52 protein-coding genes, 4 tRNA genes and 1 rRNA gene (1 of these 57 running past the window's edge) are annotated in these 55,693 nt (G+C 40.2%); 12 read left to right on the top strand and 45 right to left on the bottom strand.

From position 1 onward, the window contains the following. A protein-coding gene (locus ACE198_RS03135; RefSeq protein ID WP_375374689.1) for an MBL fold metallo-hydrolase crosses the window boundary here: on the top strand, window positions 1-315 show its 3' end. It extends 441 nt beyond the left edge of the window; the window shows 315 of its 756 coding nt (coding positions 442-756); its start codon lies beyond the left edge, outside the window; its stop codon occupies window positions 313-315. Window positions 316-1,076: 761 nt separating this feature from the next. Here the strand turns inward: ACE198_RS03135 and ACE198_RS03140 are convergent. From ACE198_RS03140 to ACE198_RS03175, 8 genes are all read right to left on the bottom strand, one after another. Beyond that, complete coding sequence (locus ACE198_RS03140) at window positions 1,077-1,730, bottom strand: GntR family transcriptional regulator (protein ID WP_375374690.1); 654 nt, start codon at window positions 1,728-1,730, stop codon at window positions 1,077-1,079. A gap of 207 nt (window positions 1,731-1,937) precedes the next feature. Continuing rightward, window positions 1,938-3,029, bottom strand: a complete 1,092-nt coding sequence (locus tag ACE198_RS03145) for a tartrate dehydrogenase (protein ID WP_375374691.1) — start codon at window positions 3,027-3,029, stop codon at window positions 1,938-1,940. Between the two features lie 75 nt (window positions 3,030-3,104). Beyond that, window positions 3,105-3,860, bottom strand: coding sequence for a maleate cis-trans isomerase family protein (locus ACE198_RS03150; protein WP_098576958.1), 756 nt, complete (start codon window positions 3,858-3,860; stop codon window positions 3,105-3,107). Between the two features lie 39 nt (window positions 3,861-3,899). Continuing rightward, entirely contained in the window at window positions 3,900-4,787 is an 888-nt protein-coding gene (locus tag ACE198_RS03155) for a hydroxymethylglutaryl-CoA lyase (protein WP_375374692.1), read from the bottom strand. 27 nt (window positions 4,788-4,814) lie between these two features. Next, window positions 4,815-5,312 (bottom strand): LeuD/DmdB family oxidoreductase small subunit, encoded by a 498-nt coding sequence (locus ACE198_RS03160; RefSeq protein WP_375374693.1) that lies wholly within the window; start codon window positions 5,310-5,312, stop codon window positions 4,815-4,817. Next, window positions 5,313-6,587, bottom strand: coding sequence for a 3-isopropylmalate dehydratase large subunit (locus ACE198_RS03165; protein WP_098576967.1), 1,275 nt, complete (start codon window positions 6,585-6,587; stop codon window positions 5,313-5,315). Window positions 6,588-6,605: 18 nt separating this feature from the next. Next, on the bottom strand, window positions 6,606-7,805 hold the full coding sequence (locus ACE198_RS03170; protein ID WP_483870205.1) for a CaiB/BaiF CoA transferase family protein: 1,200 nt from the start codon (window positions 7,803-7,805) through the stop codon (window positions 6,606-6,608). Window positions 7,806-8,064: 259 nt separating this feature from the next. After that, the gene (locus ACE198_RS03175; RefSeq protein WP_098576972.1) at window positions 8,065-9,378 is read right to left on the bottom strand and encodes an MFS transporter; all 1,314 of its coding nucleotides are present in this window, start codon (window positions 9,376-9,378) and stop codon (window positions 8,065-8,067) included. A gap of 618 nt (window positions 9,379-9,996) precedes the next feature. On the opposite strand from ACE198_RS03175, the gene ACE198_RS03180 reads away from it, so the two are divergent. Beyond that, window positions 9,997-10,224, top strand: a complete 228-nt coding sequence (locus ACE198_RS03180; protein ID WP_375374695.1) for a hypothetical protein — start codon at window positions 9,997-9,999, stop codon at window positions 10,222-10,224. Window positions 10,225-10,354: 130 nt separating this feature from the next. On the opposite strand, the gene rlmH is transcribed toward ACE198_RS03180, so the two are convergent. The 14 genes from rlmH to ACE198_RS03250 form a co-directional block, all read right to left on the bottom strand. Continuing rightward, window positions 10,355-10,834, bottom strand: coding sequence for a 23S rRNA (pseudouridine(1915)-N(3))-methyltransferase RlmH (gene rlmH / locus ACE198_RS03185; protein WP_144552028.1), 480 nt, complete (start codon window positions 10,832-10,834; stop codon window positions 10,355-10,357). A gap of 100 nt (window positions 10,835-10,934) precedes the next feature. Continuing rightward, window positions 10,935-11,099, bottom strand: a complete 165-nt coding sequence (locus tag ACE198_RS03190) for a CxxH/CxxC protein (protein ID WP_373561756.1) — start codon at window positions 11,097-11,099, stop codon at window positions 10,935-10,937. A 145-nt stretch (window positions 11,100-11,244) separates the two neighbouring features. After that, on the bottom strand, window positions 11,245-12,492 hold the full coding sequence (locus ACE198_RS03195) for a S1C family serine protease (protein ID WP_375374696.1): 1,248 nt from the start codon (window positions 12,490-12,492) through the stop codon (window positions 11,245-11,247). A gap of 265 nt (window positions 12,493-12,757) precedes the next feature. Then, window positions 12,758-13,552 (bottom strand): MBL fold metallo-hydrolase, encoded by a 795-nt coding sequence (locus ACE198_RS03200; protein WP_026568079.1) that lies wholly within the window; start codon window positions 13,550-13,552, stop codon window positions 12,758-12,760. 6 nt (window positions 13,553-13,558) lie between these two features. After that, complete coding sequence (locus ACE198_RS03205) at window positions 13,559-14,359, bottom strand: two-component system regulatory protein YycI (protein ID WP_098576984.1); 801 nt, start codon at window positions 14,357-14,359, stop codon at window positions 13,559-13,561. Further along, window positions 14,346-15,668, bottom strand: a complete 1,323-nt coding sequence (locus tag ACE198_RS03210; RefSeq protein WP_375374697.1) for a YycH family regulatory protein — start codon at window positions 15,666-15,668, stop codon at window positions 14,346-14,348. The genes ACE198_RS03205 and ACE198_RS03210 overlap by 14 nt, the downstream gene beginning before the upstream one ends. Further along, window positions 15,665-17,491: a cell wall metabolism sensor histidine kinase WalK gene (walK, locus tag ACE198_RS03215; protein WP_375374698.1), complete on the bottom strand. Its 1,827-nt coding sequence runs from the start codon at window positions 17,489-17,491 to the stop codon at window positions 15,665-15,667. The genes ACE198_RS03210 and walK overlap by 4 nt, the downstream gene beginning before the upstream one ends. A gap of 5 nt (window positions 17,492-17,496) precedes the next feature. Next, complete coding sequence (gene yycF, locus ACE198_RS03220) at window positions 17,497-18,207, bottom strand: response regulator YycF (protein WP_375374699.1); 711 nt, start codon at window positions 18,205-18,207, stop codon at window positions 17,497-17,499. Window positions 18,208-18,566: 359 nt separating this feature from the next. Next, on the bottom strand, window positions 18,567-19,985 hold the full coding sequence (locus ACE198_RS03225) for a peptidoglycan DD-metalloendopeptidase family protein (protein WP_375374700.1): 1,419 nt from the start codon (window positions 19,983-19,985) through the stop codon (window positions 18,567-18,569). A gap of 244 nt (window positions 19,986-20,229) precedes the next feature. After that, a tRNA-Phe gene (locus ACE198_RS03230) sits at window positions 20,230-20,302 on the bottom strand. Between the two features lie 7 nt (window positions 20,303-20,309). Next, a tRNA-Asp gene (locus tag ACE198_RS03235) sits at window positions 20,310-20,386 on the bottom strand. A gap of 65 nt (window positions 20,387-20,451) precedes the next feature. Beyond that, window positions 20,452-20,523 (bottom strand) — tRNA-Glu (locus tag ACE198_RS03240). A 36-nt stretch (window positions 20,524-20,559) separates the two neighbouring features. Further along, window positions 20,560-20,635 (bottom strand) — tRNA-Lys (locus ACE198_RS03245). Between the two features lie 266 nt (window positions 20,636-20,901). Further along, a complete protein-coding gene (locus ACE198_RS03250; RefSeq protein WP_098577078.1) occupies window positions 20,902-22,194 on the bottom strand; it encodes an adenylosuccinate synthase in 1,293 nt (430 codons plus the stop codon). Window positions 22,195-22,406: 212 nt separating this feature from the next. On the opposite strand from ACE198_RS03250, the gene ACE198_RS03255 reads away from it, so the two are divergent. Further along, window positions 22,407-22,862, top strand: a complete 456-nt coding sequence (locus tag ACE198_RS03255) for a nuclease-related domain-containing protein (RefSeq protein WP_375374701.1) — start codon at window positions 22,407-22,409, stop codon at window positions 22,860-22,862. 646 nt (window positions 22,863-23,508) lie between these two features. Here the strand turns inward: ACE198_RS03255 and dnaB are convergent. The 12 genes from dnaB to ACE198_RS03315 form a co-directional block, all read right to left on the bottom strand. Further along, window positions 23,509-24,864 carry a replicative DNA helicase gene (gene dnaB / locus ACE198_RS03260; protein WP_098577072.1) on the bottom strand — a complete coding sequence of 452 codons (1,356 nt, stop codon included), beginning with the start codon at window positions 24,862-24,864 and terminating at the stop codon, window positions 23,509-23,511. A gap of 162 nt (window positions 24,865-25,026) precedes the next feature. Beyond that, window positions 25,027-25,476, bottom strand: coding sequence for a 50S ribosomal protein L9 (rplI, locus tag ACE198_RS03265; protein WP_098577069.1), 450 nt, complete (start codon window positions 25,474-25,476; stop codon window positions 25,027-25,029). Then, window positions 25,473-27,446 carry a DHH family phosphoesterase gene (locus ACE198_RS03270; protein ID WP_098577067.1) on the bottom strand — a complete coding sequence of 658 codons (1,974 nt, stop codon included), beginning with the start codon at window positions 27,444-27,446 and terminating at the stop codon, window positions 25,473-25,475. The genes rplI and ACE198_RS03270 overlap by 4 nt, the downstream gene beginning before the upstream one ends. A 24-nt stretch (window positions 27,447-27,470) precedes the next feature. After that, window positions 27,471-28,415: a YybS family protein gene (locus tag ACE198_RS03275; protein ID WP_375374702.1), complete on the bottom strand. Its 945-nt coding sequence runs from the start codon at window positions 28,413-28,415 to the stop codon at window positions 27,471-27,473. A 125-nt stretch (window positions 28,416-28,540) separates the two neighbouring features. Beyond that, complete coding sequence (rpsR, locus tag ACE198_RS03280) at window positions 28,541-28,780, bottom strand: 30S ribosomal protein S18 (RefSeq protein ID WP_098577061.1); 240 nt, start codon at window positions 28,778-28,780, stop codon at window positions 28,541-28,543. 50 nt (window positions 28,781-28,830) lie between these two features. Then, window positions 28,831-29,352 (bottom strand): single-stranded DNA-binding protein, encoded by a 522-nt coding sequence (ssb, locus tag ACE198_RS03285; RefSeq protein WP_098577058.1) that lies wholly within the window; start codon window positions 29,350-29,352, stop codon window positions 28,831-28,833. A gap of 63 nt (window positions 29,353-29,415) precedes the next feature. Then, on the bottom strand, window positions 29,416-29,703 hold the full coding sequence (rpsF, locus tag ACE198_RS03290; RefSeq protein ID WP_026568065.1) for a 30S ribosomal protein S6: 288 nt from the start codon (window positions 29,701-29,703) through the stop codon (window positions 29,416-29,418). Between the two features lie 357 nt (window positions 29,704-30,060). Next, window positions 30,061-31,161 (bottom strand): redox-regulated ATPase YchF, encoded by a 1,101-nt coding sequence (gene ychF / locus ACE198_RS03295; RefSeq protein WP_098577055.1) that lies wholly within the window; start codon window positions 31,159-31,161, stop codon window positions 30,061-30,063. A gap of 31 nt (window positions 31,162-31,192) precedes the next feature. Next, entirely contained in the window at window positions 31,193-31,381 is a 189-nt protein-coding gene (locus ACE198_RS03300; protein ID WP_251462983.1) for a hypothetical protein, read from the bottom strand. Window positions 31,382-31,472: 91 nt separating this feature from the next. Then, window positions 31,473-33,464 (bottom strand): molybdopterin-dependent oxidoreductase, encoded by a 1,992-nt coding sequence (locus ACE198_RS03305; protein ID WP_375374703.1) that lies wholly within the window; start codon window positions 33,462-33,464, stop codon window positions 31,473-31,475. 83 nt (window positions 33,465-33,547) lie between these two features. Beyond that, the gene (locus tag ACE198_RS03310) at window positions 33,548-33,745 is read right to left on the bottom strand and encodes a DUF951 domain-containing protein (RefSeq protein WP_026568062.1); all 198 of its coding nucleotides are present in this window, start codon (window positions 33,743-33,745) and stop codon (window positions 33,548-33,550) included. 13 nt (window positions 33,746-33,758) lie between these two features. Continuing rightward, window positions 33,759-34,625, bottom strand: a complete 867-nt coding sequence (locus ACE198_RS03315) for a mechanosensitive ion channel family protein (protein ID WP_375374704.1) — start codon at window positions 34,623-34,625, stop codon at window positions 33,759-33,761. 159 nt (window positions 34,626-34,784) lie between these two features. On the opposite strand from ACE198_RS03315, the gene yyaC reads away from it, so the two are divergent. After that, the gene (gene yyaC / locus ACE198_RS03320; protein ID WP_098577046.1) at window positions 34,785-35,405 is read left to right on the top strand and encodes a spore protease YyaC; all 621 of its coding nucleotides are present in this window, start codon (window positions 34,785-34,787) and stop codon (window positions 35,403-35,405) included. A 42-nt stretch (window positions 35,406-35,447) separates the two neighbouring features. On the opposite strand, the gene ACE198_RS03325 is transcribed toward yyaC, so the two are convergent. The 11 genes from ACE198_RS03325 to rpmH form a co-directional block, all read right to left on the bottom strand. Beyond that, window positions 35,448-36,167, bottom strand: a complete 720-nt coding sequence (locus tag ACE198_RS03325) for a DUF554 domain-containing protein (RefSeq protein ID WP_375374705.1) — start codon at window positions 36,165-36,167, stop codon at window positions 35,448-35,450. Window positions 36,168-36,253: 86 nt separating this feature from the next. Continuing rightward, complete coding sequence (locus ACE198_RS03330; RefSeq protein WP_098577041.1) at window positions 36,254-37,105, bottom strand: ParB/RepB/Spo0J family partition protein; 852 nt, start codon at window positions 37,103-37,105, stop codon at window positions 36,254-36,256. Beyond that, a complete protein-coding gene (locus ACE198_RS03335) occupies window positions 37,098-37,859 on the bottom strand; it encodes a ParA family protein (protein ID WP_098577039.1) in 762 nt (253 codons plus the stop codon). The genes ACE198_RS03330 and ACE198_RS03335 overlap by 8 nt, the downstream gene beginning before the upstream one ends. 307 nt (window positions 37,860-38,166) lie before the next feature. Beyond that, on the bottom strand, window positions 38,167-39,036 hold the full coding sequence (gene noc / locus ACE198_RS03340) for a nucleoid occlusion protein (RefSeq protein WP_098577036.1): 870 nt from the start codon (window positions 39,034-39,036) through the stop codon (window positions 38,167-38,169). A gap of 171 nt (window positions 39,037-39,207) precedes the next feature. Continuing rightward, window positions 39,208-39,924 carry a 16S rRNA (guanine(527)-N(7))-methyltransferase RsmG gene (gene rsmG, locus ACE198_RS03345; protein ID WP_251462972.1) on the bottom strand — a complete coding sequence of 239 codons (717 nt, stop codon included), beginning with the start codon at window positions 39,922-39,924 and terminating at the stop codon, window positions 39,208-39,210. Between the two features lie 21 nt (window positions 39,925-39,945). After that, window positions 39,946-41,835, bottom strand: a complete 1,890-nt coding sequence (mnmG, locus tag ACE198_RS03350; RefSeq protein WP_098577030.1) for a tRNA uridine-5-carboxymethylaminomethyl(34) synthesis enzyme MnmG — start codon at window positions 41,833-41,835, stop codon at window positions 39,946-39,948. A gap of 100 nt (window positions 41,836-41,935) precedes the next feature. Continuing rightward, window positions 41,936-43,321, bottom strand: a complete 1,386-nt coding sequence (mnmE, locus tag ACE198_RS03355; RefSeq protein WP_251462970.1) for a tRNA uridine-5-carboxymethylaminomethyl(34) synthesis GTPase MnmE — start codon at window positions 43,319-43,321, stop codon at window positions 41,936-41,938. A 288-nt stretch (window positions 43,322-43,609) separates the two neighbouring features. After that, window positions 43,610-44,233 (bottom strand): RNA-binding cell elongation regulator Jag/EloR, encoded by a 624-nt coding sequence (jag, locus tag ACE198_RS03360; protein ID WP_251462968.1) that lies wholly within the window; start codon window positions 44,231-44,233, stop codon window positions 43,610-43,612. Then, window positions 44,230-45,006 (bottom strand): YidC family membrane integrase SpoIIIJ, encoded by a 777-nt coding sequence (spoIIIJ, locus tag ACE198_RS03365; RefSeq protein WP_098577021.1) that lies wholly within the window; start codon window positions 45,004-45,006, stop codon window positions 44,230-44,232. The genes jag and spoIIIJ overlap by 4 nt, the downstream gene beginning before the upstream one ends. A 153-nt stretch (window positions 45,007-45,159) precedes the next feature. Further along, window positions 45,160-45,501, bottom strand: a complete 342-nt coding sequence (rnpA, locus tag ACE198_RS03370) for a ribonuclease P protein component (protein ID WP_098577018.1) — start codon at window positions 45,499-45,501, stop codon at window positions 45,160-45,162. A gap of 50 nt (window positions 45,502-45,551) precedes the next feature. Continuing rightward, window positions 45,552-45,686, bottom strand: coding sequence for a 50S ribosomal protein L34 (gene rpmH / locus ACE198_RS03375; protein ID WP_007084526.1), 135 nt, complete (start codon window positions 45,684-45,686; stop codon window positions 45,552-45,554). 632 nt (window positions 45,687-46,318) lie between these two features. On the opposite strand from rpmH, the gene dnaA reads away from it, so the two are divergent. The 8 genes from dnaA to ACE198_RS03415 form a co-directional block, all read left to right on the top strand. After that, the gene (gene dnaA, locus ACE198_RS03380) at window positions 46,319-47,665 is read left to right on the top strand and encodes a chromosomal replication initiator protein DnaA (protein ID WP_098577015.1); all 1,347 of its coding nucleotides are present in this window, start codon (window positions 46,319-46,321) and stop codon (window positions 47,663-47,665) included. Between the two features lie 194 nt (window positions 47,666-47,859). Further along, on the top strand, window positions 47,860-48,996 hold the full coding sequence (dnaN, locus tag ACE198_RS03385) for a DNA polymerase III subunit beta (RefSeq protein WP_251462966.1): 1,137 nt from the start codon (window positions 47,860-47,862) through the stop codon (window positions 48,994-48,996). A gap of 123 nt (window positions 48,997-49,119) precedes the next feature. Next, window positions 49,120-49,335 (top strand): S4 domain-containing protein YaaA, encoded by a 216-nt coding sequence (yaaA, locus tag ACE198_RS03390; RefSeq protein WP_098577009.1) that lies wholly within the window; start codon window positions 49,120-49,122, stop codon window positions 49,333-49,335. Between the two features lie 70 nt (window positions 49,336-49,405). Further along, on the top strand, window positions 49,406-50,524 hold the full coding sequence (gene recF, locus ACE198_RS03395) for a DNA replication/repair protein RecF (RefSeq protein ID WP_251462964.1): 1,119 nt from the start codon (window positions 49,406-49,408) through the stop codon (window positions 50,522-50,524). Window positions 50,525-50,532: 8 nt separating this feature from the next. Then, window positions 50,533-50,781 carry an extracellular matrix regulator RemB gene (gene remB / locus ACE198_RS03400; protein ID WP_098577003.1) on the top strand — a complete coding sequence of 83 codons (249 nt, stop codon included), beginning with the start codon at window positions 50,533-50,535 and terminating at the stop codon, window positions 50,779-50,781. A 66-nt stretch (window positions 50,782-50,847) separates the two neighbouring features. Further along, on the top strand, window positions 50,848-52,773 hold the full coding sequence (gene gyrB / locus ACE198_RS03405; protein ID WP_251462962.1) for a DNA topoisomerase (ATP-hydrolyzing) subunit B: 1,926 nt from the start codon (window positions 50,848-50,850) through the stop codon (window positions 52,771-52,773). Window positions 52,774-52,799: 26 nt separating this feature from the next. Next, the gene (gene gyrA, locus ACE198_RS03410) at window positions 52,800-55,316 is read left to right on the top strand and encodes a DNA gyrase subunit A (RefSeq protein WP_251462960.1); all 2,517 of its coding nucleotides are present in this window, start codon (window positions 52,800-52,802) and stop codon (window positions 55,314-55,316) included. Between the two features lie 279 nt (window positions 55,317-55,595). Continuing rightward, window positions 55,596-55,693, top strand: a 16S ribosomal RNA gene (locus tag ACE198_RS03415); the annotation flags it as partial.

A 55,693-nucleotide genomic window follows, 5' to 3' on the forward strand; every position in this document is an offset into this window, starting at 1 on the left:
GAGCCAACTTTATATCTTATTGGAGACAGTGTATGGAATTCGGATATTGAATTCTACTTTAAACATTTTTCCCCTGATACCGCAATTGTTTTTGCTGGAGAAGCCCGTTTCTTGGAAGGACAGCCAATCACAATGGGACTTGCCGATATTGAAAAAATAACAAAAACATCACCAAATACTCGTCTCATCATTTCCCATATGGAATCTTGGAATCACTGCTTATTAAAGCGAGAAGAGGTAAGGGACTATATACGACAGAACCACTTAGAGGATAAAATTTTAGTACCTGAAAATGGGGAAATAATAGGGAATTGATAGTGAAAGATGAGAGAATCAGCATGGTTTAAAAAATAAGCGGAGAAATTTCTCTTAATTATGAAATAGCACTAAAAGTGGCTAAAATAGACGGAGAAATTCCGCTTATTAACTCAAAAAACGTGAAAATCGGTCATTTTGATTTGCTTAGCCGGAAAGTTTCCGCTTATTTTGCTCAGAAGCGAGCTCTATTCTGCAATTAACCGGAAAACCTCCGCTTATTTTAACCATCATTAGTAATTCAATTAAGGATGAGACCTCTATTGTTTCAAAAAGTCATCCATAACGTTGAAACTTTATCTTAATAACAACCAAAAATTTAAAAAACAAAAAACCTCATTTACTTATGATAAGGTTCCCCGTAATGCATCAAAATGAGGTTAGATAACAAAAAGTATGCTTTAAAAGACACGTCATTTAAATAAGAAGTTCTGTTATTATTCATTGTTGATTTTTCGTGTTGGTATGAGAATTCATAGGCGGAGAATTTCCGGCTAATGTATAAAGAGGAATCTTACGAAGCAGGAATAAGCGTAGATATTCCGATTAACTGCTCTAAATAAGATAAAACCCAAAGATTGGTAATATAAACGGAAAAACTTCCTTTATTTTTAAGTAAATATGGATATTTCCCAATTTAAACGGAATTTTACCGTTTATTTTTCACAAATACAGTGAAATCAACATTCAGTTACAACAGAGCCTTTTATAAAAAAGTATACATGGCCTATTTTTCCATTATTCGCTGACGTGGTTTTCTTTTAAATATGAGGATGTGCTTTTTTATACACTTCAATATCATGTTGCAGATGATTTTTCATTTCTGCTTCGGCCAGATTTGGATTCTGTTGAATAATGGCCCTGATAATGCTTTCATGCTGATCAATAAAACGGATATTTTGAATTAAATCTTTAAAAATGACATTTCTGGCATACATCACTTTTGCGTCTATCGTATTGATTAAATGTAACAAAGGATCATTTACAGCAGCTTTGGCAATAATATGATGGAACCTGGTATTCAACTCAAATACAGCATCCTCATCTTGTTTAGCCCAAGCATCGCGTGTAAGACGAATGGTTTCTAATAAAGCTTCTTTCTGTTCTTCGCTTGCTCTCTCTGCGGCTAAACGTGCTGCTAAAGACTCTAAATTTTGTCTGCAGAGAAACAAGTTCAAAATTTCTTGATAGTTTGGCTGATAAACCCGGATACTCTTTCCTCTTTGCTCTAATAAACCATCTTGTATCAGCATTCGAATCGCTTCCCTTACTGGAGCACGGCTGATTTGGAAGCTCTCTGCCAACCTGGTTTCCACTATCCGCTCACCTGGTTCATATTCCCCTTGCACCAAACGCTTTTTAATAGCAGCATATAGTTGGAGATGAAGCGGATCACTTTTTATTACCTGCATCATCGTATCACACACCTCCCAGCTTATCGTAATTTATCCCCGAATTGAGTTTAATGTATCATAGTCAATGTAGACAGTCAACCGACTTTTAAACGGTCGTTTTAAACATTAAAAATAACGAAAGGGAGTGCCATTCGATACTCCCTGTTCCGAAAACCGGTTAAGAATTTATCATTTCCCTTATCCCAAAAAGTGTTCGGATATTCCCTTCTATTCGTTGATTTTCAAAGCTTGCGGATTTCGTAAACTTCCTGCAACTGCTTGTCCTACATCCTGTGTTGTTGAATTACCGCCCATATCGGGGGTAAGGACTTTGCCTTCTGTCATAACCTGTTCAATCGAGTTAAGAACCTCTTTCCCCCAATCATCATGGCCAAAGAAATCCAGTATTTGGCTTGCAGACCAAATAGATGCCAAAGGATTTGCAATATTATTTCCGGCAATATCAGGTGCAGATCCGTGAATGGGCTCAAACATTGATGGAAACTCCAAAGTTGGATTAATATTTGCCCCGGCAGCCAGGCCTAGACCTCCGGCAATAGCAGCTCCCAAGTCGGTAATAATATCCCCGAATAAATTGGAAGTAACCACAATTTCAAAACGCCATGGCTGTTTAACAAAAAACATAGCCGCTGCGTCCACTAAGTAAGAATAGGTTTTAACATCCGGATATTCTTCTCCCACTTCTTCAAATACCTGATCCCAAAAAACCATGGAGTAATTCAGCGCATTCCCTTTGCTGATACTGGTAAGTGATTTGCCTTGCTTTCGCGCTTCTTCATAGGCATAACGGATGATTCTCTCCACACCGTTTCTGGAAAAAATACCTGTTTGCAACACCACTTCATGGGGCTTCCCTTTAAAAAGCCAATCACCTGCACCTGCATATTCACCTTCGCTGTTTTCCCTGATAACCAGCATGTCGATCTGATCACGGGAAACATCCTTGAGTGGACAAGGCGCACCATTCAACAGCTTAATTGGACGAAGATTCACATACTGATCGAAGCCTTTGCGAATTTTTAATAAAAGATCCCATAACGAGATATGGTCCGGTACACCAGGATAACCGACGGCTCCCAAGTATATGGCATCAAAGTCTTTTAACTGCTCGAGTCCGTCCTCATCCATCATTTTCCCATACTGGGTATAATATTCACATCCCCATGGAAAGTGGGTAAATTCAAACTCAAAGCCTCCATCTAATTCTGCCACTTTGTTCAGGACCTTGATTCCTTCCGTTAAAACCTCCGGGCCAATGCCATCTCCAGCGATTACCGCTATCCTATACTTTTTTTTCATGGTGTATTCTCCTAATCTTTTAGATTAAAAAGGCGGCTTCGATTATGCCGCCTTTTTTCAGATCGATTCTTGGACTTAAAACTTACCGGACAGTAAGTGACCAGCATTAGGCACCTCTGTTTTTAAGTTTAATCCCTTCAAAATTTTATAAACAGTCGAAGTGGCAGCCGATAGAACTGGAAGCCCCAGGCGGTCCTGTACCTTTTGAATGGCAGGAAGTGAAGGCATTTGAACACATGCCGATAATACAACCGCATCTGCTCCTTCAATGTTGAGGCGGTCAGCATGCTCAATAAGGTTCATTGGATTCAATCTTCCTACCTCTAAGTTATCAGGAACTTCAAGACTGATAGAATCAATGACTTCAATGCCAGCTGTATTCAAATACTCAATCACCATATTGGTTAAAGGCTTCATGTATGGCGTAATAATGGAAACCTTCTTTGCACCTATTGTTTGGATTCCTTCAATAAGAGCCCCTGCGCTGCTGACAATTGGAGTACGTGCTCCATTTTCGTCCGTTGCATTACCAAGCTTTTCTTCTGAAATTTGGTGGTAGCCCGGGCCCTGACACATGATCGCAATTAAACATGCGTAAGCAAGTACATCACAACGAGCATCGGATAGCTCTACGGCACAACGTACACTATCCACATCCATCTTTTTCAATTCTTCAGGGTTCACATGCATCATCCGCATTCTTGAAGAATGGAAAGTAAATGTTTCTTCAGGGTTTAGCTGCTGTCTTGCTTGAAGCATGGCTGGAATTTCAGTTTCCATTGTTGTATTTGAACTTGGTACGATTAAACCTACACGATAATTTGTTGACATTGTTGTTTCCCCCTAGTAGTTAAATTAAAGTTTGTATCCCTAAACCTTATGAAGATGACCTGTTAAATTCCGATTGGTTAACGGCTTGACCATTTCGACACAAGCCAGAAGCTGTTTTAGATCAATTCCGGTTTCAATTCCCATTTCATGAAGCATAAAAACAATATCCTCAGTCGACGAATTTCCAGCTGCACCAGGTGCAAATGGACAGCCCCCAAGACCGCCGATTGAAGCGTCAAAGCGGGTTACTCCCGTTTGCAATGCAGCAACTACATTGGATAAGGCCATGCCATATGTATCATGGAAATGAGCCGTAATCATTGCTGTTGTTTGTAAAGACATAACTTTTTCAAATAAATCAAAAACCTGCGCCGGATTTGCTCGACCAATCGTATCACAGAGAACAATTTCATCCACCCCGAGGTTCTCTGCCTTTTCCACAAGATCAAGGACCAAATCTGAATCTACTTTTCCTTCAAATGGACACCAAAAAGAGGTGGCGATATTATATCGAATAAAGATATCTTGTTCTTTTGCCTTTTTGATTACAGTCTCAAAACTTTGGATTGACTGTTCTCTCGTCATTTTTACATTTTTTAAATTAAAGCTGTCACTGGCGCCTACCACAAGCGAAAGTGCTTTGATTCCACTTTCAATAGCCCGGTCGCAGCCTTTTTCATTCGGAATCAGGGCCATATATTGAATGGAAGGGTCCCGGTCGATCCCCTCAAGTACTTCCTTTGCATCCTTCATTTGCGGAACATATTTCGGATGAACAAAAGAAGTGGCTTCCATTCTTTTAATCCCTGTTTTATTCAAGGCATTGATCAGTTCAATCTTATTTTCAGTAGAGATAAAAGTGGATTCGTTTTGAATTCCATCCCTTGGCCCTACTTCGATTATTTCAACTTTGTTGGGAAGATTCACTTTTATAGCCCTCCTTTATTTAAAAAATTAAGAGATTCCCAGTTTCTTTGCTAAATAGGGTTCCAATCCACCAATCTTTACCATCTCAATTAAATGCTCAGGCAGCTTTGTTCCTTTATATTCAGCTTGCTGCGTATGATTAATAATTTTGCCAGCAAGCAAATCAATCTCAATTTCGTCACCCTCCTGAATGATGGAGGTATCGGATATCTCCACTACAGGCAGACCTACATTAATGGAGTTGCGGTAAAAAATCCGTGCAAAGGAGTTCGCGATAATGGCCCCGATCTGATGGTGCTTTAACACCATTTGCGCGGTTTCACGGCTTGATCCGGAACCAAAGTTATTTCCCGCTACTATAATATCACCTGGCTGAACCTTTTCATGGAAAGTCGGGTCGATCGCTTCCATGGCATGCTCAGCCTGCTTTTCGACCGACAGGCTCATATATTGTCCAGGAGAGATGATGTCTGTGTTAATATTGTCACCATACTTCCATACACGTCCTCTGATGATGAAAGACATTTACATGACTCCCTTCAATAAATATTTTTTTGGATCTGTTATTTTTCCCTCCAGCGCTGTTGCTGCAACGGATGCAGGAGACCCCAGGTAAACCTCGCCTTTTGGACTGCCCATTCTTCCCCTGAAGTTTCGATTCGATGATGACATGACGACTTCACCATCTCCAATAACACCACTGGTAAATCCACCACATGCACCACATGAAGGCATATTAACCACACAACCCGCTTCGGAAAAAATATTCAACAGTCCCTCTTTGCTTGCCTGCGACCAAATATATTGGGATGCCGGCACAACCAAACAGCGGATCCCTTTAGCGATTTTTTTTCCTTTTAATATTTGAGCAGCAATTCTTAAATCACTTAATCTTCCATTTGTGCATGAACCAAGATAGACTTGGTCAACCTTAATTCCTTCAACCGCGCTAATAGGATGAACATTATCCACTTCATGAGGGCAAGCAACTTGCGGCTCCAACTCTGACGCATTGTAATGGATCGTACGAACATATTCCGCATCTTCGTCACTTGCAATCAGTTCAATATCATCCGTTACACCTTTTAATTTCAGGTATTCGATCACTTTTTCATCCGGTTCAATTAAACCTGCTTTTGCACCAGCTTCCACTGCCATATTGGATAATACAAGACGCTCATCAATGGAAAGATTTCGAATAGCGGTACCTGAAAACTCAATAGCCTGATAGGTAGCACCCGCATGGCCAAGGTCCTTTATTGTTTTTAAAACCATATCTTTGGCATAGACACCTTCAGGCAGCTCACCGTCCCATACAATCTTGATGGTTTCAGGAACTTTTAACCATGTTTCCCCGGTTAATAAAACTCCGATCATTTCGGTTGAACCAATCCCAGTTGCAAATGCTCCAAGACCTCCAGCCATGCAAGTATGGGAATCCGTACCTAAAATCACTCTGCCGGGACGGACATGTCCGTGTTCTGCAATAACCTGATGACATGGCCCTTCGAACTCATAATAATACGAAAGATCATGCTCCCGAGCCCAATCACGGGTGTATTTTAAAATATTTGCCTGCTGGACGGTTGCCGGCGGTGTGCAATGATCGGATACAACGACTACCTTTTCTTTATCATGCAATTTTCCACCCAAACGCTTAAATCCGCCGTCTACGAGCCATGGTCCCAATAAATCATGCATAAGGGCAATATCAACCTGTGCCCATACAATATCCCCCGCCTTAACACCAGACTGACCAGAAGCTTTGGCAAGTATTTTTTCAGCTATCGTCATCCCCATCCCAATTCAGCCCTTTCTTTAAATAATCCCGTTGTCTTTTAGACCTTGAATCTGCTCCTTTGTTAAGCCGAGTTTCCCTCTCAATACATCCTCCGTATGCTGCCCAAGCTTAGGACCCGCCCATTCGATTTCCCCAGGGGTAGCACTCATTTTTGGAACAATCCCTGGCATTTTTAATTTTCCCAGGCCCTCAACGGCTACTTCCTGAATCATTTGCCGAGCTTGGTAGTGTGGGTCATTCAAAATATCCTCAACAGAGTAAATTGATCCGGCCGGCACCTTCGCGTTATCCAGGAATTTGAAAACTTCCTCAAATGGCAAGGACTTTGTCCAATCTTCAATAATTCCATCAAGGTATTCCGCGTGCTCCGAACGCTTGGCATTATTTTCGTAGCGTGGATCTTCCGCAATATCTTCGCGTCCCAAAGCATTCATCAATCTTTTAAAAATTGCATCACCATTGGCGCCGATTACCACATACTTTCCATCTGCACACTTATAGGTGTTGGATGGAGTAATTCCAGGCAATGTACTTCCTGTTCTTTCTCTAATGACTCCTGCACGATCAAATTCTGGAATGGTACTTTCCATTAAACTGAAAACAGATTCATAAAGGGCAACATCAATCACCTGTCCTTCATTAGTTCTATTTATATCGCGGTGATAAACAGCCATTAATGCTCCGATTACAGCGTAAAGGGCAGATAATGAATCTCCAATACTTATTCCAACACGGGTTGGCGGGCGGTCAGGATAACCTGTTATGTAGCGGAGTCCACCCATCGCTTCCCCAATGGAACCAAATCCCGGATTATCACGATATGGTCCATCCTGGCCATATCCGGAAACCCGGATCATAATTAATCGTGGATTAATTTCCTTTAACTCCTCGTAGCTCAGGCCCCATTTTTCCATTGTTCCGGGACGGAAGTTTTCTATTAAAATATCAATCTCTTTTACTAAGCTGCGAATAAGTGCTTGCCCTTCCTCTTGTCTAAGATCAATTGTAATGGATTTTTTATTTCTGGATTGGACATACCACCATAGGCTTGTGCCGTTTTCAACGACACGCCATGTACGGATTGGATCTCCTTTTGCCGGTGCCTCCACCTTGACTACATCTGCGCCGAACTCGGCTAATAAACGAGAAGCAAATGGCCCCGCAATCAACTGACCCATTTCCAACACTTTTAATCCTTCAAGTGCTCTTCTTCCCATCACAGTCATCTCCTAAACTCGTTGTATTTAAATTAGAGATGCAAAAGCATCTTTCATAACAAATTTCCGTTGTACATAGTTGACCGTCGACCGTCGACGATAATAAAATTTCGGATACATTCCCACAACAAATGTCAGTGCATCCGATTTTTTGACTGCCACAGGCAGATCTTTAAGCTCATTTAAGAGGTTAAATTTACAATACTTCTCCTCGTAAATTTTCGCTCAGGAAGAGAAGTATTGTCAACTGCAAATTTTATTAATTTCCGCTTGTCAGCTGTACACCTTTTGTTTCCGGTATAGCCAAAACAAGGAAGGCAGCGGCAAAGTAAGAAAGTGCTGCGGTTGTAATAACAACCGGATAGGAGAGTCCCCCCGCAAGGAGCTTAGGAATAATCACAATTCCCGCAATAGCTCCCACTCGTCCAAAGTTAAAACAGAAGCCTGCTGCGGTTGAGCGAATACTTGTTGGGAATAACTCAGAATACCAAGCCCCAAAGCCGCTGAAGTAGCCTGTAAAGAAACCAAGCAATGCTGAGATAAATCCCAAAATCATAACGTTTGAACCAGTTAAAATCAACTTTCCATCAGTTAACGGCATGTGGCTTGATACATACGTGAAGACTGGCACGATTACTGTCATTCCCAGGAAAAAGAACATAAACGATTTCCTGCGGCCGATTTTATCAGCCATGTAACCGTATACAATATACCCAATCATTGCCCCGACACCAGTCCAAATCAGGAAAACAGGAGCCATATCGATACGAATACCCAGCACTTTTTGAAGATATGTAGGGACAAATGTGAAAATAATCCAATATCCCAACATTCCAAGAACAGAAACAGCAAGTGCAAGTAAAGTAATTTTTAAGAATTCAGGTTTAAAAATTGTTCCGAGACTGGCTTTATTTGCATTGTTCTTGATAAAGTCGCGGTTTGCAATCCAAACTGGAGATTCTTTTACAAAGAAAGCAATATACAATACCGTAGCAAAGGCCGGAAAACTGGCAATCATGAAAAGATTTCTCCATGATTCAGGATCTGTTGGATTTAAAATGGACCAAGCGAAAATGGCGGCTAAAAGGTTTCCACCTGCCCAACCCGTTTGCATGAAGGAGATTGCCTTTGCACGTTTCTCAGGCGCCCAAACCTCCGAAATCAGCGCTGCAGCTGCGGACCAAAGTCCACCGACAGCAATACCAACGATAAAACGATAAATATTTAACTGTACAACGCTATCAGCTAAACCACAAAGGAATGTTCCAATTCCGTAAGCCAAAACCGAAATCAAAAGCGTTTTCTTTCTTCCAATATGGTCAGAGATATTACCCAGGAAGTATCCGCCAATCCCTGTCGCTAAAAGGAACCAGGCAACAGTACCAACGACAGCACTAATATCTACTTTAAATGATGCGGAAATTGCCAAAATAACAAATCCAAAAATACCTGCGTCAAGTGCATCAAAAAGCCATCCCAGCCAGGATCCAAATAATGTTTTATATGCACCCTGCGGTTTTTGTGGCTGAATAGCCGGTTGTGAATTGGACTGTGCCAGTAAAGGTTTTGCCATAAAATGTTGCCCCCTGTGTTGAATAATGATTTGAGTGTTTGTAAATCATTTTCAATATGATTGTGCGTTTCTCTTTCTGCCTTTTTCCTGCTAAAGCATCAAAGATAGTTGAGGTTCTTTTATAAGAATTACTTTTCGAACATTCCCCTTAAATCCGCAATTCCTTAGGTAAGTAACTTTCCCGCTGCTAATTATGCCAGTTAAGGAGATTCGTTGACTATTGTTGGAAGCATCAAGTACTCTCTCATCGAAATCAATGTTCAATTAAACTCTTTGTTTCAAATCTCCTTTTACCCCCTAGCTTCGTTTGTTGCATCCAGGATTTTGTTCTATTATAACCACAAAACGACTCCTTTCTATAAAATCAATTTGAAACCGATTTCAATTAACTGAATTTAATATAATACATTTTTTGTCGACAGTCAACAGTCATCATAATAAAAATAGAGTATTTTCTAAATTTTTTAAGATATTAGATTTCCTCTTCGAAACTATTCATTCTTGTGCTTTATTTGAACTTTCCTCTTTTCTACCAACGTTTCATAAGTTACCCTCAAACTAATTTATATAATTTTCAAGGATAAAAGCTTTGATAAAATAATTTATTATGGTGTATTTATGTACTTTGATTCGGATGAATACGCCCAACAAGCAATCAGCGAATTAAAACGCGTAGCAAAAAAAGCTATCTTCATTGGTGATCTCCCTATGCGTTCACACAGGCCAGAACATAACTTGTATAAAAAAGACGACTTTTCTGATTGGGTCCTAACAGATGGTTTTTATGACCCATACCGAAAAGATCGATTTAATGCAAACTTGTTTCTTTTAGAAAAACCACAGTGACAGTTCTCGCACCAATTAAAAAAACAAGAAAAGGTCATCAAGGGCGATTGTCGATGACCCAACCTGTTGGAAAAAGAAGAAATGGTATAGAATCCTTGGATTATTTTTTGCCAATTTACCAAAACCTCATTTACTTATGATACGGTTCACCCCGATTAATCCGAAACGCTCGATAAATCTGCTCGACGAGGATGAGCCTCATCAATTGGTGGGGGAAGGTCATCCGTGAAAAGGAAAGCTGCTCATTCGATCGTTTGATTACTTCCTCACTCAATCCCAGCGATCCGCCAATCACGAAGGCAATTTTACTTTTTCCATAGGTTGCAAGTTTATCTAGTGAATCCGCTAGTTCTTCGGATGATCCTAACTTACCTTGAATCGCTAGTGCAATGACATATGTATCTTGGCTAATCTTTGCCAAAATTCGTTCGCCTTCTTTTTGCTTTACTTGGACCATTTCTAACTCACTTAATACTTCTGGTGCTTTTTCATCAGGAACTTCAATCACGTCCACCTTTGCATAAGCCGTCAGCCGTTTTAAATATTCCTCAATACCCTGCTTTAAATATTTCTCTTTTAATTTGCCAACCGTAATAATCGAGATATTCACAATCCACAGCCCTTTTCACTTTATTACAAACAGTTTACAAACAAGATATCCACAGAAGTTATCCACATATTCACATTTTTTATCCACATCTTGTATGGAATCACTTGTTCGCCACAACATATGTAGCTTGATTTTGACAATATTCACAGTGTGTTGATAAGTTATCCCCATCTATTTTCGATAAAACTGGAAATGTCTCAAATTCATCCACAATATCATCTAAGGCAATATCCACATGTTCCTCACAGCTATAAATCATTTTCATCCGTCAACCTTTCTTACAGTTATTATTTACTATTATTGTTTGCACGATAATCGACTGTCATACAAGATCCCTCAATAACTTATACATAATACCACAATTAAAAACAGGAAAGTGACTAGTTCACCTTCCTGTTTTTTATCAAACATTATTGAGTTGTATCAGCTGATAAAGTTAGAGTCGTTTGCTTCAACTTTCCATCACGGTAAAATTTAATCTTCAATTGCTCACCGATTTTCTTTTTCTGGTACAAATGTTTCCGAAGATCAATGACATCATTTATTTTTTCCCCATCCATCTCAACAATGACATCTAATTCTTGTAAACCGGCTTGTGCCGCTGGCGAATTCGGTACCACTTGTCTTAAGGCGACTCCATAGTTGATATTTCGAGGTAATTTCAATGCTTCTTCTTGGTAGTAGGCAGGAATTTCAGAGACTGACTTTAAATCAACACCCATGTATGGACGCTTAACAGATCCAAACCTTTCAAGGTCATCAATGATCGGCCGTGCCGAGTTAATCGGAATTGATAAACCAATTCCTTCTACAGCATTTTGGGCAATCTTCATGGAGTTAATTCCTACAAGCTGGCCAGCAATATTAATCAATGCCCCGCCGCTGTTACCAGGATTGATTGCCGCATCTGTTTGCAGTACTTCTGCATTCCAGTCAATGATCCCATCTTGATTAATATCAACAGGAATCGTCCGCTTTAGTCCAGAGATAATACCTTGGGTGACTGACCCTGAGAAGGTCGCACCAAGCGGATTTCCGATGGCAATGACCGGTTCACCTATTTTTAAACGATCGGAATCACCAAATTCAGCTACCTTTTTAATCTTGGCTGCATCAACCTCAAGTACTGCTAAATCGGTCCATACATCACTACCGAGCAGTTTAGCAGGAATTTTTGTCCCATCACTAAAGCTTACCTCCAGCTTTGCTGCTCCTTCAACTACATGGTGATTCGTCACAACGTAAGCCTTTCCTCCTGCTTTCTTGTAGACCACACCTGAGCCCGTTCCGGCTGCTTCTTCTTGTGTAGGCGCTTCTTCATCAGACCAAAAGTTTGATGACTGGATATTATTAATTCCGACAACGGCATCGGCAGCCTTATCAACTGCTTTCGTAGTGTTTGTGTTCACATCATAGGAAATTTGTTTTTGAGTGAAATTCTGATTCTGATTATTATTATTGGCCGTTGATTCTACAGCATTGTTTTGATTTGTTTCAATTTGATAGGGAAGAATTCCACGATTTGATAGGGCAGGGATAGAAATAACAACTAGAATGGCTCCAAGGATGGCCCCAACGATACTGGCAAGGAAAACCCCGCCTCTATTTCCTTTCCGTTCCCTGAAGCGGTTTTGTGAATGATCATCATAATAACCCACTTTACACCATTCCTCACTTTCCGAAAGATTCCTACCGTTTATTTTGGCTTATAATTACAATTATACTCGCTCTTCTTTAAATTACTAATTAATTACTATGTATTAATAAAAACTTACTACTTTGTTCATAATTTTTTAATAAATCGGCTGTGTTGAACTAGTCTGTTGATATCCGTTCCAGGTTGCTCGCACCTTCCGCTCCAATCAACATGGTGCCATAAAAAACGAGGTACCTGTCATAAGGCACCTCGTTCGTTTAACTAGATTACACAGCTGTTAATGCTGTTGGGATTTTCGGGTCTGTGTCGTAGAGTCCGAATTGTTCGCCGACAATCAGCCCGCGCTCTTGAAGGGTTTGGGAAACTGCCATTTTGGCCAAGTCCTTCATGTTATTGTCCATGCTTAAATGGGCAAGATAAATTCGCTTGGTTTGATCGCCAATGACATCACTCATTGCTAAAGCTGCATCCTCATTGGAAACATGGCCGACATCACTTAAAATCCTGCGCTTAATATTCCATGGATATCTGCCCATCCGCAGCATCTGCACATCATGGTTGGATTCAAAAATATAAACATCGGCATTCGAAATGGTGCCCTTCATTCGGTCGCTAACATATCCTGTGTCCGTGATAAGAACGAGTTTTTTCCCAGAATGGTGGAATACGTAAAACATAGGCTCCGCCGCATCATGGGAAACCCCGAATGACTCAATATCAACAGAACCAAAACTCTTCACTGTTTCCATATTAAAAACAAATTTTTGTTCCGTTGGAATGGCACCGACTGAACTTTCCATGGCCCGCCATGTTTTTTCATTCGCATACACAGGCAAATGGTATTTACGAGCAAGAATCCCAATCCCTTTAATATGGTCACTGTGTTCATGCGTCACAAATATTCCGGAAAGCTTACTAATATCGCGATCAATTTGTCCAAAAAGTGCCTCCATTTGCTTGCCGCTAAAACCCGCATCCACAAGAAACGAATGCTCATCAGACTCTACATATAGAGCATTTCCTGTACTGCCGCTTGCAAGAATGCTATAACTTAAAGACATACAATTTCACTCCACTTTACTTTTTTCATCGCTGTTAAATTGAATAATCTGCCCTTCAAATGCGTTCACAAATAGACTCTCCTTGCCATTGACCTCAAAGCGCCATGTGGGCGCTAATACTTGGGAAGCTGCCAACTGAATGAGTGTGGAATAGCCAAGTTCAATCGTGGTGATATTGCTCTTCGACTTCAACATCCCCTTCTGATGTAAGGTTTCAATCGCCTTTAACGGCGCCAAAATCTCTTCCTTGGCCGTTAACTTTTCCATCTCCACCAGGTAGGTTTGATCATAGGAGACAATTTGGTTCTTATCACCAATTTTAAATGTAATCATCCCATTTATATTTTTAAATAAAGGGACACCGTCTGACGTCTGGTAGTAGGTGATGGATTGTTCCTTGTCACTTTTCTCGCCAAATTGATAATCCTCACCAAAAAGGACATTGTCATTCATAAAAGTAGATAACTCAGCGGGTTCAAACTTTGCCTTAATTTTAATCGGCTTTTCTAGTGTGACATGGAGCGTGGTCGTTCCTATACCCCTTATGTCCTCAGATTTTCCTTTCAGCTTATCCGTATCAACTTGAGTAAACACCTTGGGCTTGGCACTAAGATACTGGGCTTTAATCGGATCCTTAGGAAAGTCTTTATACGTGATTTCATCTGCTTTTAACTTTTCTTCAAATGAGGCCTCAGAAATGACCTCATATTTATTAGCATCACGGATTTTCATGAATTGATATAAGAGATACACATCTAAGATTAAGAAAGTGATAATAAAAATAGTTTTTATCTTACTCCAATCCATGCTGTGATCCTCCTAGGTCTTCCATCGTAATCTGTCCCCATGATTTATCATAGCGATAGAACCAGGCAGGTTCTAAGACGATTAGTTTATTCTCCTTTGAATCCCGTTCCATCCGATAGCCTAAGATCATATCCTCAAGCAGGCTCGGCTTAAAATTCTTTTTGTTTTGTAAAAATTTTAAAGCATCATGTCCTGAAGGACGGGTCACCTTTACCATCTCTGTGGTTAAAGGGAGCTCTAAGGCTATGTTTGGGCGAATATACTTATTGATCTCATTGCGTCCCCAAACCTCACTAATTTCAGTCATGCCATTTCCATTAAAGACAGGGTAGCCTTCCATACTATATAAACGGAAGGTGACGGTATGGGTATATTCATTTTTATCAACATAGCGATAAGGGTCTGTCCAACCTCCATGTTGATTGACAAAATCAATACTTCGTTTCACTAACTCATAAGAAGTGTTGATAAAGTTCTCTTCTACAGTCGGATTGACGTACCGAAGGAGATTACTTTCAAAATTCACCGTCATTTTACTAGAATCGTTTGTGTACTCCTCGCCTGATGGGACAAAACTCTTTTGGACAAAACTAGGGTCGCTAAAAAGCGCTTCTTTGAATTCTTCAGAATCAAGGGTAACAGGCAAATATTTATAGGTCGTCATCTCTGTGGCCGCCTCGGGCAGGAAAATAGTCCGTTTTTCAGATGCTTGATAAGCAAAATAACGAGGATATTTTGCTGCCTTCAAATAAAAATTACGGTTAAACTCATTTAAATTTGCAGAAGAGATGTGACTAATATAAACTTGTTCGCTCTCGGTGGAAACAAAATAGACAATCCCATTTTCCTTTGCGGAATTCTCTGTATTAATAATGATTCGATTGAAGTTGAAGGCAGGTATCTTTTTTCCTTCAATATTTAATACACTGCGATATAACTCAATCGGGACATCACCTGGAAAAATAATTTCCGTTTTTCCTCTGTCATGGATTAATTCCTTGATGTCTTTGACCTCATTCGTAAACTTTTTCACATCAAAGAAAGTCCAACCGCTGAGTTCCTTAATCACCTTGTCCATTTCATCTGTGTTATTGGTCCCGTAATGCTTGCCTTTGAAATGGTAAAGAAGCTGGTCAGGTCTGACAATTTTTTGAACCTCTTGTTTTTCACTTAACGAGACCTCTTTTACATAGTCGTTGCTTTTCATCGTTTCATAATTCGGTTGGTACGTCCAAAGGTTCCAAGTTAGCAAAATACTTACCATAACTAGTACGATTAGAATTCCTGATTTAATATTCTCGTATCTCATGACCATTCATCCTCTTCAGAACGTTCATATGGGAGTGAAAAGGAGATTCTTGTTCCCTTTCCTTCCTCACTTGTTGCCCAGATTGCCCCGCCATGAGCATTGACCATTTCCTTAGCAATCGCCAAACCTAGGCCTGTGCCGCCTAATTTCCGCGTTCTCGCTTTATCCACACGATAAAAACGGTCAAAGATATTTTTAATATTCTCTTTTGGAATTCCAACCCCTTGGTCTGAAATGCTCACAATAATTTTATCGTCCATCTCTTTCATCGAAAAAGTGACTTGACCGCCTTCTGGCGAGTACTTTAACGCATTGGAAATAATATTGTATAAAACCTGTGTCATTTTATCTTCATCCACTTCAACAAAGATCGCATGCTTTGGCAGCTTTCGCTTAAAGGTAACATTTTGCTCCTTTGCCATTTCAAACCTGTCAATAATGCGGTCAAAGAAATCAACAAAGTTAACCCACTCAATTGTCAATCGATAATCCGTACTATCCATTTTTGAAAGCTGGAGCAGGTCATTCACTAGACGAATCATTCGTTCCGTTTCAGTCCGCGTCACTTCCAAAAAGTTCGGAGCAATCTCCTCATCCCGCCAGGCTCCATCTGCGAGCGCCTCTAAGTAACTCCTCATCGTTGTCAGCGGTGTCCGCAGCTCATGGGATACATTGGCGACAAACTCTCTCCGTTCCGCATCAATTTTTTCTTGGTCGGTAATATCATGCAGAACGGCAATTAAACCATTGACAAAGCCTGTCTCTTTTTGAATTACGGAGAAATTGGCACGCAGAAAATACCGTTCCTTTTTCGTACTATAATCTAAAATAATGGAATCCTTTTCTTCCAATAAGTCTTCAAAGGAATTCGTATCATCTAAATCTAATAACTCTACAATGGGCTGGGTCAGCACTGTTTCACGTGAAACATTCAGCATTTCCGCCGCCGGTTCATTAATTAAGATCACTCGGCCTTTCCGGTCAGTGGCGATTACACCATCGGTCATATAGGACAAAACAGTGGAAAGCTTTCTTCGTTCCCCTTCTGTCATCGCCTGTGCTTCCTGCAGTTTCTTCGTTAAATTATTAAAGGTAATCGCCAGTGTCCCTATTTCATCATTGCCATAGACCTTAACTTTTCTTGAAAAATTCCCCTTGGTCATCGCGATCGCCTGCTTCTTCATATCAGCAATCGGCCTAGTGATCGTTTGTGCTAACAATATACCCAGCAATGCGGTAATAGATAGAGCAATCGCCGTACCCGTAGCAAAAATCTTATTGATTGTTTTCATTTGCTCAAAGACATTCTCAATTTTAGCTACCAAATAAATGGCACCGATAACCTTTTTCCCCGACTTAATTGGTGTTGAGAGGACCCATATCCGATGTCCTGTTTGTTTATCGATATTAATGGAACTTTGGTCCTCTTCTAAAACCATAGATTGCTTCACTTGAAGTTTAGTGGTTCGTTGACCAACCACTCCTTGGTTACTAGGATGGGAGGTCCCAAGGATTTTTAGGGAGCCATTTTCAACTACCTGAACTTCTGAAATATCACCTGCATCAAAATCCCTAAGGATTTTCTTGATATCTTCTTCGAGTGTTGGATCTTCAGGCGTTCTCTCCTTCTCCATTTCCTCGACAATGTTATAGGCCAGCAAATCAACCCGCTGTTTTAAAGATGTTTGGAAGTTGGTCCGTAAGGTTTCCTCCAACTGTTTGACAAAATAAACACCGATAATTTGCATCGCCACTAATATAAGGAGGACATAGATGATAACGAACTTTACGTGTATAGAGCGAAAGAAACCAACCTTCTTCATTCCTTTTACTCCTGTTCAGGATTGCGCAAATAGTATCCTACCCCGCGCCTGGTCACAATCCATGTTGGATGGCTAGGGCTGTCTTCAATTTTTTCCCGCAATCTTCTCACTGTTACATCGACTGTCCTGACGTCACCATAGTAATCGTAACCCCAAACGGTTTGTAAAAGGTGTTCCCTGGTCATTACTTGGCCGATATGTTTGGCTAAATAGAATAGCAATTCAAATTCACGGTGGGTCAACTCAATCGTTTCACCGCGCTTTGAAACAATGTAGGCATCAGGATGAATAGTCAGTGAACCTATCTCGATTTCATTCGTTTCAGATTCATCATCTGCCGGTGCCAGAATTTGTTGGTGACGACGTAAATTAGCCTTAACGCGTGCAATTAGTTCTCTAGTGCTAAACGGTTTCGTCACATAATCATCTGCACCCAACTCAAGTCCTAAGACTTTATCAATTTCAGAGTCCTTTGCCGTCAACATGATAATTGGCATTTCATACTTCTTACGGACTTCACGGCATACTTCCATCCCATCACGTAAGGGAAGCATAATATCTAAAAGGATTAAATCTGGCTGTATTTCTTCGACCAATTCAATTGCTTCATTCCCATCATAAGCGCAATAAACAACGTATCCTTCTTTTTTCAAGTTAAACTGGAGAATATCAGCAATTGGTTTTTCATCATCAACAACAAGAATTTTCTTTTCCATACCATTGCTCCTTTTCAATTTTTCACTTTCATCTATTTAATAAAATAAGACTAGAAGTCATAACTATACTATTTTACTGTATCATGTTATTCACATAAATTCACCTATAACCAATTGGTAAGGCTGGAAGAATAAAAAGCGCAAGCGCCCGTTTAGCGGCGTATGGACTGGAGCACTCCAACCGAGATAAAGGAAACACGAAGAGCGTAAGCGATTCGATGTTGACTTATCGTAGGGCGGAGAGCGAAGTACACTAGCCGCTGGGCGCTTGAGCTGGATTCAGAGAACCACCTCCAATTTATTCTAGTTTTTTTATATCCATAATAAAAGCCTCTAGCATTAAGCTAGAGACTCATCTTTTATCTTAAATAAGAAAGTGGGTTTACCAAGCTGCCGTTTTTATAGACTTCAAAATGCAAGTGAACACCTGTAGCATCTCCTGTAGCTCCCATGATTCCAATGGCGGAACCCTTGGAAACTCTCTGACCTACCTTAACCTTAAGTGAAGACATATGGCCATATAGTGTGCGGTAGCCATTTCGATGGTCAATGATAATCTTATTACCATAACCGCCTCCCCAGCCCGCAGAAACAACCACGCCATTATCAGCTGCCTTGATCGTTCTGTTGCTTGGTCTAGCAATATCAATCCCTTTGTGCATTCTTCCCCATCTAGGACCTTGCTTACTTGAAATATAACCACCAACCGTTGGCCATGCAAAGGTGCCGTCACCGCGTGATGGAGTTACCTTTGTTCCTTTGATGACAATCTCATTAACAGGCTGTTCAAGGATCGTTTCATTTTCCTCATCCTTGTTTACGGTTACACCATTTTGTTCGGAAATTTTATAGGTAACGGAGCGAGCACCGTTTTTACCTTCCTGTTTTACCTTTGTTTTCCCTTTTGAAAGAGATTTGTCCTCAATTACATTCTTTTTATAAGGAATTTCTTCCTTTTTGTTTACTTCTTTATCAACCATTACTTCAATAAACGGTTTTGGAACGGTGATATTAATTTTCTTGCCAACCTTTAGGAGTGTATCTTTAGTAAGTCCAGGATTCACCTTTAGGATGTCAGCCATCTTCAAATGGTGATCTTGGGCAATGATTTCAAGAACATCGCCTTTTTGGATCGCATATTTCTTTTCTGTTAGCGTCCCTTTTTGTAAAAAGGTTACTGCCTCATCGACTGACATAATTTTTTCTGTAGCCGTATTTTCATTTGAAAAAGAAACATTTTTAGAGAGTCGTACGTCTAATAAGCGAGACTCATTTTCTTTTAATGCCGGTAAGTTTGTATTATCTGAAGCTTTTCGGTCTTTAAGCTCTGCTAATTGATCCTCAGGCACGTATTGGTGAATCAGTTTCTTCATGACTTCTTCTGCTGTCTTTTGATTTTCTACATAAGCAATTGGTTTCCCGTCAATCACAATGGCAGACGCTTCTGTTTGAAGCTGGAAGATATTTCGGATGGTCTGAACTGTTTCTGTCTCCGTTTCAGCCGTTGGAAATACTTGATATGGAATGTCTTGAATTTGCTGCATAAAATCAGGATCATCGGCCTTTTCAGCTAAGATTTTATTCACCACATTTTTATCCGTAACATTACCTATATATGTACCTTCAAGGTAGACATGATAATCCTTCGATGTTTCTGATGAATCGGCAAATGCAACTGGACCATTACTAAAGGCAATCAGTGATGATGCCATGGTAGTCACCATTGTCGTTTTCAGTAAGAACTTTTTTGTTTGTGATATTTTATCTAAAAAAAACATTTTTCCTCCCTAAACCACGGTAAAACCCTCTTAATCTATTTTTTTGCAATTAAAGAATTTCCCAGAATTTTAGACCTTCTTCACTTTATCATAACTTTTTGTAAATAGATTAATAGTCTTTATACTGTAACAAAACTGTATAATTGCTGACATTTTTAGCAGGAAAGAATTGTTCCTTTTGGTAAAAGGAGGGTAGTCGAGGCATAAAAAAAAGAAGCCTGCGTTTGCAAGCTTCCTTTTTTTATGGCTCAGGACGGAATCGAACCGCCGACACAAGGATTTTCAGTCCTTTGCTCTACCGACTGAGCTACTGAGCCACTTATATGGCGGTCTGGACGGGACTCGAACCCGCGACCTCCTGCGTGACAGGCAGGCATTCTAACCAACTGAACTACCAGACCAATATTAAATTGATTGTCAACAAGGAGACCGTCCTTGCCAGCCATTTGCTGACAATCAAAAGCCATGACCCCTACGGGATTCGAACCCGTGTTACCTCCGTGAAAGGGAGGTGTCTTAACCACTTGACCAAGGGGCCATATATTGAAAGTTATTTTGCTAAAGCAAAAAACTATGGTGAGCCATGAAGGACTCGAACCTTCGACCCTCTGATTAAAAGTCAGATGCTCTACCAACTGAGCTAATGGCTCGTACTTGTTTTAATTTGTCGTATCGTGACGACGCTTTTTATAATAGCACGGACTTTGGACTAAAGGCAATACTTTTTTCAAAAAACTTTTATAAAAAGTTTGAAGCCCTCAAAATGAGGGCTTCATTCGGTATGTTCAAAATTATATTTGTCTAGCTACAGCGCCTAGGGACTCGGGGTCATAAGCCAAACCGACCTGAAGGTTAAAAGGCAACCTTCACGCCGGCTAGTCTTATGCCTGTCGTCCCTGGACAGGCGCTTCCGCTTTTATATTTGTCTCCAAGGGCTGCGAACTACATTTGTTTGATTACGATCTGGTCCGACTGAGAACGTTGTTAATGGAATTCCAGTTAACTGGGTCACTCGTTCTACATAATGACGGGCATTTACAGGCAGCTCGTCTAAAGTTTTAACGCCTGTAATATCCTCTGTCCAGCCTGGAAGCTCTTCATAAACAGGTTCACACTGCGCTAATATCTTCAAGCTTGCTGGGTATTCCGTAATAAGCTCACCATTGTAGCTATACGCAGTACAGATCTTTAATGTTTCAATTCCAGTTAAAACATCAATGGAATTAAGTGATAAGTCGGTTAATCCGCTCACACGGCGGGCATGGCGTACAACGACACTGTCAAACCAGCCAACGCGGCGAGGGCGGCCGGTTGTTGTTCCATATTCACGTCCAACTTCACGGATTTGATGACCAATTTCATCATTTAATTCTGTCGGGAATGGACCGTCACCTACACGAGAAGTGTAAGCCTTGCACACTCCAACTACATGGGTAATCTTAGATGGACCCACTCCTGAGCCAATTGTAACACCGCCGGCTACCGGATTAGATGAGGTTACAAATGGGTAGGTACCCTGGTCAATATCCAGCATAACCCCTTGAGCCCCTTCAAAAAGAACTCGTTTGCCTTCATCCAGTGCATCATTCAAGACCACGGATGTATCACAAACATACTGTTTTACTTGTTGACCATATTCATAATATTCGTCAAGGATTTCTTCTTTCGTAAATCCTGTTGTTTCATAAATACGTTCAAACAAACGATTTTTCTCTTCCAAATTACGTTCCAGCTTTTCTTCAAACACATCGCGTTCAAGCAGGTCAGCAATTCGAATGCCTACGCGCGCTGCTTTATCCATGTAAGCTGGTCCAATTCCTTTTTTGGTTGTACCAATTTTATTCGCACCCTTACTTTCTTCTTCAACAGCATCAAGTTTTAGGTGATAAGGAAGAATGACATGAGCACGATTACTAATACGAAGATTATCGGTTGTAATCCCTTTTTCATGTAAATAAGCAAGTTCTGCAACAAGTGCTTTAGGATCAACAACCATTCCATTTCCGATGACACAAATTTTTTCTTTATAAAAAATTCCAGATGGAATTAGGTGCAATTTGTACGTTTCTCCGTTGAACTTTATGGTGTGGCCTGCATTATTTCCTCCCTGATAACGGGCGATTGCTTCGGCATTTTCAGAAAGGAAATCTGTGATTTTCCCCTTACCTTCATCTCCCCATTGAGTTCCAACAACTACTACTGATGACATATAAGGCACCTCCAAATTAAATACGCTTTACTATTTTCCATAGACCATTTTACCAATTTTTATTACTAAAAGCAAACCAAACACGAACATTTATATTAAAATGTTATATTACGTTCGTAAAATATTAATTTACGAATCTACCTTGTTAGTTTTATAGTTTTTCCATAAAATAGAATTATAGTTTTACTAAAATAATGAAAAGGATGTGGAATATGCTATTTAAATCTCGTCTGGAATTGTTGGAAATTACTCTGTTGCGATCATTAAATGCCCGAATGCGTTTATCCCATAAGGATGTTAGTAACTATACAAGACTCAGAAAGGGATTTGAAGGTGAGCAAAAGAGTGATCTATGGTTGGAGGGGCTCTCAGAGGAGTGGCTCGTCATCCATGATTTATTACTGGAATATAACAATTCTAAATTCCAAATTGATTCGTTACTTATATCCCACGATAAAATTTACCCTTTGGATATCAAAAATTTTGAAGGCGACTACTTTGTCGAAGCCGAAAAATGGTATACGAGTTCTAAAAAAGATATGAAGAATCCTTACACCAACAGGATCGTTGTGTCGTCTTACTTCGTTCCTTACTCCGCGATCTTGGCTATCAATATCCACTTGAGCCCTATCTTATCTTCATTAACTCCGAATTTCATTTATATATAACCACTATTAATCCATCTCTTGTTTTCCACTCACAATTGAACCGTTTTTTGAAAAAGCTCAATGCAAGATCTGTAAAACTGAATAAAGGACACTACAAGTTAGCTGAACAATTAGTTGCTCTCCATATGGTAGAGTCACCCTATCCAAACTTACCGGCCTACCAATATGAAGATCTGAAAAAAGGAATCCTTTGTCCAAAATGTTACTCCTTTTTTTCTGAAATTCACGGTTCAATATTGGTGTGTGGAAATTGCGGCTGCAAAGAGGAGGTGGAGTCAGCGGTGTTAAGGAGTGTCACAGAATTGGTGCTTCTTTTTCCTGGTTACAAGATTACCACAAAGATTGTTTGTGACTGGTGTGAGATTGTGAAATCGGAGAAGACTATTAGGAGGATACTGGGGAAGCATTATAAACTACATAGTAATGGCAGGTCTTCTTATTATAGTAAATCTTAATTATTCAACCCTTTTTACTATTCATTACCGTTGACTCGTTTTTACACCTGGGACGGGAACGATTAGGCCCTATTTGTTACCGTTGACTTTCTTTTTCTTCTCCGATGGGCACAATTAGGCCTCCTGAGCACAACCCATCATCCACCCAACGCAAACAAAAAAAAGGCTAGCCAAACTAATTTGGCTAGCCACTACGCTCCTGGAGCATCATCATACCGTGTCTCGAGGTTGACGAACTTATTGTATTCTTTTACAAACGCCAACGATACCGTTCCCGTTGGACCATTACGCTGCTTAGCAATAATGATTTCGATAATGTTCTTATTCTCTGATTCCTTGTCATAGTAGTCATCACGATACAAGAACGCTACGATATCGGCATCCTGCTCAATAGAACCTGATTCACGAATATCGGACATCATCGGACGCTTATCTTGACGCTGTTCCACACCACGGGACAGCTGAGAAAGGGCGATAACCGGAACTTTCAGCTCACGGGCTAACTGCTTTAAGGAACGAGAGATCTCGGAAACTTCCTGTTGACGGTTTTCACCCGAACGGCCGCTTCCTAAAATCAACTGCAAGTAATCGATTAGGATCATCCCTAAACCATGCTCTTGCTGCAAACGACGGCATTTCGAACGGATATCACTGATGCGGACCCCTGGAGTATCATCAATAAAAATTCCTGAATTCGAAAGACTTCCCATCGCCATCGTCAGCTTGCCCCAATCTTCGTCTGTAAGGGAACCGGTACGAAGCCGCTGGGCGTCAATATTTCCTTCCGAACAAAGCATACGCATAACCAGCTGTTCGGCACCCATCTCCAGACTGAAAATCGCAACATTTTCACCCGTTTTTGTTGCTACGTTGGCAGCGATGTTTAAGGCGAAAGCCGTTTTACCCACGGAAGGACGGGCTCCAACAATGATTAAATCATTTCGCTGGAATCCAGCTGTCATTCGATCTAGTTCAGCAAAACCAGTGGAAATCCCCGTAATGTCTCCAACGCGGTTGTGCATTTCCTCAATATTATCATACGTCCGAACCAGCACATCTTTAATATTATGGAATGCACCAGCATTCTTTCGCTGTGCCACGGCCATAATATTTTTTTCAGCTTCACTTAAAAGCGCCTCAACCTCATCCTCACGGGAATATCCATCAGATGCAATATTTGTAGCCGTGCGAATTAATCTTCTAAGTAATGATTTCTCTTCTACTATTCTCGCATAATATTCAATATTAGCGGCCGTCGGAACGGAGGCGGCCAATTCCCCTAAATAACTAACTCCGCCTGTATCTTCAATCAGTTTGGCAGCTGCAAGTTCCTCTGTTACCGTTACAAGGTCAACTGCTTTCCCTTGATCATTGAGAGTAAGCATCACGTTAAATATTTTTTGGTGGGCAGCACGATAAAAATCCTCAGGAATTAAAATTTCAGAAGCTAGTACGAGAGAGGAAGGCTCTAAGAAAATAGCCCCTAAAACAGCCTGCTCGGCCTCAATATTTTGTGGTGGCATGCGATCTGCATATAAGTCATTCATATATCAAAAACCTCCTATCATGAAGAGGATGATTTATTATTATCAAAAACTATCATATCTCTATAAACAAAAGAAAAAAGTGACCAGTTAAAACCGATCACATCGTGTTGAGTACTTTTCTATTCTATCATGTTCCAGAACCATTTCGTACTGGGAAAATTTTTATTTTACTTCTGTCACAGAAACGGTTAATGTCGCAACCACATCATGATGAAGTTTCACTGGAACCTTTGTGTGGCCAAGCGTGCGAATAGCATCTGCTAATTCCATCTTACGTTTATCGATTTTGATCCCATGCTTCTTTTGTAATTCTTCTGCAATTTGCTTTGTTGTAATAGAGCCAAATAAACGGCCGCCTTCACCTGCTTTAGCAGTTAATTGAACCGTGATTTGATCCAATACTTCTTTTAATTTTTTTGCTTCCGCTAATTCTTCCTCCGCTAGCTTTGCTTCCTTCTTTTTTTGAGCATCAAGCGTACTGATATTGGCATTATTCGCTTCCTTTGCTAAACCTTGTTTAAGAAGGAAATTATGAGCATAACCGTCGGCTACATTCTTCACTTCACCTTTTTTCCCTTTACCCTTTACGTCTTTTAAGAAAATTACTTTCATTCCTTTTTCACTCCTTCAAAATAATCATCTATTGCTAGCTTTAATTGATTTTCTGTTTCTGCAATTGATAAACCAGTCAGTTGTGTGGCTGCGTTCGTCAGGTGTCCGCCGCCTTTTAGACTTTCCATGATGACTTGGACATTGATGCTTCCAAGTGATCTTGCACTAATCCCAATCACGCCTTCACTGCGCTCTGAAATAACAAAGGAGGCTGTCACACCATCCATTGTTAATAAAGTGTCTGCCGCTTGGGCAATGATCACTTGATCATTGAACTCATTTTCTTTGCCTTTCGCAATCGCAACCCCTTCGCGGTAAAAAGTAACAGACTCAATTAACTTGGACCTCTTAATATATGTATCCACATCTTCCTTCAAAAACTTTTGAACGAGGATGGTATCTGCTCCATGTGCTCGTAGATAGGAGGCCGCATCAAACGTCCTGGAGCCTGTTCTGAGGGAAAAGCTTTTGGTATCCACGATGATTCCCGCTAAGAGGGCTGTCGCTTCAATCATTTCAATTTTACCTCGTTTTGGCTGATATTCAAGGAACTCTGTCACTAGTTCTGATGTCGATGAGGCATAGGGCTCCATATAAACAAGGAGAGGATTGGCAATAAACTCTTCGCCGCGGCGATGATGATCAATGACAACCTTATTGTCAATTTTATTGAGAAGCCGTTCTTCAATGACCATGGACGGTTTATGTGTGTCCACGACAACAAGTAAGGTCTTATCCATAGCAATTTCCAGTGCCTCTTCAGATCCAATAAAGTGGGCAAACAACTGCTCTTGCTGTCGTATTTCGGCCATTAACCGTTTCACTCCACTTTCCATGTCCTGCGTGTTGACAACGATATAGGCATCTTTCTGATTCATTTGCGCGACTTTATAGATGCCAATGCTGGCACCAATCGAATCCATGTCCGGATTTTTATGACCCATGATGATTACTTTATCACTAGCGATAATTAAATCCCTTAACGCATGTGAAATCACTCGTGCTCTGACTCTCGTGCGCTTTTCGATTGGATTGGTTTTACCGCCATAAAACTTCACCTTGCCGCTTGGCAATTTAATCGCTACTTGGTCGCCGCCTCTGCCTAAGGCCAAGTCCAAGCTTGATTGGGCTAACCCGCCTAATTCTGGCAGGGAAGTTACTCCCGTTCCGACACCAATACTTAAGGTAAAGGATACATTTTGCTTGGATGTCATTTCTCTGACGTCATCAAGAATAGTAAATTTCCCTTTTTCCAGCTTTTGAAGAATTCCTTCACTGAACACGCCAATAAATCGTTCAGAGGAAATTCTTTTTAAAAAGATCCCATTATCCTGCGCCCATTTATTGAGGATAGACGTCACCAGATTATTGATGCTGCCACGCATTTGGTCATCCATTCCCTGGGTGAGATCATCATAATTATCTAAAAAGATAATGGAAATAACGGTCCTGTCATTGTGATACATTTTCTCGATTTCTTTTTGTTCCGTTACATCGAAAAAGTATAAGAGACGTTCCTCACGTCTATGGATGACGCGGAATTTCCGTTCATGAAGGGTAATAATTTCTGTTTCTACTTCCTGTTTAATTAGCGGTATCAGGGTATCTGCGACATCATACAGTGATCTTCCCACCAAGGTATCTTGATCAAAACAAGAGGCTAAGAATGGATTAGTCCACTCAATATAATACTCATCATTAATGAGCATAATCCCGATGGGCATTTCCATTAGCGCTTCTTCACCAACTCGTTTTACGCGGTAGGAAAGGGTTGAGATATACTCTTCCATTTCTTTTCGTTGGCGCCGATCGACTACAAACATATAGTAAATGGGGAAAAACATTAATAACAGCCCTGCTACACTTAATATCCTGTTATATAAATACAGGATAATGAGCAGTACCACTGTGACAGCAATTAACCCATAAAAAGGGTAACGAATGGACCGCTTTTCTAAAAATGCAGGCAAAATTTTCAGCTCCTAGTCGTGAATCTACTCTTTCTTTTCAAATTGCTTCCGAAAGTTAAAGCCTAAATCAGTAATGCCTAATAACATTATTATATAACGGACCAACGGAATCATGAAAGTAAGAATTACTACAAACACGCCAAGTCCCTTCGCAATGGACCTTTGGTGGAATAGAAAAAATAAAAGCGCCACTCCCTGCAAGAGGATAAACGTCTCTAATACGGATCTTGCATTGATTAAAACAGAATATATGTAGGTTCCTTCTTCTGGATGAAATAAGAGCATTGCCCCCAAGGCAATTAAATAATACCACAACAGACTTTTAGGAAGGGCTAGATTACGAAAATGACCCCAAGGCTGAACATTGACACCAAATCGCTTAGCAATAGGAAAGCAAACCCACTGAATAATAAATGTAAACAGAATGGAGGAAAAAATAAGAGCACTTGGTAACAGTAAGCTAATTTGCTTAAGCATGAGGGCATTTTTCTCTTTAAGCTGTGCAATTTCACTTTCTCTTCCCATCGCTTTCAGCATTTCCTCAGAGTTTTTAACTGATTCATTTATAGCCACTGTTAGTTCATGGATAATATCTATTTTCATAAAGGAAACAACGACGGCATACATACTTATTAAGCCAACCAAAATCGTGAGCGAACTAGCAATCAGTATGAACGTCCGACTCTTGCCCTTTTGAAGCAAATAACCTATCAACACACCAGCCAATCCATAAATAAGCATAAAACCTAACCCCATCAACGAGCCGGCAATGAATGAAATAAAAATGGCTGCTGCCACGAAAGCGGCAATCAGTTTCAGATTATTTTTAAAAGCAAAGATAATAAACGGCAGCGGTAATACCAGGTTTACAATTGCCCCGACAACGGGAACGTAGATGCTTATTAATAGCAGTGCAGCAAAAGCCGCCAAAAGGATTGCACCCTCCGTTAACTTGCGTACATCTTTCACACTTTCACCCCTAAACAATTACAACACTAATCTTTATTTTACCCGAGATAATCATTTCGACACAAGTTTACGAGTATAAGAAAAAGGCAGCAGGGAGAACCCTTACTGCCTTTTCCATCTATTTATTATTCACCTGCAACAAATGGAAGTAATGCCATTTGACGTGAACGTTTGATTGCAACTGTTAATTTACGTTGGTATTTAGCGCTAGTACCAGTTACACGACGTGGTAAAATCTTTCCACGCTCAGAGATAAATTTCTTAAGTAGATCTACATCTTTATAGTCGATTTTAGTGATACCATTTGATGTAAAGTAGCACACTTTACGACGTTTTGCGCGACCGCCTTTACGTCCTCCTGCCATGAAAATTCCCTCCTTTTTCATTATTCATATTATCGTTCAATTAAGGTTGGTTAGAATGGAAGGTCGTCATCGGAAATATCAATTTGACCATTACCAGCAAACGGATCCTCGTCCATTCTTGTATAACCTTTATTCGTGTTTTGGTTTTGACGTTGATTCTGATTGCCGCCGCCATAAGGATTACCTTGTGGTTCCCTAGGAGGAGCACCGAATTGGTCGTAATCGCTTCTTCCGCCACCGCCGCCAGATGCGTTTCTAGGTTCTAAGAACTGAACACTTTCAGCTTGTACCTCTGTAACATAGACACGTTTACCATCTTGTCCTTCATAGTTGCGGGTTTGAATTCGGCCATCCACACCTGCGAGGCTTCCTTTTTTCAAGAAGTTCGCCACATTTTCAGCTGGTTTACGCCAAACAACACAGTTAATAAAGTCTGCTTCACGTTCTCCTTGCTGATTAGAAAATGTACGGTTAACTGCTAAAGTAAAGGTAGCAACAGGGACCCCATTTGGTGTATAACGCAAATCAGGATCTTTTGTTAAACGGCCAACAAGTACGACACGATTCATCATCAGAATCAACTCCTTTTTATTTGGAAAAATGTTCCACGTGAAACATTTCTACCAAGATCTATATTAAGCGTCTTCTCTAATTACTAAGTGGCGAATGATATCTTCGCTGATTTTTGCAAGACGAGAAAATTCTTGTACTGCAGCAGCTGAAGATGTTGTTTTAGTGATTTCGTAGTATCCGTCGCGGAAATCGTTGATTTCATATGCTAAACGACGCTTACCCCAATCCTTTGTTTCAGCAGTTTCCGCACCGTTTTCAAGAAGAATTGTATTAAAACGCTCGACAAGAGCCTTTTTAGCTTCATCTTCAATATTTGGGCGGATGATGTACATGATTTCGTACTTATTCATCACAGTCACCTCCTTTTGGTCTAAACGGCCCATTTGGGCAAGGAGCAATTATTAATTACTCACAAGTTGAAATTATAGCATACAAATAAATTAATTGCAATGTCATTCACAGAAATGAGTTATTTCCAGTTTTGAGCTGTTAATATTGCATGTTAATTTCCGCTCCAGGTGCTTCGCTTTCCGCGGGCGTTCCGGGGAGCCTCCTCGGCGCTTAAGCGCCTGTGGGGTCTCCCCAGGCCCGTACTCCCGCAGGAGTCTCGCACCTTCCGCTCCAATCAACATGGTGCCAAATCACCCTGTCTCCTTTACTTACCACTGCAAAATAAAAGCTCTGCAAAATGTGCAGAGCTTGAGCTATTATACGTTAAAACGGAAGTGGATGACGTCGCCGTCTTTTACTTCGTATTCTTTTCCTTCGAGGCGGACTTTGCCGGCTTCTTTGGCAGCTGTATGACTGCCGGCAGCTAATAGATCGTCGAATGAAACGGTTTCGGCACGGATGAAGCCTCGTTCGAAATCAGAGTGAATGACTCCTGCACATTGCGGAGCTTTCATTCCTTTTCTGAATGTCCAGGCGCGTACTTCTTGAACACCTGCGGTAAAATAAGTCGCTAATCCAAGTAAATGATAAGCAGCACGGATTAACTGATCAAGACCAGATTCTTCAATTCCTAGCTCAGACAGGAACATTTGCTTTTCTTCACCTTCAAGTTCAGCAATTTCCTCTTCAATTTTTGCACAAACCACGATAACTTCGGCGTTATCAGCCGCTGCAAATTCGCGTACCCTTTGAACATATTCATTGTCAGATGGATCAGCAATATCATCTTCACTTACATTGGCCACATAAAGGACAGGCTTAATCGTTAATAGGTGAAGTCCTTTGACAAGTTTCATTTGCTCATCGGTAAAATCAACCGTTCGAGCAGGCTTTTCTGCTTCAAAAGCATCACGCAGCATCGCTAGCACTTCGAATTCGGCCGCCGCTTCCTTATCCTTTTGCTTAGCTAATTTTTCAACACGGCTAATCCGCTTTTCTACTGATTCCATGTCGGCAAGAATTAGCTCTAAGTTGATGACCTCAATATCATCGATTGGATCCACTTTACCTGATACATGGGTAATGTTTTCGTCAGCAAAACAGCGAACGACTTGGCAAATCGCGTCAACTTGGCGGATGTGTGAGAGGAATTTATTCCCTAGACCTTCCCCTTTGCTTGCTCCTTTAACAATCCCTGCAATGTCGGTAAATTCAAAAGCGGTTGGTACGGTCTTTTTTGGTTGAACCAGTTCTGTTAATTTTTGGAGGCGGTGATCAGGTACCTCAACGATTCCAACGTTTGGGTCAATCGTACAGAAAGGGTAATTGGCTGATTCTGCCCCTGCTTGGGTAATTGCGTTAAATAAAGTAGACTTACCAACGTTCGGTAATCCTACGATACCAGCTGTTAATGCCATTTATTTCACTCCTCAAAAAATATGATCTATTTTAAATGTTGGCTATGTTAAAATTGCCTGTCGATTTCCGTTCCAGGCACTTCGCTTTCCGCGGGCGGTCCGGGGAGCCTCCTCGTCGCTGCGCTCCTGCGGGGTCTCCCCTGCCCCGTCCTCCCGCAGGAGTCTTCGTGCCTTCCACTCCAACCAACAGGGTGCCAAAATAAACAAAAAGCCTTAACATAGCCTAAATTAGTTCCAATAATAAAAAGACAAGTCTTTCACAATTATAGAGATTTATATAAAAAAAGACAACTGCCGCATGATGGCGGCAGTTAGTTTATTTTTTCGATATTAACCAGGCAATCATATAACGTGCTTCCCATTCCATTATCGGATTCACTGCTTGATGTCAGGTGATTTACTGACCCGCCAAACTGCTTCCAAATCCCCTCATCGATATTAATCGTGTTCGGATGGGAGGTGGGCAGGATGGAAAGATAGCCTGTAACGGCGCCGCGGCCATTCCATACTCTTACCATGTCATCTTTTTGCAAACCGAGGTCATCTGCAATATTTTGAGCCACTTCGACCTTCAACCTCAAATTTCCACCTAATAGATGGTAGTTCTGCGAGTGATTGGAACGCATCGGATGGATCGTCAGTAAATTATATGGATACTTTTCAGCTAACTGTGGATTCCTCCACTTAGATTCCTCCGGTACAGCTAAGGTTAATGGTTCATGACCGGTCCGTGCGGTAAATTCATACTTGCCGCTAGGAGTAGTAAACTTTCGGTCCTGCCATGGGATCGCTGTGACTGGTAACTCCAGCGTATGCTGTTCCATTAACGTATCCAGGGAAACACCCTTTCTTTCCAATCTTTCAAAACTCATCTGAAGGAATTGCTTTCTTGTATAGTCAAAATCAGCCCCAAAACCAAGCCGTTTCGCTAATTCCGTCCAAATCCATAAGTCAGGCTTGGCTTCGCCTGGTGCGGATACCAGCTTTGGACCATAATTTACATAATGATGATACATCGAAGAAAAATAAATATCCTCTTCCTCAAAGGCAGTCGTGGTCGGTAACACATAATCAGCAAGCTGCGCGGTATCTGTCATGAATTGATCAATGACCACCAATGTTGGTACAGATGAGAAGGCCTTTTCAACCACTTGGGTGTCAGGCACCTGTGTGACTGGATTCCCGCATGTGACAACTATCATTTGTATTTCTGGATTTGTTGCTTTCAGCACTTCTTCGGCCTGTTTCATGATTGAAAATTGACGCCGGCTTTGCCTGCGATTAGCTAGTGTTAACTCTTCAAACACAAAACTCTGACCCACTTGGAGGTTCGCATAATTTGCGCCCCCGCCCGCCATTCCAATATTTCCGCTGCATGCGACAAGCGCATCTATCAGGCGAATTGTATTCCCGCCATTTTGATAACGCTGCAAGCCAAGGCCCATGAACGTGGCAGTAGGTTTGTCCGCATAGACATGCGCTAAATGGGTCATTACTTCACAAGGCACTTCAGTCATTTCACTGATTTCCTCTAAAGTAACACTGCCCAGAAGTTGATCCACATCCTCAAAACCAACGGACGATTCCTCAATAAACTTTCGGTCCTCTAACCTTAAGCGCAGCAGCTCTTTGATAATTCCTGCTGCTAATAATCCATCCATTCCAGGTTTAATCGAGATATATTCATCAGCGATTTTAGCTGTTGCGTTAAAGATTGGATCAATAACAAACAATTTTGCACCACGTTTTTTTGCCTCTAGCAGCTTTTCGTAAAAGTGCATGTTTGTCCGGGCAACATTTCGTCCCCAGACGATAATATTTTTACTATTATAAACATCATCAGGGCCATGGCTATAAGCATTCCCGAAGTCCCATTGCTGTGCTTCGATGCCTGCCCCCCAGCAAAGAGACCCGTAGAGTTCAGTAACACCGCCGTAGCAATTAAAGAAACGTTGATCGAGGTTTTTTAATAATCCATTATTTGCATAGTCATGGCTGTGTAAAACGGCCGTTGACCCGTATGTTTCTTTTATGTCCCTGAGCTTTTCCGCTATTTCATTCAGCGCCTGTTCCCAAGATATTTGCTCGAATTGGCCGTTGATTTTTTTTAATGGATGCAGCAACCGCTGCGCGGAATTTGTCCTTGTTTCAAGCATCCGTCCCCGCCCGCAAATTTTTCCTTGGGTGATTGGATGGGAGGGATCTCCTTCTACTTTTGTGACGCGATCGTTTTCGACTGTTACATGAAATCCGCAGCTATCCCAGCAATTTAATGGACATGCTGCTTGACGTATTTGTGCCACTATTCCCACCCCTATATACAAAAACTCTATTTCTACTTTTCTTATAAGAATAATATATTTTTTCATTTAAAAAAAGCATAAGGTTATTCCTCATGCTTCACCAAAATTTTCTTCATTTTCCTTGAAAATTCCCGTCTTGGAATGAGGACACTATGACCGCATCCTTCACATTTAATGCGAACGTCCATCCCCATGCGGATGACTTTCCAGCGATTTGTTCCACAAGGGTGCTGTTTCTTCATCTCTACGACATCATTTAATGCAAATTCCTTTTCTTCCATGCCAATCCACCCCTTATTTAGATTGTCCAGTGCCATACATGACCACTTTTGGATCTGGAGCCTTAATGCCATTTTCGTCTAATTGAAGCTTAATATCCCTGCGAATCATACGGGAAACGCCAGCCTGTTTCATTGGCTGCGTTTCAGCAACAACACGTAAGACAATCTCTGTTGCACCCATTGTTTGAATTCCTAATAACTCAGGGGGCTTAACTAACTCCTCATATTGAGCATGCATATACTGAATCGCTTCCTCAATCACTTTTTCCGCCTTAGCGATATCCTCCCCATAGGCAATTGCAATATCTACAACAGCGATACTGTTATTAATGGAGAAGTTGGTTACTTCAATAATACTGCCATTTGGTAAAATATGCAGTTCCCCCGTCCAACTTTTAATTTTTGTCGTTCTTAACCCGATTGCTTCAACATTTCCCTCAAATTGACCGATACGAACATGGTCACCAACAGAAAATTGATCCTCAAAAATGATAAAAAAGCCGCTGATTACATCTTTCACTAAACTTTGTGCTCCAAAACCTACAGCTAAACCAACTACTCCAGCTCCGGCAATTAGCGCTTTGACATCAATTCCTAACACAGAAAGAATCATCATAAAGGCAATAAAATAAACAACATAGGAAAGGACATTATCAAGCAGCCGAGAGAGTGTTTCCTCTCGCCGTTCCGAAGTACTAAGCGGGGAGAGATTTCTAATTTTAAAAATATTATGGATCATTAATTTTCCAATACGAATCAAGATATTGGTAATAATTAAAATCGCCATTATTTTTAGGAGCCCCTCACCTAGAGCCAGCCACGTATCCTCATTTTGAAATTTATCAATTAATTTTTGCATACCCTTTTGTGTAAGAGTCATGTAGACACCATCCTCTAAAACCTTTTTACCAATTCTATTTTAGCAATTATTTTATGCAGTTAATAGCATTATGAATTTTCCTTTTTTACCCGCTTTATGTATAGATTTACTGAAAATTCCGTATAATAGTAAGACTATTTAAGATTAGGGAGTGACTTAATGAATCTGAAATCCGGTTTTTTTGACAGGAGGGCCAAGGCGCGGATCAGCCATGATGATTTGCATGCTGCTGAAAACCTCGCTGAAGAGCTGCTTACGAATATTCCTACGGTAACAAGCCGCCCGATTGTCTTTGTCTGTATTGGTACGGACCGTTCTACGGGAGATTCATTAGGGCCGCTTGTTGGGACATTACTGGAAGAAAAGGATATGCGGGCATTCTATGTGTACGGGACGTTAGATGAACCGATTCATGCCGTTAATTTGGCTGATAAATTAAAGGAAATCCAAGCAAAACATACTGACCCCTATATCATTGGCATCGATGCTTGTTTGGGAAGAGTTAAAAATGTCGGAGTGATTCAAGTGGGGAATGGTCCTGTCAAACCGGGGGCAGGAGTAAATAAGGAGCTGCCGGCGGTCGGTGATATACATATCACAGGCATCGTCAATGTCAGCGGGTTTATGGAGTTTTATGTCTTACAAAACACTCGCTTAAATCTTGTTATGAGAATGGCCAAAACCATAGCCAATGCCATCTATCAAGCAAGTCTGCTCTACCCTAAGCAAAATTGGACTGAATTAAACTTAAACTGGCTCGAAGAAGAAAAGACAAATTAAAAGAGCGAACGGATCAGACCGAATGCTCTTTTTTTGCTGCTTTTATTGAACATACAAATGATAATAATAAAGTACGGATACAATCAGCCCCGTGATGACGATCCCAGGCAGGAGGTTAGCTACTTTAATTTTCACTATTCCGGTTAAATTTAAGCCAATCGCAAAAATCATGATTCCGCCTGTTGCTGTCATCTCGACAATAAACTGATCCATTAATGCCTGCGGGACAAATCGGTCAATCTGGGTCGCAAATAGGGCAATGCCCCCTTCATAGAGGACAACCGGAATCGCTGAAAAAATAACCCCAATTCCCAATGTGGTCGTTAAAATTAACGCCGTAAATCCATCGATTAATGATTTGGTGTACAACACATCATGATCACCGCGGATGCCGCTGTCAAGTGCGCCAATAATCGCCATTGCACCGATCACAAAAATTAGTGTCGCCGTAACAAATCCTTCGGAGATACTGCCTTTTCCATTAGAAGGGCCGACTTTCTTCTCCAGCCATAATCCTAAATCATTTAATTTATCCTCCAGTTTTAAGGCCTCACCGGCAACCGCTCCCACAACGAGGCTAATAATAACAATGAGGAAATTTTCACTCTTTAACCCCATTTGTAAGCCTAACACCATGACAGATAAACCAATGGCATACATAACCGTGACTTTCATTCCTTCAGGAATCCGGTTTAACAACTTTCCAAGCAGTGTGCCAACAACTATTAAAAGCCCATTGACCAGTGTTCCTAATAAAAACATCTTACATCCACCTTTTTTCGACCTTCGAAATATATTTCTTTTAAACTATCATATAAGTAAAAAAAAATAAACCACCGTTTGATGGTTTATAATGATGAATCCTCTTGATGGAGCATCTCTAAAATTCGTTCTAAATCCTCGTTAGAGAAGAACTCAATTTCAATTTTACCCTTATTCTTGTTCTGCTTAATATTTACCGTCGTTCCAAACCGTTCACGCAGGACATGTTCCCGTTCCTTGATAAACACATCTTTCTTCGGTTCGGGCTTTTTCGTTTCACGTGGAACATCTTCATTTATTTGTTGAATCAGTTTTTCCAACTGACGTACATTCAATGCTTCTTTGGTTACTTTTTCGACTAGGCTTGGCAGTTTCTCTTTTTGGCGAAGTCCTAATAAGGCACGTCCATGGCCCATTGATATTTTCCCACCTGAAATTAATTCTTGAATCTTTTGAGGAAGGGAAAGGAGACGGATATGGTTGGCGATATGCGGACGGCTTTTCCCTAGACGCTTCGCTACCTCTTCTTGTGTCAATTTTAACTTTTCCATTAACAATTGATAGGCTAGTCCTTCTTCAATTGGATTTAAATCTTCCCTTTGCAGGTTTTCGAGGACGGCTAATTCCATCATTTGCTGTTCCGAAAGTGTTCGGACCACCGCAGGAACCGTTTCAAGCTTTGCCTCTTTCGCTGCACGGAAACGCCGCTCACCTACTACGATTTCGTAGCCGCGAATACTTTTTCTAACCACGAGCGGCTGCAAGATTCCATGCTCGATGATCGACTCTTTTAATTCATCGATTGCCTCTTGTTGGAAGGTTTTACGAGGCTGATATGGATTGGGACGTAATTCATTTAGTTTGATTTCTAGAACGACTTCCTCTTTACTAGCATCCGCAAAAAATGCATTAAGGCCTTTTCCTAAACCTTTAGCCATTCGAGACCACTTCCTTTGCTAAATCTAAATACACCTCAGCACCACGGGATTTGGCATCATAGGTAATAATCGGTTCACCATGACTAGGAGCTTCACTTAGACGTACGTTTCTTGGAATAATGGTTTTATATACTTTATCCTGAAAATATTTTTTCACTTCTTCAATGACTTGAATGCCAAGATTGGTCCGTGCATCAAGCATGGTCAATAAAACACCTTCAATTTTCAACTCCTGATTCAAATGCTTCTGAACAAGTCTAACCGTACTTAATAATTGGCTCAATCCTTCCAACGCATAATATTCACATTGAACAGGAATTAACACGGAATCAGAGGCTGTTAAGGCATTAAGGGTTAATAAACCTAACGATGGCGGACAATCAATAATAATATAATCAAATTGATCTCTCACTTCTGCTAGGGCACGCTTCAAACGAACCTCTCTTGAAATGGTCGGTACCAATTCAATTTCTGCACCTGCCAGCTGAATAGTAGCTGGGATGGCATACAAATTTTCAACTGATGTAGATTTAATGACATCCTTTGCTTCTACATCATCTACTAAAACATCATATATGCATTGGTCAACTTCTGCCTTTTCAATACCAATCCCGCTTGTTGCGTTTCCCTGCGGGTCCGTGTCTACTAGCAGGACACGTTTTCCAATATATGCTAAGCAGGCACCTAGGTTGACAGAGGTAGTCGTTTTTCCGACTCCGCCTTTTTGATTCGCGATTGCAAGAATTTTGCCCACAATGTCACCTACCCTTATATTCTCTCAAAGTTTTATTCTGCTATTCTATTAAATTTTATAAAAATATTGTTCATTTGGCTAATTTAACCTTGATGGCTAAAAGAAAAATTCCATTCCTTTATTTTAGCATGAAACAGATAGGTTGTTGGATTTTTTCTAAAATTATTCAAATGTCTACTGGTTAAAAGATTGCTGGATTGGGGGATAGAAAACATAATATATCTAAATATTTCCATTCACAAAAAGACCTTCCCAAATAAAAAGAACCAAGCATTTGATATGCCTGGTTCTTGTATCTATTTGTCTATTATTTTTTCTTTGGTATACGGATTGTAAATTGGTAGAATTCGTCAAATTCTTCTTCCTCAGCATCAAGGTTAATTCCGCTGTCCGTTACCATTGATAAGGATTGGCGAATTGTATTGACGGCAATTCTCATATCTTTACTAAAAGCTTTCCGCTTTGGTTTAGGCTTTTCATTTTTTTGCTCGAGCAATTTAACCACACGTTCTTCGGTTTGCTTAACATTAAAATTCTTTTCGATAATTTCAGCTAATAGTGCCACTTGTTTTTCAGGATCCTTTAGAGGGATCAATGCACGGGCATGACGCTCTGTAATGATCTTCGATAATAATGCCTCTTGAATTTGCTGCGGTAATTTAAGAAGACGGAGTTTGTTAGCCACCGTTGACTGCCCTTTTCCAAGGCGTTGTGCTAAGGCTTCCTGGGTCAAGTTGTGTAATTCCAGCAATTTTCCATAGGCCATCGCCTCTTCAATAGGGGACAGCTCTTCCCGCTGCAGGTTCTCAATTAATGCAACAGAGGCCGTTTCTGTATCCGATAAATTTTTAATAATTGCCGGTGCTTCGGTCCAGCCCAGCTGTTTCATCGCCCGAAAACGGCGTTCTCCCGCTATAATTTCATATTGTCCAACCGCAAATTCCCTTACGACAATAGGTTGAATAATACCATGAATATGAATGGTCCGCGCTAATTCTTCAATTTTCTCTTCATCAAAAACCGTCCGCGGCTGAAAGCGGTTTGGAACTATATGGTCAATTGGTATTTTATTGATTTCTTCATTTTTTTCCGTAATCAGCTCTTTTTCAAGTTCTTGTTCAACCTCTGGTTGTCCCTTATCGCCGAGGCCAAAAAAGCGTGTAAATGATTGTTTCATCCCCAACACCACCTTTACGAAACTCCCTATTACTTATTCTCTGCCTAGTTCCATTCTTCCTGCCTAGAATAACATGTTTGCCCTAAAAATTGTTAGATTTCCAAAATTGTTTTTCTAAAGAAGTCAAAGCGCTCCGGTCCATCCGCTGCTAAACGGGCGCTTCTGCTTTTCTTATTCAATTGGTGTCTTTCCTGGTGTCCCAGGCTTTCGCGGATATTTCTTTGGTGTTTGTTTTTCCTTTTTTATGATGAGAATATTTCGTTCACTTTCTTCCATTGGAAGCGTAAAAGTAAACATTTCCTCTAATTTTCCACCAAGGGTGGTGATTGCCTTTTGACCCATTCCTAATTCATCCTTAGCATGAGCCGCCTTCATGGCAATAAAATGTCCGCCTACTTTGACGAGTGGTAAACAAAACTCACTCAACACGGACATTCTTGCAACCGCCCTTGCCGTTACTACATCAAATGTTTCACGGAACTCTGGATTGACCCCGAAGGTTTCCGCACGATCATGAATAAAATGGACGTTTTCTAAATTTAATTCTTTAGCTAGATGATTTAAAAAAGAAATACGCTTGTTTAATGAATCTACAATCGTCACCTCAATATGAGGGTAAACAATTTTTAATGGAATACTTGGGAACCCTGCACCTGCTCCAACATCACAAAGATGGAACGGCTTTGTGAAATCATAATAGAACGAAGCTGTAATGGAATCATAAAAATGCTTTAAATACACTTCCGCTTTATCGGTAATCGCGGTGAGATTCATTTTTTCATTCCATTCAACCAGTGTTTCAAAATACTTCTCAAATTGGTCGAGCTGCACACTTGTAAGGGTAATCCCCTTTTCCTGTAAATTTGCTGCAAATTGTTCGATGATCATTCAGTAATCTTCCTCACATAGTTATTCATTCGAAACCCTTGCGATCTTGCCTTGTTCTAGATAGACAAGCAAGATGGAAATATCAGCAGGATTTACACCGGCTATCCGGGATGCCTGGGCAATGGACAGCGGTTTGACTAACTTTAATTTCTGCCTAGCTTCCGTCGCAAGTCCGGAGACGGCATCATAATCAATATTCTCAGGAATTTTCTTATCTTCCATCTTCTTTAATCGTTCCACTTGCTGCAGGGACTTGGTAATATATCCATCATATTTAAGTTGAATTTCCACCTGTTCCTTTACATCTTCGTCTAAAGCAACTTCACTAGGGAAAATAGTTTCAAGTTGTTGATAGGACATCTCAGGTCTTTTTAATAAATCAGAGGCCCGGATTCCATCCTTTAATTCACTGCCGCCAATGCTGCGGATCATTTCTTGAACCTCAGCTGTCGGTTTCAGGAATGTTGATTCCAAGCGTTGCTTTTCGGCATCAATTGCGTCTTTTTTAGCCAAGAACTTTTCATAACGTTCGTCACGGATTAAACCAATTTGATGGCCTATTTCAGTTAAGCGTAAATCAGCATTATCATGGCGTAATAGCAGGCGGTACTCCGCACGTGATGTTAGCAAACGATACGGTTCATTCGTACCTTTTGTAATTAAATCATCAATTAATACTCCAATATACGCATCGGAACGGCTTAATACTAACTGGTCACGGCCCAGTGCATTTAAGCCTGCATTGATCCCGGCCATTAAGCCTTGACCTGCCGCTTCCTCATAACCAGATGTCCCATTAATTTGACCGGCAGTATATAAATTTTTCACTACCTTTGTTTCAAGTGTTGGCCACAACTGTGTCGGAACAATCGCATCATATTCAATCGCATAACCGGAACGCATCATTTGCACATTTTCAAGTCCTGAAATCGATTTTAGAATTTGCTGCTGCACATCTTCCGGTAAGCTTGTTGACAACCCCTGCACATATACTTCCTGAGTATTCCTTCCTTCAGGCTCAAGGAAAATTTGGTGCCGCGGCTTATCATTAAAGCGGACCACTTTATCCTCAATCGACGGACAGTACCGCGGACCTGTTCCCTTAATCATTCCAGAAAACATTGGTGAGCGATGAAGGTTCTGATCAATAATTTGATGCGTTTCTTCGTTTGTGTAGGTTAACCAGCATGGCAGCTGATCTGTAATATATTTCGTTGTTTCATAAGAAAATGCTCTAGGTTGATCATCACCCGGCTGGATTTCTGTTTTACTGTAATCAATGGTATTACTATTAACGCGCGGCGGCGTTCCCGTTTTAAAGCGGACCAGATCAAATCCTAGTGTTTCAAGATGTTCAGATAATTTGATTGATGGCTGTTGGTTGTTCGGGCCACTCGAATATTTCAAGTCACCAATAATAATTTCACCACGTAAGAATGTACCGGTTGTAATAACGACTGTTTTAGAACGGTACACAGCTCCTGTTTTGGTAATAACGCCGGTGCAAACGCCATCCTCGACGATTAATTCTTCGACCATCCCTTGGAGGAGAGTCATATTTTCTTCTTCTTCAATGGTTTTTTTCATTTCATGTTGATAAGCAAATTTATCTGCTTGGGCACGTAATGCTCGAACGGCAGGCCCTTTACCTGTGTTCAGCATTCTCATTTGGATATAGGTTTTATCAATATTTCTACCCATTTCACCGCCAAGCGCATCAATTTCACGAACGACGATTCCCTTAGCAGGGCCTCCAACCGATGGGTTACACGGCATAAAGGCTACCATATCAAGATTAATGGTGATCATTAATGTTTTTGCACCAATTCGAGCGGCAGCAAGGCCTGCTTCACAACCGGCATGTCCTGCTCCGATGACAATGACGTCAAATTTTCCTGCTTCGTATTGCATGTTGTTCCTCCTTTTCCGTATCTTACGGAAACAATGCTTTTCACTTTTTTATAAAGGTCAAGCTTCAGCCCACCAAATCAAAGGGCTTCCGCTTCCCTTTTTATTTTCCTAAACAGAACTGAGAAAATAGTTGGTCGATCAGGCTCTCATGAACGCTTTCACCAATGATTTCGCCAAGTAATTCCCATGTTCTTGTTAAATCAATTTGAACAATATCTATCGGTGTCCCCATTTCCACTCCTTCAATCGCCTCTTCAATCGACTGTAAGCTTTGGCTTAATAAGCCGATATGGCGGCTATTGGAAACATAGGTCATATCGCCAGCCTCAATGGATCCTGCAAAAAATAATGAAGCAATGGCTTCCTCTAACTCATTGACCCCACGATCTTCAAGCAAAGAAGTGGTAACAACCTTGTGTTCTTTTGCTAAAGCGTAAACCTTGTCAAACTCGATTTTTTGCTCCAAGTCTGTTTTATTCACGATAACGATGACATCCATACCTTTGACTACTTCAAAAAGCTTTTCATCTTCTGCGCTCAGTTGCTCTGCATAATTTAAGACTAGCAAAATCAAATCTGCCTCTTGTAGAACTTGACGGGAGCGCTCCACTCCAATTCGTTCGACAATATCCTCTGTTTCTCTAATTCCTGCAGTGTCCAAAAGCCGAAGGGGGACACCGCGAACATTCACATATTCTTCAATGACATCTCTTGTGGTTCCAGGAATATCTGTTACAATCGCTTTATTTTCATGGACAAGGCTGTTTAAGAGTGAAGATTTCCCTACGTTTGGGCGGCCAACAATCGCCGTTGACAATCCTTCCCGTAAAATCTTCCCTTGTTCTGATGTTTGTAACAGTTTCTTGATTTCCTCCCTGACAAAATGAGCTTTTTCAGACAGCATTTTATGAGTCATTTCTTCCACATCGTCATATTCCGGATAATCAATATTAACCTCAACATGAGCGAGGATTTCTAAAATCTCCTGTCTGAGTCTCTGAATCAATTTTGATAAGCGCCCTTCCATTTGTCCTAGCGCTACATTCATCGCCCGATCCGTTTTTGCCCTGATTAAGTCCATGACTGCTTCCGCTTGCGATAAATCAATCCGACCATTCAAAAAAGCCCTCTTTGTAAATTCACCTGGTTCAGCCAGTCTCGCGCCATTCGTTAACACTAACTGAAGGACTCTATTCACAGAAACAATTCCGCCATGGCAGTTTATTTCCACTACATCCTCTTTTGTAAAAGTTTTTGGACCCCTCATTACTGAAACCATAACCTCTTCGACCACTTGTTTTGATTTTGGTTCGATCAGGTGCCCATAGTGAATCGTATGGGTTGCTGCTTCAGTCAGCTTCTTCCCGCCAATGCTTCTAAATAGTTTGTCTGCAATTTCAAACGCATCATCCCCACTCAAGCGGACAATAGCAATCGCTCCTTCCCCCATCGGAGTGGAGATGGCCGCAATCGTATCATATTCCATTTCCTTCACCTCACACTAAAAACTGTTATCTATATAAAAAATGATTTTTTCTCCAAAACAATAGAATACCACATGATTATCTGTTGAAAAAGTAAACCTTCTCGACCTCTAACTATCCACAATTCACTTTAATCCCATTATTATTTTAACTTATCCACATGTGAATAACAATAAAACGAAAAACGAGAAAAGATTTAGGTTATCAACAACTTCTTTTTTCGACATTTTTTTCAGAAGCCAAAAAAAAACATCCTATCATTCGATAGGATGTTTTAAGGACTTATGATATTATCTTTTCGCTGGAGAAATCACAATAAAACGATGTGGTTCCGATCCATCAGAAAATGTCTTTACACGTTTGTTATCAGATAATGCAGCATGAATAACTTTACGCTCATAAGAAGGCATTGGCTCTAAAGTTACATCTATTCCTGACTTAAGGGCCTTCCCGGCGAGCCGATGAGCTAATTGAACAAGGGTCTCATTTCTTCTTTTCCGGTAATCTTCTGCATCTAGAATCACCGTTAAATACTGATTAGAGAAACGATTAAGGACTAATTGTGTTAAATATTGAAGCGAATTTAACGTTTGCCCTCTTTTTCCAATTAATAAAGCAATCTTTTCCCCGGTCAAGATAAAATGAACATGTTTTCCCTCACGCTTAATTTCTATTTCAGCCGGGGCTCCCATTTGTTCACTTACTTGAGTAAGGAATTTCTTAGCTTCCTCAATCGGATCAATGATCACTGTTACTTTTACCACCGCCGGACGTGAACCGAAAATCCCGAAAATCCCTTTTTTACCTTCATCAATAATATCAATATCTGTGCGGTCTTTGCTGATTTGTAATTGAGCTAAAGCTGATTTTACTGCTTCTTCGACAGTTTGTCCTGTAGCAGTTACCTGTTTCACTTTTTTGCTCCTCCCGCATTACCGGATGCCTTTGCCGCCTTTAGATCCGGTCCTTTAATAAAATAAGTTTGTACAATCATAAAGATATTACCTACTACCCAGTACAATGACAGAGCGGCAGGGAAACTAAAGGCAAATACAACAATCATGATTGGCATCATCCAAAGCATCATTGCCATTTGCGGATTATGCTCTTGTCCAGCCATCATAATTTTTTGCTGAATGAACGTGGTAATCCCAGCAACTATCGGCAAGATATAGTAAGGGTCTTTATCCCCAAGGTCAAACCAGAGGAAATTATCTGAAGCAATTTCTCTTGTTCTTGAAATTGCATGGTAAAAACCAATTAAAATGGGCATTTGCACGATTAACGGAAAACAGCCGGCCATTGGATTGACACCATGTTTTGAAAATAGGGCCATTGTTTCCTGTTGCAATTTTTGCTGTGTTTTTTGATCTTTAGAGCTATATTTTTCGCGAAGTGCTTTCATTTCTGGCTGTAAAGCTTGCATCGCTTTCGAACTTCTTGTCTGCTTGATCATAAGCGGCAAAATGGCAAGACGGATGAGAATCGTTACAACAATAATCGATAGCCCAAAGCTTCCTCCAAGAATAAATGCCCCTTCTTTAATTAACCAGGATAATGGATAGACAATGTACTCATTCCAAAAGCCTGTACTCTCCGAAGTAATCGGCTGTTTGATTTCACTACATCCTGTCAGTAGGATAAAAACAGAAAGTAAGCCGACTACTAGTAATATTCTTCTTTTCAACCAAAATTTCCTCCTTACAATAAAGATAGTCAAACCACTCTATGTATTATTTTTTTTACGTTTTTCAAAGGTATTTTATCATTTACGCAAAGGAATTGTCTTCAATATGATGCAAATTTTCAGGCAAATTCCTTCGCATTTATGTCCTTACTATCACTTTTTTAAAACCTTCCCGACTTTTAGAACATGGGTAAGACTTTTTTTCACTTCAAAAAAGTCCATGTCAGCTGCTGGCTTTCTGGCAATAATGACATAATCATTCCCTATTGCTAGCTGCTCGCTTAACTCAAAGATGGATTGCCTTACATAGCGTTTAATTCGATTCCTTGTAACAGCATTTCCAATCTTCTTACTCACAGACAAACCAATCCGAAAATGATCTTGTCCCTCTTTTAATAAGGAATAAACAACAAACTGCCGATTGGCAAAAGACTGCCCCTTTTGGAATGCTGCTTGAAATTCTTTATTCTTTTTAATACGTAGCTCTTTTTTCATAAAAACACCCTCAGTCGGATTAGAAAAAAGACCACTGACTTTTCAGTGGTCTATGCTGATAATACTTTTCTTCCCTTTAGACGACGACGCGCTAGAACCTTACGGCCATTAGCTGAGCTCATACGACTACGGAAACCGTGAACTTTACTATGCTTACGTTTATTTGGTTGATATGTTCTTTTCATTATATGACACCTCCCTAAAGGATGCTATCAAGTTAAGTGACAGTCTTACTCATTATAATAACCTCACCATTAAATTGTCAACCATTCTCTGCTATTGTTCCCATTTCCAAATTTTATTGAACATGAATTAGCTAATTTCCAGAGATTATATTCTTATATGAATACGTTCGATCATCGCTAATACAAGTTAGCTCTTTTAATAAGTCATCATTTCCTTGTGGATATTTTTTCGACATTATTTTAGCTATCCACACAAGATATTGACAGGTTTTGCACAAAACATCTACTTGTGGACAAATTCTGTGCACATATTGTTATCGTTGTGGATAAACTACGAAAAGGCATTGCGCCTTAAGCAATTATTTGATATTATATTTGTGTTTTCACTCTGAATAACTTTATCCACACCAAAACGTTATCCACAATTTGTGGATATCATGTGGATAGCTTATCCTAGGGTACTGTAGAAAGTTGTCCACAAGAAGTGGATATTGTCGAAATTCCACTTTACTTCCTTATTATTTATTATCCACATTCACTGATTCGTATATTTATAAATTAATAGGTTGTACTGACGGTATAAGAAAAGCGCACGTGCTAATCTAGGCTGCGTACTAAAGGAGGGATATTATTTGGAAAATATTGCGGATCTTTGGCATGCTGCATTAGCTAATATAGAGAAAAAGATCAGCAAACCAAGCTTTGATACCTGGCTTAAGTCCACCAAGGCCCATTCCCTTCAAGGTGATTTGTTGATTATTACAGCACCCAATGAATTTGCCCGTGATTGGCTGGAAGAACGTTACTCTCAGTTAATCGCAGGAATACTATATGAAATTACCGGCGAAGAGCTTGCTGTTAAATTTATCATTCCGCAAAATCAAAAAGAAGCAGAAAATGATGTGCAATTACCTCCTAAAAAGGTAAAAAAGGACGATGACCATGGGGAATTTCCTCAAGGTATCTTAAATCAAAAGTATACTTTTGATACATTTGTCATTGGCTCAGGCAACCGTTTTGCCCATGCCGCATCGCTCGCTGTAGCTGAAGCACCTGCCAAAGCATACAATCCCCTCTTTATCTATGGAGGCGTGGGATTAGGAAAAACGCACTTAATGCATGCAATTGGTCATTATGTTTTAGATCATAACCCTGCAGCAAAAGTCGTTTATTTATCATCCGAAAAATTTACTAACGAGTTTATTAACTCGATTCGAGACAATAAAGCGGAGAATTTTCGCAATAAATATCGAAATGTTGACATTTTACTTATAGATGATATTCAATTCTTAGCTGGAAAAGAATCAACCCAGGAAGAATTTTTTCATACGTTTAATGCACTCCATGAGGAAAGTAAACAAATTATCATCTCCAGCGACCGGCCGCCAAGAGAAATTCCAACATTAGAGGACAGGCTCAGATCCCGATTTGAATGGGGTTTGATAACTGATATTACGCCGCCTGATTTAGAAACAAGGATTGCCATCCTCAGGAAAAAGGCAAAGGCAGAGGGTCTGGATATTCCAAATGAGGTCATGTTATATATTGCCAATCAAATTGACTCCAACATTCGTGAGCTTGAGGGTGCGCTAATCCGCGTGGTTGCTTACTCCTCTTTAATCAATAAGGATATCAATGCCGATTTAGCAGCAGAAGCTTTAAAGGACATCATTCCAAGTTCCAAGCCTAAAGTCATCACAATTTTGGATATTCAAAAGACGGTTGGGGAACTATTTAGTATTAAACTGGAAGATTTCAAAGCAAAAAAACGGACAAAGTCGCTCGCATTTCCTAGACAAATTGCGATGTATTTATCACGTGAATTAACGGATTATTCTTTGCCGAAAATAGGAGAAGAGTTTGGCGGGCGAGATCATACTACCGTCATTCATGCGCACGAAAAGATTTCTAAACTCCTCCAGTCCGATGCCCAGCTGCAAAGACAAATGAAAGAACTTCATGAACTTTTGAAGGTCTAAAACACGACTGAATTATGTGCATAACTTCTTAGTATTTACACACAGTCTGTCCACATGTGGATAGGCTGTGTTTCCGTTGAAATAATGGGTTATCCACATACTAACAGGCCCTACTAGTACTTCTACTCTTTTTTTAAAAAAATATATTATGTTTTTAATAACAAAAATATGCTTAAAACGGAGGATTATATTCGATGAAATTTATCATCCAAAGAGATCGATTAGTTCAGAGTGTTCAAGATGTAATGAAGGCTGTTACATCAAGAACCACTATTCCAATTTTAACGGGGATTAAAATTACAGCGACAACTGAAGGTGTTACTCTAACAGGGAGTGATTCAGATATTTCGATTGAATCGTTTATTCCTAAAGAGGATGCTGGTGACGAGATTATTGAAGTTAAACAAGCAGGCTCGATTGTACTTCAAGCGAAAGTCTTTAGTGAAATCGTTAAAAAACTACCGACTGCTTCAGTAGAAATTGAAGTACTCGGCTCTCTTCAAACCGTTATTCGCTCAGGAAAATCTGAATTTAACTTAGTCGGTCTTGATGCAGAAGAATATCCTCATCTGCCACAATTAGAAGAAAATAATAAATTTCATATTGCCACAGATTTATTAAAAGCAATGATCCGACAAACACATTTTGCCGTGTCCACCTCAGAAACACGCCCCATCTTGACAGGTGTAAACTGGCGCGTTGAAAATGGGGAGTTAAACTGTATTGCAACAGATAGTCACCGTCTTGCACTAAGGAAGGCAAAGATTGAAACGCCAAACAACGAGAATTATAATGTCGTTATTCCAGGAAAAAGCTTAAATGAACTTAGTAAAATTATTGATGACAGTAATGAACTGATTGATATTGTTATCACTGAAAATCAGATTTTATTTAAAGCGAAGCACTTGTTATTTTTCTCAAGATTGTTAGAAGGAAATTATCCCGATACATCAAGATTGATTCCAAGTGAAAGTAAAACGGATGTAACGGTTAATACAAAGGAATTTTTACAGGCAATCGATCGAGCGTCGCTACTAGCAAGAGAAGGAAGAAATAATGTTGTTAAACTTTCGACAATTGAGGGTGGACTCATTGAAATTTCTTCAAACACTCCAGAAGTTGGGAAAGTTGTCGAAGAAATTCAAAGTGAAGCGATTGAGGGAGAAGAATTAAAGATTTCCTTTAGTGCAAAATATATGATGGATGCCTTAAAAGCGCTTGAAGGTCAAGATATTAGAGTGAGCTTTACAGGGGCTATGCGTCCTTTCGTGATTCGCCCGCTTCATGATGAAACCATTTTGCAATTAATCTTACCAGTCCGAACATACTAATTTTATATACTTAATCCTCCATGCCACCAAACTATGGTGGCTTTATTTTAGTTTTCTTTGTAACTCTGTCGATTTTTTAGTAAAATAAAGTATTGAGACCATTTTAGAAACGAGGGTGATGATTTGCCTGAAAAAATAAAGCTTGATACAGAATTTATTACCTTAGGTCAATTTTTAAAACTGGCTGATGTAATACAAACTGGCGGCATGGCAAAATGGTTTTTAAGCGAACATGAAATATTTATTAATGGTGAACAAGATCAAAGAAGAGGAAGAAAGCTGCGCTCTGGTGACAAAATCAGGATTCCTGGCTTTGGAGAGTTTGTCATTACTGAGTAAATTAAGAAGTAGTTTATTGGGTAAATTCTTCTTAATTTATTGAATAGCTCAGCTAAAGGATGTTTTCCTAATGTATATTGAAAAATTAGCGCTCACCAATTATCGAAATTATGAAGAGTTGTTCGTAGAATTTGAGAACAAAGTAAATGTGATCCTGGGTGAAAATGCCCAGGGAAAAACAAATGTGATGGAATCCATTTATGTTTTAGCGATGGCCAAATCACATCGTACTTCCAATGATAAAGAACTTATTCGCTGGGACCAAGAATATGCTAAAATAGAGGGTAGGGTTCAAAAGCAACACGGCTCATTGCCGTTGCAATTAATTATTTCGAAAAAGGGAAAAAAAGCGAAATCTAACCATATTGAGCAGCGTAAATTAAGTCAATATGTCGGAAATATGAATGTTGTTATGTTTGCTCCTGAGGATCTTAACCTAGTAAAAGGGAGCCCTCAAGTCCGCAGGCGTTTTATTGATATGGAAATTGGACAAGTTTCGCCGCTTTATTTACATGATATGAGTCAATATCAAAAGATACTTCAGCAGCGCAATCATTATTTAAAAATGCTGCAGATAAAAAAGCAGACAGATCAAACGATGCTGGAAATCTTAACGGAACAATTTATTGGGATGGCTGTGAAAATTGTCACAAAAAGGTTTGAATTCCTGCGTCTTCTGCAAAATTGGGCCAAACCCATTCATCAAGGAATATCGAGAGGTCTAGAAACACTCGAAATTACCTATAAACCGTCGGTAGAGGTATTAGAAGAGCAAGATTTGTCGAAGATGATAGCATGCTTTGAAGAAAAATTCAGCAAGGTTAGAACGAGGGAAATTGAACGAGGAACAAGCCTGTTTGGTCCCCATCGGGATGACCTTATTTTTACTGTGAATGGAAGAGATGTGCAAACCTTTGGTTCACAAGGTCAGCAGCGGACCACGGCATTATCCTTGAAACTTGCTGAAATTGAATTAATATTTGCTGAGATTGGAGAATATCCAATTTTACTTTTAGACGATGTTTTATCAGAATTAGATGATTACCGGCAGTCTCATTTGCTTAACACGATCCAAGGGAAGGTACAGACCTTTGTGACAACCACAAGTGTTGAGGGAATCGATCATCAAACATTAAAGGAGGCCTCAACATATATTGTTGAAGCCGGAAGGATGAAGAAAGTAAATTGAGGTGAACCATGTATATCCATATCGGGGAAGATATTAATATTAGAGCAAGGGATATTATTTCTATCTTGGATAAAGAGAGTGTTAACAACTCGCCGCTCGTTGAAGAATTCCTCAAGTCTCGAAAGGAAAAGGTAATTAATCTATCTAAAAACCCCTTTAAATCAGTTATTGTCACAAATGACAATGTATACTTATCCCCGATTTCTTCTGGTACTTTAAAGAAACGTTCAAATCAAATGACTATACATGAATTTTGAAGTTAATTACATGTTTTTTAATGATTATATAGATATATTTTTGTCAGAAGGTGCAGGTGAACAAGCATGACTTTAGAACAAAAGGCTGTGGAACAAGCATATGGTGCGGAGCAAATACAGGTTCTTGAAGGACTTGAAGCTGTTCGAAAAAGACCAGGAATGTATATTGGTTCAACAAGCGGTAAAGGGCTTCATCATCTTGTTTGGGAAATTGTAGATAATAGTATTGACGAGGCATTAGCAGGTTTCTGTAATGAAATTAATGTCACCATTGAGGAAGATAATAGCATTACAGTTAAAGATAATGGCCGCGGGATTCCGGTTGATATTCAAGAAAAGATGGGCAGACCTGCAGTTGAAGTTATTATGACTGTACTTCATGCAGGAGGTAAGTTTGGCGGCGGAGGCTATAAAGTTTCTGGAGGACTGCATGGGGTAGGTGCATCCGTAGTTAATGCGCTGTCTACTGAACTTGAGGTTTATGTCCATCGTGATGAAAAAATCCACCGTATTAAATTTGAACGAGGCGCGGTTGTTTCTGAATTAGAGGTAATTGGTACGACTGATCAAACGGGGACCATTACTCATTTCAAACCAGATGGTGAGATTTTTACGGAGACTTTGGTCTATGAATATGACATTCTTGCTACTCGCCTTCGTGAACTTGCATTCCTTAACAGGGGAATCAAAATTACGATAGAAGATAAGCGAGTTGAAAATAAACGAAACGAATATCACTATGAAGGCGGTATTAAATCCTATGTAGAGCATTTAAACCGTACAAAAGAAGTGATCCATGAAGAACCAATTTACATGGAGGGAGAACGCGATGGAATTAGTGTGGAAGTCGCACTCCAGTATAATGAAGGCTATACAGAGAATATCTATTCCTTCGCGAATAACATTCATACGTACGAAGGCGGAACACATGAATCTGGTTTTAAAACGGCTTTAACAAGAGTCATCAACGATTATGCGCGAAAAAACGGCTTAATTAAAGACAATGATACCAATCTTTCCGGGGAGGATGTTCGTGAAGGAATTACCGCGATCGTTTCCATTAAACATCCAGACCCACAATTTGAAGGACAAACCAAGACAAAGTTAGGAAATTCTGAGGTAAGAGCCATCACTGATGCCGTCTTTGCCAGCACTTTTGATAAATTCATGTTGGAAAATCCAGCGGTTGCCAAGAAAATTGTCGAGAAAGGTCTTATGGCTGCACGTGCAAGGCTTGCGGCAAAGAAGGCTAGAGAGCTGACCCGCCGAAAAAGTGCTTTAGAGGTTTCTAGTTTACCTGGAAAATTAGCTGACTGCTCTTCAAAAGATCCTGCTGAAAGTGAAATGTATATTGTTGAGGGTGACTCCGCTGGCGGATCAGCAAAGCAAGGTCGTGATCGTCACTTCCAAGCCATTCTGCCACTACGCGGGAAAATCCTTAATGTGGAGAAAGCACGTTTAGATCGAATCCTTTCTAACAATGAGGTAAGAGCGATGATTACTGCGATTGGAACAGGAATCGGTGAAGATTTTGATATTTCCAAAGCACGTTATCATAAAATCGTCATTATGACGGATGCGGATGTTGATGGTGCCCATATCCGGACGCTTCTTCTAACGTTCTTTTACCGTTTTATGAGAAAAATATTAGAAGCAGGTTATGTTTATATTGCCCAGCCGCCTCTCTATAAAGTACAGCAAGGTAAACGGATTGAGTACGCCTATAATGATAAAGAACTTGAAAAGATTTTTGCCGTGCTTCCAGCGACACCAAAACCGAATATTCAGCGATATAAAGGACTAGGCGAGATGAATCCTGAACAATTATGGGAAACCACAATGGATCCAGCGAGAAGAAGTATGCTTCAGGTTAGCCTTGAAGATGCGATTGAGGCGGATGAAACCTTTGATATGTTAATGGGTGAGAAGGTAGAACCGCGTCGTAATTTCATTGAGGCGAATGCCCAATACGTGAAGAATTTAGATATATAAAGCAACGGTGAAAGGAGGTAACAAGTATGGCTGACACACCAAATTCTCAAGTAACAGAGATTAATATCAGTAAGGAGATGAAATCTTCCTTTCTTGACTATGCGATGAGCGTTATCGTTTCTCGGGCCCTTCCAGATGTTCGGGATGGATTGAAACCAGTTCATCGCCGTATTCTATATGCTATGCATGATCTTGGAATGCATTCAGACAAACCCTATAAAAAATCAGCTCGTATCGTTGGGGATGTAATCGGTAAATATCATCCACATGGTGACTCTGCAGTATATGAAACAATGGTTCGGATGGCCCAGGACTTCAACTATCGTTATATGCTTGTCGATGGACATGGAAACTTCGGTTCTGTCGATGGCGACTCGGCTGCTGCCATGCGTTATACAGAATCAAGAATGTCGAAAATCTCAATGGAATTATTACGAGATATAAACAAGGATACGATTGATTATCAAGATAACTATGATGGGGAGGAAAGAGAGCCGGTTGTTCTACCAGCCAGGTTCCCTAACCTTTTAGTTAACGGAACAACAGGAATTGCTGTTGGAATGGCAACCAATATTCCGCCGCACCAACTTGGAGAGGTAATCGATGGAGTTTTAGCGCTTAGTCGTGACCCTGAAATTACTACACAAGAGCTCATGGAAATTATTCCTGGTCCAGACTTTCCTACCGGAGGTATTATCATAGGCCGAAGCGGTATTCGTAAAGCCTACGAAACAGGCAGAGGATCCATTACAGTTCGTGCTAAGGTAGTCATTGAGCAAAAGGCAAATGGTAAAGAAGTTATCATTGTTAATGAATTACCTTATCAAGTGAATAAGGCGAGATTAGTTGAAAAAATCGCTGAACTAGCCCGTGATAAAAAAATCGAAGGTATTACTGACCTGAGAGACGAATCCGACCGAAAAGGTATGCGGATTGTTATTGAAGTTCGTAAAGATGCGAATGCCAACGTCCTGTTAAATAATTTATATAAACATACAGCATTACAAACTAGCTTCGGAATTAACACACTTGCCCTAGTTAATGGACATCCAAAGGTGTTGACACTTAAACAATGCTTAGTCCATTACCTAGACCATCAAAATGTAGTTATCCGCCGGAGAACCGAGTTTGAACTGCGTAAAGCGGAAGCACGTGCCCATATCTTAGAGGGGTTAAGGATTGCACTTGATCACTTGGATGAAGTCATTAATTTAATTCGTAGTTCACAAACGACTGAAATTGCTCGAGAAGGCTTGATGACTACCTTTAATCTTTCTGAAAAGCAGGCCCAAGCGATCCTTGATATGCGCTTACAGCGTTTAACAGGTTTAGAGAGAGAAAAGATTGAAGAAGAATATCAAAACCTAGTGAAGCTAATTGCTGAATTAAAGGCAATATTAGCTGATGATGAAAAAGTTCTTGAAATTATTCGTGAAGAATTGTTGGAAATCAAAGAGCGCTTCAATGACACTCGCCGGACAGAAATTGTTACAGGCGGAATAGAAAACATTGAAGATGAGGATCTAATTCCACAAGAAAATATCGTTATTTCCTTGACTCATAATGGTTATATTAAGAGACTCCCAGTTTCCACCTATCGTGCTCAACGACGCGGAGGACGTGGAATCCAGGGAATGGGAACCAATGAGGATGATTTTGTTGAACATTTAATAACGACTTCAACACATGATACGATTCTCTTCTTTACGAACAAAGGTAAAGTTTATCGTTCAAAAGGATATGAAATACCTGAATACAGCCGTACGGCTAAAGGTATTCCGATTATTAACCTCCTTGGTATCGAAAAAGGAGAATGGGTCAATGCGATCATTCCGGTGGAGGAATTTGTGGATGACTGGTTCCTATTCTTTACAACCAAAGAGGGAATCTCAAAACGCTCCCCATTAACTTCATTTGCCCATATTCGCAACAATGGCTTAATTGCCTTGAGTTTGCGTGAAGGTGATGAATTAATCAGTGTCCGCTTGACCGATGGCAGCAAGGATATTATTATTGGCACCAAAAAAGGTATGTTGATTCGGTTCCCAGAAACTGATGTTCGATCTATGGGAAGAACGGCCACCGGTGTGAAGGGTATTTCTTTAGATAGTAACGATGAAGTAGTTGGAATGGAAGTTTTAGAGGAAACGAATGATGTTCTTATTGTAACCAAAAATGGTTATGGAAAACGAACAACTGCATCTGAATATCGTATCCAAGGCAGAGGCGGAAAAGGAATCAAGACATGCCATGTGACTGAAAAAAATGGTGATCTTGTTTCGATGCGCGCGGTTACTGGTGAAGAGGATCTCATGCTGATTACCACTGGCGGTGTACTTATCCGGATGGATGTTGGTGGGATTTCTAAGATGGGCCGAAACACTCAAGGTGTGAAGCTAATAAGCATGAAAGAAAGTGAAGATGAATTTGTAGCTACAGTGGCTAAGGTAGAAAAAGAAGAGGAAGAAGAAAACCTTGAACCTGATTCTATCGATACAGTGGAAGAGCATTCTGATGCGGTAACTACAGAGGAAGAAGAATAAAAAATGAGGGGGGGCACACTAGGTGTGTTCCCTTTTTTATTAATTTCAGGGCGGTGGAGTTAATATTATCGGAATAAAATATTTAAAAAATCCTTATTGTAAAAAAAGAATAGAAAAATCGTTGACTTTAGTTTTTACAGGTGGTATATTTATTAAGTCGCTTACGGGCGATAGAGAAATTGATCTTTGAAAACTAAACAAACAAAATCGTGCAAACAAACAATAAATTTTAGTTTCTTTTAAGAAGCTAAGCCAACGTAACAAATGAGCTAATCAACTTTCTTGGAGAGTTTGATCCTGGCTCAGGACGAACGCTGGCGGCGTGCCTAATACATGCAAGTCGAGCGGGACTCTTCGGAGTCTAGCGGCGGACGGGT

Origin of the sequence: Neobacillus sp. KR4-4 (genome assembly GCF_042136325.1) — a bacterium.
GTDB lineage: Bacteria > Bacillota > Bacilli > Bacillales > Cytobacillaceae > Neobacillus.

What these genes read in the sequence shown, in the direction of transcription:
- ssb (WP_098577058.1), bottom strand. Translation starts at nt 29,352, where the DNA reads ATGATGAATCGTGTCGTACTTGTTGGCCGTTTAACAAAAGATCCTGAT.
- ACE198_RS03180 (WP_375374695.1), top strand. Translation starts at nt 9,997, where the DNA reads ATGTACTTTGATTCGGATGAATACGCCCAACAAGCAATCAGCGAATTA.
- ACE198_RS03210 (WP_375374697.1), bottom strand. Translation starts at nt 15,668, where the DNA reads ATGAGATACGAGAATATTAAATCAGGAATTCTAATCGTACTAGTTATG.
- yyaC (WP_098577046.1), top strand. Translation starts at nt 34,785, where the DNA reads ATGAATCTGAAATCCGGTTTTTTTGACAGGAGGGCCAAGGCGCGGATC.
- ACE198_RS03140 (WP_375374690.1), bottom strand. Translation starts at nt 1,730, where the DNA reads ATGATGCAGGTAATAAAAAGTGATCCGCTTCATCTCCAACTATATGCT.
- dnaN (WP_251462966.1), top strand. Translation starts at nt 47,860, where the DNA reads ATGAAATTTATCATCCAAAGAGATCGATTAGTTCAGAGTGTTCAAGAT.
- gyrB (WP_251462962.1), top strand. Translation starts at nt 50,848, where the DNA reads ATGACTTTAGAACAAAAGGCTGTGGAACAAGCATATGGTGCGGAGCAA.
- ACE198_RS03250 (WP_098577078.1), bottom strand. Translation starts at nt 22,194, where the DNA reads ATGTCATCAGTAGTAGTTGTTGGAACTCAATGGGGAGATGAAGGTAAG.
- gyrA (WP_251462960.1), top strand. Translation starts at nt 52,800, where the DNA reads ATGGCTGACACACCAAATTCTCAAGTAACAGAGATTAATATCAGTAAG.
- ACE198_RS03145 (WP_375374691.1), bottom strand. Translation starts at nt 3,029, where the DNA reads ATGAAAAAAAAGTATAGGATAGCGGTAATCGCTGGAGATGGCATTGGC.
- ACE198_RS03315 (WP_375374704.1), bottom strand. Translation starts at nt 34,625, where the DNA reads ATGACTCTTACACAAAAGGGTATGCAAAAATTAATTGATAAATTTCAA.
- ACE198_RS03200 (WP_026568079.1), bottom strand. Translation starts at nt 13,552, where the DNA reads ATGTCTTTAAGTTATAGCATTCTTGCAAGCGGCAGTACAGGAAATGCT.
- noc (WP_098577036.1), bottom strand. Translation starts at nt 39,036, where the DNA reads ATGAAACAATCATTTACACGCTTTTTTGGCCTCGGCGATAAGGGACAA.
- ychF (WP_098577055.1), bottom strand. Translation starts at nt 31,161, where the DNA reads ATGGCATTAACAGCTGGTATCGTAGGATTACCGAACGTTGGTAAGTCT.
- rpsR (WP_098577061.1), bottom strand. Translation starts at nt 28,780, where the DNA reads ATGGCAGGAGGACGTAAAGGCGGTCGCGCAAAACGTCGTAAAGTGTGC.
- mnmG (WP_098577030.1), bottom strand. Translation starts at nt 41,835, where the DNA reads ATGCAATACGAAGCAGGAAAATTTGACGTCATTGTCATCGGAGCAGGA.
- rsmG (WP_251462972.1), bottom strand. Translation starts at nt 39,924, where the DNA reads ATGATCATCGAACAATTTGCAGCAAATTTACAGGAAAAGGGGATTACC.
- ACE198_RS03205 (WP_098576984.1), bottom strand. Translation starts at nt 14,359, where the DNA reads ATGGATTGGAGTAAGATAAAAACTATTTTTATTATCACTTTCTTAATC.
- ACE198_RS03150 (WP_098576958.1), bottom strand. Translation starts at nt 3,860, where the DNA reads ATGTCAACAAATTATCGTGTAGGTTTAATCGTACCAAGTTCAAATACA.
- dnaB (WP_098577072.1), bottom strand. Translation starts at nt 24,864, where the DNA reads ATGAATGACTTATATGCAGATCGCATGCCACCACAAAATATTGAGGCC.
- ACE198_RS03255 (WP_375374701.1), top strand. Translation starts at nt 22,407, where the DNA reads ATGCTATTTAAATCTCGTCTGGAATTGTTGGAAATTACTCTGTTGCGA.
- ACE198_RS03225 (WP_375374700.1), bottom strand. Translation starts at nt 19,985, where the DNA reads ATGTTTTTTTTAGATAAAATATCACAAACAAAAAAGTTCTTACTGAAA.
- ACE198_RS03325 (WP_375374705.1), bottom strand. Translation starts at nt 36,167, where the DNA reads ATGTTTTTATTAGGAACACTGGTCAATGGGCTTTTAATAGTTGTTGGC.
- rplI (WP_098577069.1), bottom strand. Translation starts at nt 25,476, where the DNA reads ATGAAAGTAATTTTCTTAAAAGACGTAAAGGGTAAAGGGAAAAAAGGT.
- ACE198_RS03175 (WP_098576972.1), bottom strand. Translation starts at nt 9,378, where the DNA reads ATGGCAAAACCTTTACTGGCACAGTCCAATTCACAACCGGCTATTCAG.
- ACE198_RS03310 (WP_026568062.1), bottom strand. Translation starts at nt 33,745, where the DNA reads ATGGAAGAAAAGGAATTTGCATTAAATGATGTCGTAGAGATGAAGAAA.
- ACE198_RS03300 (WP_251462983.1), bottom strand. Translation starts at nt 31,381, where the DNA reads ATGTTAAGGCTTTTTGTTTATTTTGGCACCCTGTTGGTTGGAGTGGAA.
- ACE198_RS03330 (WP_098577041.1), bottom strand. Translation starts at nt 37,105, where the DNA reads ATGGCTAAAGGTTTAGGAAAAGGCCTTAATGCATTTTTTGCGGATGCT.
- remB (WP_098577003.1), top strand. Translation starts at nt 50,533, where the DNA reads ATGTATATCCATATCGGGGAAGATATTAATATTAGAGCAAGGGATATT.
- ACE198_RS03170 (WP_483870205.1), bottom strand. Translation starts at nt 7,805, where the DNA reads ATGGGAAGAAGAGCACTTGAAGGATTAAAAGTGTTGGAAATGGGTCAG.
- ACE198_RS03190 (WP_373561756.1), bottom strand. Translation starts at nt 11,099, where the DNA reads ATGAAAATGATTTATAGCTGTGAGGAACATGTGGATATTGCCTTAGAT.
- recF (WP_251462964.1), top strand. Translation starts at nt 49,406, where the DNA reads ATGTATATTGAAAAATTAGCGCTCACCAATTATCGAAATTATGAAGAG.
- ACE198_RS03165 (WP_098576967.1), bottom strand. Translation starts at nt 6,587, where the DNA reads ATGGGGATGACGATAGCTGAAAAAATACTTGCCAAAGCTTCTGGTCAG.
- rnpA (WP_098577018.1), bottom strand. Translation starts at nt 45,501, where the DNA reads ATGAAAAAAGAGCTACGTATTAAAAAGAATAAAGAATTTCAAGCAGCA.
- rpmH (WP_007084526.1), bottom strand. Translation starts at nt 45,686, where the DNA reads ATGAAAAGAACATATCAACCAAATAAACGTAAGCATAGTAAAGTTCAC.
- walK (WP_375374698.1), bottom strand. Translation starts at nt 17,491, where the DNA reads ATGAAGAAGGTTGGTTTCTTTCGCTCTATACACGTAAAGTTCGTTATC.
- mnmE (WP_251462970.1), bottom strand. Translation starts at nt 43,321, where the DNA reads ATGGAATATGATACGATTGCGGCCATCTCCACTCCGATGGGGGAAGGA.
- rpsF (WP_026568065.1), bottom strand. Translation starts at nt 29,703, where the DNA reads ATGAATAAGTACGAAATCATGTACATCATCCGCCCAAATATTGAAGAT.
- yycF (WP_375374699.1), bottom strand. Translation starts at nt 18,207, where the DNA reads ATGGAAAAGAAAATTCTTGTTGTTGATGATGAAAAACCAATTGCTGAT.
- ACE198_RS03160 (WP_375374693.1), bottom strand. Translation starts at nt 5,312, where the DNA reads ATGTCTTTCATCATCAGAGGACGTGTATGGAAGTATGGTGACAATATT.